Here is a 57,671-nt window from a genome sequence, read left to right on the forward strand (position 1 = left end):
TGGTAATGGCCCACGAAATAGCGCACGCCGTGGCCAAGCATGGCAGCGAGCGCATGAGCCAGGGTTTGGTGCAGCAGCTTGGTGGTCAGGCCTTGGGGGCTGCACTTTCAACCAACTCCGCCACTACTCAGCAAGTAGCGCTGCAAGCCTTTGGCGTAGGCTCTCAACTGGGAATGCTACGATACGGCCGCAACCAGGAATCGGAAGCTGATCGATTGGGCCTTATATTTATGGCTATGGCGGGCTACAACCCCGATGGAGCTGTTGGTTTCTGGCAGCGCATGGCTGCCCGGAGTAACGGAGCATCGCCACCCGAGTTCCTCTCTACGCACCCCTCCAACGAAACGCGCATCAACGATATTCAAAGCCTTCTGCCAGAGGCACGTAAGTATTACAAAGCGCGCTAAGCCTACTGCTACTGCCTATATCCAATGAAATTTGCCCCCCAATCCTTAGTGCGTCGCATATTGCCCTTGCTCATAGTGTTGCTGACCGCGCTGGCGGCCTGTGAAACCAGTAAGCGCGGCATTCCGGAGGTAAATGCTGCGGACGGCACTGATCTGGAGCGGCGGCAGTTAGAAGTAAGCAGCAAGCTGGTAGGGCGGGTAATTGAAGGCCAAGTAGAGTATGTGGTGCCCCGCGCTCAACTCGCAACAGCCTTCATCCGGCAGTTTAACGACGGGACCGTTGTTGATAAAACCAGTATTCGTAAGGTGCAGGGCAGCCCTAAAGATAAGGCTATTTATTACCTGGTAGGCATGGGACTGCGCAATGGCATGTATCGCGCCATGGCGATTCCGTTGGAAACCTCTACCGACAATAGCTTATACCTGCGCTCCAATGCCGAGCGTTATATCGTAACGAGCGTGGGGTGTACGTTCTGCTATTTCTCTTTCGAGAAAAACCGTATTACCGGCACCGAGTGCGAAGAAAACACCGGCGGCAGCCGCTGCGACTTGGAAGTAGAAAGCAACAACAATTTCTTCCCTCGCTAATGAGCCGCAAGTGGATAATTCGCCTCACTCTCACCGCGTTGGCTTTGCTGCTGACCACGGATAAGCGCCCGGAGAAGAAACCAACCAACGACAAATAAGAAAGGGCCGCTGTATAGCGGCCCTTTCTTATGGTCTGTAACTACTGGATTAAGACTCCTTGGTCACCGCTTCGGCTAGCTTGGCTAAATCCAGTCCATCAAACGTGCCCGAAGACATCATGAGCAAGTTGGCATCGGTCCAGTTCTGCTCGTGCAGAAATGCAGCCAAGGCTCTGCTGTCGGTAAACACACGCAAGTCAGAACGTTGGAAGGCGTCTGCTACTTTCTCAGGAAGTAAGTCGGGTAGGCGTTTGTGAGCCAGTACCTGCGGATTAAAGTATACGATGGCCACATCGGGTGCATCGAAAGTGTGGGCGTATTGTGGCAAAAAGGCCGGATTGAGACTGCTAAATGTGTGTAGCTCCAGGCAAGCCACCAAGCGGCGCTTAGGAAACTGCTTTTTTAGGGCTGCCGCTGTGGCCTTGAGCTTAGAGGGTGCATGAGCGAAGTCTTTATACACGACCGAATCGTGGCCGGCACGCACCAGTTCTAGACGGCGCGCGGCTCCTTTGAAGGTAGCCAGCGCCTCAAAGAAGTCCTTGCCCTTAATGCCCAATTGCTTGCAGACCTCTTTCGCGGCCGAGATGTTGCGCAGGTTATGGTCGCCAAAGATCTGAATCGGAATCTCGTCGTCTTTCTTGGTCAGCAGGAAGGTCTTGCCGTCGCGCACCACATGCTCGTGCGGTCCGTAGCCGATATACTTCACGTCCGGGTCAGTGGGCACGCTTACCAGCTGCACCTGCTCGTCGTCGCGGTCATATATGAGCACGCCGGCTTTGGGCGTCATCTCGGCAAAAATGCGGAACTGCTCGCGGTAGTCTTCCTCCGTCGGAAACACGTTGATATGGTCCCAGCTAATACCCGAAATCACCCCGATATGATGATGGTACAAGTGAAACTTTGGGCGCCGATCAATGGGCGACGAGAGGTATTCGTCGCCTTCAATGATGATGATAGGCGCATCTTCTGTTAACTGCACCATCAGGTCAAACCCTTCTAGCTGGGCACCTACGGCGTAGTCGAACTTGCGGCCATGGTGGCGCAGCACATGCAGAATAAGCGACGTGATGCTGGTTTTGCCATGACTGCCGCCGATAACTACCCGCTGCTTGTCGCGGGAAGCCTCGTAGATAAATTCAGGGAAAGAATAGATGCGTAGTCCTAACTCTTGAGCGCGCAACAGCTCGGGGTTGTCGGCCCGCGCGTGCATGCCTACAATCACGGCGTCAAGGTCGTCAGTTATCTTTTCTGGAAACCAACCCTCGCTGGGGGGCAAAATTCCGGCAGCAGCCAAGCGACCGTGGGCAGGTTCAAAAATCTCGTCGTCGGAGCCTGTTACCTGGGCGCCGCGGCGGAGCAGCGCCAGGGCTAGATTATGCATAATGCTTCCCCCAATGGCAATCAGGTGAAGACGGTGGAGCGCGGCGGGCGTGGGGGGCATTTTTGGAATAATGAAGCAAAAATAAAGCGGCGAAAAGCCGGACGGCAAAGGTACTAGCCCCAACCAGAAGTTGATGCTCTGGCGGCCCAGCACTTCGGTTGGTTTTGGGAGGAAAGAACACCTCAGCTGTTGTAAGGGCAAATCACATAATTTTTATCAAGATCAGTTAGCGAAAAGAAAGCATTTTTCCGTCTGCTAATTATGGAAATCTGCCCCTAGATTTGCACCCCTTTTGAGCATAAAAAACAGTCGGCAGCGAGAAGGTAAGCGACAATAAATCCTAAGAGTCGCGAACCAAAACCTTCCAAAGCTGACTACCTTGTACAACACCCAGTGATGAACGACCAGATGAATGAGCGCGTAAAGTTGCAGGCCTCTCGGGGTATCGCTGCCCTGAATGGCCGTCCTGCTGCTTTATCCATGACCGGCCCGGCGGGCAAATTGCCCCCCCAGGCCCGTGAGTTAGAGGCCGCGGTGCTCGGCGCGCTCATGCTTGAAAAAGACGCGCTGACTACGGTTATCGACATCCTGAAGCCCCTGAGCTTTTACGACGATAAGCACCAGCGAATCTTCAAGGCCATCCTGAACCTGTTTGATAAGTCGGAACCAATCGACATTCTCACCGTTGTCCATGAGCTGCGGGAGATGGGCGAGCTGGAGCCAGCTGGCGGCCATCATTACGTGGCTAACCTCACCTTCAAGGTTAACTCGGCCGCAAACATTGAGTACCACGCGCGTATCATCACTGAGAATGCTATCAAGCGGGAGCTGATTAATATCGCCTCCACCATTCATCGCGATGCTTTCGAAGACACTACCGACGTATTCAACCTGCTCGACCAGACGGAACAGGCGCTGTTTGAGGTTTCGGAGTCCAACATCCGCAAGAACTTCGATGATATGCGCAGCCTTATGGGCAAGGCTATCAAAGAGCTGGAGGAGAAGAAAAATCAGAAAGATGGCCTCACTGGCGTGCCCAGCGGCTTCTCGGCCCTCGACCGCGTAACCAGTGGTTGGCAACCCTCTGACTTGGTGATTATTGCGGCCCGACCCGGTATGGGTAAAACGGCATTCGTAGTTTCCGCCATGCGCAATGCCGCCGTAGATTTTAAGAAGCCAGTGGCCATTTTTTCGCTGGAAATGTCGTCACTTCAGCTCGTCAATCGTCTGATTTCGGCGGAGGCGGAGCTGGATTCTGAGAAAATCAAGAAAGGCAACCTAGCAGACTACGAGTGGGCACAGCTCAACCATAAGATCTCATCCCTGTCAAGCGCGCCCATCTTTATTGATGACACCCCCGCGCTGAGCATCCGGGAACTGCGTACCAAATGCCGCCGTCTTAAGGCCCACCACGATATTCAGCTTATCATCATCGACTATCTGCAGTTGATGAGCGGTAACACCGATGGGGGCAAAGGAGCCGGAAACCGTGAGCAGGAAATTGCCAGTATCTCGCGGGCATTGAAGGGCATTGCCAAGGAGCTGAATATCCCAGTCATTGCCCTATCGCAGCTTTCTCGCTCGGTAGAAACCCGTGGCGGCGACAAGAAGCCGCAGCTTAGTGACCTTCGTGAATCCGGCTCCATCGAGCAGGACGCAGATATGGTTATTTTTCTTTATCGACCTGAATACTACAAGATTACGGAAGATGAAATGGGTAATCCTACCCAAGGTACTGGCGAAGTAATTATTGCTAAGCACCGGAATGGCTCCCTCGAAACCGTACAGCTCAAGTTTATCGGCCGCTTCACTAAGTTTGCCGACTTGGATGGTGTAGGCTTTGGTGGCGATGCAGGAGGCTTCAATCCTGGCGCGTTCCCCGCCAGCACCTTCGACGAGGACCCTAGCAGCTTTGCGCCTAATACTATACGATTGGGAAGTAAAATTAATGATGGTGCCAGCCCGGTACCTTTCCCCAAAAGTAATTTTGGGAATGACGACCCGCCGTTTTAACAAACTGCCTAAGCTAAAAAGCGGAGTGCTCAATCTTTAGTCCACAGTGGACTAAAGATTGAGCACTCCGCTTTTTAGCTTAGGCAGTTTGTTACATATAAGCGGCTGCCCCTGATCAGGAGCAGCCGCTTATTTATGAAGTATGCAGGCTGGTTAGCGCGTGTATTCTAGTTCGGTATATGGCTCACCAGCTTTGGCTACGCTACGCAACTTAAGCGAAGAAGCAGACAGCGAAGTAATCTGGTATTCTTTGGCCTCACCCAAATTGAGCGTTAGTGCTTTCTTGTCGGTGCTGAGAGCCCAAGTACCCGGCTTAGCTGGCGTTTTAGAATCTTTATCGCAAACATTAGCGCCTTCCAACTCCGTCAATTCACCCGTTGCCTCGAAATGCAGCTTGTTATCCTTGCTGCACTCGTCTAGCATCATGAATATATTGGTGGTTCTGACGTTGTTTGGGGTTGGCACGATGCCTTTGTAGGCTACTAGCTGCCAATCACCGGCCAAAGAAGCATCCGTCGAAGACTGGGATGTAGCGCGGGGAGATGGAGATTCTTCTAGCTGCTTTTCGCAAGAGGCAAACAGCATGGTGCCCAACGAAAGGGCCGTAAGCAGACGTACTTTGGTCATGAAAAGAGAGAATGGTGAATAGAAATGAACGCGTAGAAATAGACCGTATAGCTATGAATTTAAGGGGATGCGCAAAAGCATTAGAAGAGTGAAGAGCAGTTGAATTACCTTGAAGAAGTGTAATTACTCATATATCCTGGCTGCAAATATAGATACCGCTTTTGTATACACCATCAAAAGCGTCCTAAAACGTACCTATAAAATTATGTCAATTGTATTTTGTTAATATATATTTAAGCTAAGAATGCTGACAAATAAGAAAGCCTGCTAAAGCCTCATCTATAGGGGGCCTTAACAGGCTTATATGTACTATATAACAATATTATGATTTAGTCTTTGCCTCAAGCAGCGTGACTACCTCTTTATTATTGGCAGCCTTAGCACTGGTAAGGGCTGTGTTTCCGTCTTCATCCTTAGCCTGCAAGTCGGCACCACTAGCTAATAGTAGCTCTATGAGCTCCTTGCTGCCTTTTCCGGCCGCATAGTGAAGCGCAGTTGCTTGAAAAGCATCACGCCAGTTGATTTTTGCTTTATACTGAAGCAGTGATTTTACGATAGCCACATTATTATTTGTAGCCGCTGCAATCAGATAACTAGTAGGAAAACCAGGAACGATTTCGATAACGTGATTGGGGTCAGCTCCTGTTTTTAACAGGGTTTCGACAGCGGTGGTGTTGCTTTTTAAAACCGCCGTATATAATTCCTTACTTTTATCCTGAGCTGCTGAGACATAAGCCAAGCTCATAAATAACAAGCAAAAGAGGGCAATCTTTTTCATACAAAAGGGTGGTAAAGTGAACGTGATATTGCGTAAAAGTACAATATCACGTTCTTTCTATCAACATCCTCTTTTACCAAATTAAAATGGTAGAAGCCACAAAGGAGCCCTCTTTAAATTGAAGATTCTTAGCTGGCTGCGGCTAGATGTTTTTGCTTCTTCTTTTTCGCTTTTTTCAACCGGTTCAGCCAAAGAATAACGCCGGTAATCGGGAATGTAAAGCCCAACACGCATACTATTAAGGCAATAATTTTGGAAGGCATCCCAAAAATGGCCCCCGTGTGCACTGGCTTAAAGGAGCGTCGTACCCGTTGTCCTAAATTACGATCCTGAAAGTTGAGCTTGCCCAAAACCTGACCGGTATACTGATCTAGGTATAGTTCATCATTGGCTGATTCGTGGGGGGCATTTGCCGGTAACATAGCTATGCGCACCGACTCGGCAGAGTCTTTGGGAAGTTGGATGTTGAAGTTTTGGGCCGTAGGCACCTGCTGACGCGCTATTGCATAGGCCGCATCATAAGTGAGGCGCAAATCGGTTGAAGCAACTACTGATTTCGGTGGCTCGGGGCCTTTCATCTCTGAATTGGTGAGCGTGAATATGCCTTTATTAAACCACTCAAATGACCAAGCCAAGCCCGTAAAAGCGAATACGAATAGAAACAGCGCGCTATAAAACCCGAGCACAATGTGCAAATCATGGTTGAGGCGCTTCCAGCTGGCATCCCACTTTACGGAGAGGCGCTGACGTAGTACCTTCCCCGTTGCAGGCCACCATAGCACCAAGCCAGTACCGATGATAAACAAGAAAAATAAGGTGCTCACACCTACAACGAACTTGCCTACCGCACCGGCCACCATGCCCCGGTGCAGGGCAAACATGGTGTAGAAGAATGTGTCGCGGTAAACGTAAGGGCCCACAACCTGCCCGGAGTATGGATTGACAAAGTATTTGGGGCCACCTCCGCCTTCACCGCCACCTTTTGGTTTTTCGCCTGCTTTTGCCCCTTTAGTGTTAGCAGCCGGGCCTGCTTGCGCCACTGGGGGGCTTTTCTCACCGGCTTTATCGCCAGCTAAGCTCACTTCTACCGTACGCAAAGGGTCAGTATATACCTTCATGCCCGTTACTTTGGCCTGAGGCACTGAGACTTGCACTGCCTGGGTTATTTGCTGAAGCGAAAGACGAGTCTGGGTAGTAGGTGCCTCAACAAAGTAGCGCTCTGGGTGCCAAGCCTGCTCCAGTTCCTTCTCAAAAACCAGAACCGCCCCTGTAAAGCAGAGCACCGCTATAACCAAGCCGGATGCAAGACTCAAGTATAAGTGAATTGTGCGGAAGAAGATTTTCATAATGGTAGCCTTAAATTTGTTTAAGGGGAGGCCTGTCGCTCTTTAATTAAAATCTAATCAACTGCGCAACAATAATTTACCACTTTACTCCCACGGTGAGGAAGTAGCTGCGGCCGTCGGAGGGCAGAATGCCGGGGCCGGGGTAGCCAGTGGCGCGGCGGGTAAAGTAAATGTTATTGGTCAGATTGTTCACGCTGCCCTCCAGTTTGAGCCAACGATGCTCCCACGACACGGAGGCATCCATGACATGATAGGCCGGAATGCGGCCGACCACGGCCGAAACGCCACCGTCCGTGGCATTGGTGGCATCCGTGAACTGGTCGGAAAGGTAAGTGTACTGAAAGGATGCTTTTAGGGGGCCGTAGCCCGCTCGCGTGCCGGCTTTTAGGTTTAGGTTGGGCACAAACTCTACCTGGTTGCCCTTTACGCCAGCTATTTCGCTGGCCGTGTAGCGGCCGTGAATCAGGGCTACGTTGCCAAACGTCGACCACGACCACTGACCGGCCTGGGGCTGCCACAGGCGCAACACGTCGGCCTCGGCATAGGACTCAACGCCCAGAATCAGGGCGCGGCCAATGTTGCCGCGGCGACGCAGCACCCGGTCGTTCTCGTCGTAGGTCTGCACTTCGCCAATGCGGTTGCCGTAGTTCAGGGCAAACAGGCTCACGTCGTAGGTGAGCCACTGGCCTTGCTCTCCGCGCAGGCCCGCGTCGGCCGAGAAGCCGCGCTCGTCCTGAAGGTTGGGGTCGATGATGGCCGAGGGGTTGGCGATGCGCATGTCGCTGAAGGTGATGGAGCGGTAGTTCTGCGAGATGTTGGCGTAAAACTCACGCTCTTCCTGGGGCTTGAAGCTCACCCCAATGCCGCCCAGCAGGAAGCCGCGCGGGCTGGTGCGCTGCTCATCCTGGCGCGTTACTTCGGTAATGTTGCCGGCCAAATCCCGGTCTACTACGCCATAAAAGCCGTTGGCGCGGGTGCGGATATACTCGTAGCGCAAGCCTGGCGTAATCGAAATCTGGTCGTTGAGATACAGAATGTTTTCGGCGAAGAAGGCGACGTTGTGGTTGGGGAAGCGGTAGTCGGAGTAGCTGGAAGTGGAAAGCGCGTCGGGCTCCACGAAGCGAAAATCGGCGCCTCGGCCAGCGGGGCCGAAGCCCTGAATGCTATGATTATAGCCCCGGTAGTAGCGTGTGCCCAGCAGGAGCACGCCATTTTTGCCCCCCAGAGTGTAGCGGTTGAGGTAGCGAGCTTCAAGACCAACGTTGCGGAAGTCGCCGGTAATCAGGTCGCGGCCTAGCTCGTCGTCATCATTGGTGTCGACGCGGTTGGGCCGGAAACCCAGAGACTTTCTGGTAGCCAGCAGCCCGAAGGTGGTCAGGTTGAGGTTAGCACGCGGATTTAGCTTCCAGTCGGTCGAGACGTTGAATAGGTTCCAGTTCACCTCAAACCAGTTACGCTCCCGGTTCGACTGGCGCGGGTCACGGGCAAACTGTTGGTCGCTCAGGCCGCCGGGCTGCTGGGCTAGGTAGTCCATGTGAGTCACCTGGGCGCCCACTTTGAGGTTTTCAGTGAATTGGTAGCGCAGGTCAGCGTAGGCGGTTTTGCTGTCGAAATGAGAGTTGGGTCGCCAGCCATCGCCGCGCTTGTACTGGGCGAAAGTGTAGTAGCTGAGCTTCTTTACCGTGCCGCTCACGCTATTAAAGGAGTTGAAAAAGCCGTAAGAACCGACGGTTTGCCGCGAGGTGACGGCCACCGTCTTGTCGGTTTCGGGGGCACGCAGTTCGAAGTTGATCAGGCCTCCAAACTGGGTGCCGTATTGCAAAGACGCTGCCCCGCGCACCAGCTGAATGCGCTTGATGGCCTCGATGGGCGGAGTGTAATAGCTTTCGGGGTAGCCCAGGGCATCGGCCGAGATGTCGTAGCTGTTCTGGCGCACGTTGAAGTTGGCCGTGCGGTTGGGGTCGAGGCCGCGGCCCCCGATGCTGAGCTGAAGGCCGCCCTGGTCATTTTCCCAGATGTTGAGGCCCGCCACGCGCGCGTACACCTGTCGGGCGTTGTTGGTAGCCAGGTTAGCTACCAGGTTATCGGGAATGATGACTTCCGACTTTTTGGCCGCGAAAATGGCAGTTCCTTCTACCTCCCGCAGGCGGGTTTGTCCAAACCGACTCTGGGGGGCAGATATCACTACCTCTTTCAGCGTCCGCTCGCGGCGCGCCAACGTAAACTCCTGAAGGCCCAGGTTTTCCGTCAGACTTACCTCTACTCTGAGCGGCTCATGGCTAATGGAAGAAAACTGCAACTGCTGGCGGCCCGGCCCCAAGTTGGGCACCACGAACAAACCAGCGCTGTCTGTGCGGACAATCTGGCGGGAGCCTTTCAGGTACACTTCGCAGCCAGCCACGGGCTGTCCCGTACTGGCTTCTCGCACCAGGCCATTGAGCGTGAGGCGCTGGGCTATAGTGGGGTGCTGGAACAGCATGCTAACCACAAGCAGCCAAAAACTATAAACCGCTAATCGCATCTTCAAAAGGTAAAATCCAGTTCTTGGGCCGCCAAGTGTCGGTTTCGCGGGCCAAGTCTACGGTGGGGTCGATATAAGATTTGCCCAGGCGCCCATTCAGGCTCACGTAGGCATCAGCGTACACCTGCGGACGATGTACGCCCTGACGAGCGTAATAGTCGCGCAGGTAGTGGGCGAATTGCACCATCATGTCAGGCTGGGTAGACAGCATCTTTTCCTGCAACACGCTAAGGTGTTCGTAATTATTCACTAAGCGAGCCCGCCCCGTGGCACCGTCCACGACCTTAAACTGCACTTGCCCCATTTTTTCCATCAGCATTACCCGCCACGAAAAACGGTAGCCTTCCTCGGTCCAGAATAGCTCATTGGGATAAAGCAGATAGCGAAACGGTAAGAGCAGCTGCACCACAAAAAAGCCCCCCAGCCCCATAAGAAGCAACTGACGAACCGCTAGCCGGTAGACTAGCGGCGCGGTGGCGCGGGGGGCAAAAACGGATAAGCGCAGCACGCGGCGCAGGAACTGCAAAGCCCGCTCATGCTCGGCCGCTGGGAAAAAAATCAGCGCGGCCACAATCATCACGTACGGGAACATACCGATAGGAAAAAGCACGGCCGTAAGCACATGAAATACAACCACGGCCGCGTAGGCGTAGGGGCGGGTGAAGCGGTTAAGCAGAAAAAACGGCACCGTTAGGTCGTAGAAAGCACCAAACCAGCTGAAGGCATAGGCCACCCAAGGATAGTTGAACAGAAAGCCGACTAGGGGTAGATCGTTTTTGGCGGGCAGCCAGATGCGCAGCGGCATAGCCTCAAGCAGCCAATCCGAGTTCAGCTTGGCCAAACCAGCGTAGAAATACACGATGCCCAATAGCAGGCGCAGGGCATCCACGGTCCAACGGGGCACCTGGTCGTGCCAGCGGCTGGGGTTACGGTGAGCATCCAGGGAAAAGTAGCAGCCCGTGGGCAGCACAATGAGCAGCAGCGCTACCAGACTCACAAAATAGTAGTGGTTCAAGTAGGTGCTTTTGTCCATGAGCTCTATATAAGTAAAGCTCAGAAACAGGCCAATGGCCGCTGAGCGGTACCACCACCCCACGGCTACGAGCAAGGCACACAGGCCACACACCGCAAACAACCCATACGTGAGCGGCCCCAGAGGCTTTATCCACTCAAAGCCGTAGTAAGAAAAGAAAAACTTGGGTTTCAGATACAGCTCCGCAATCCAGCCCTTACTCCAGAAACGAACTACGCTGGCCACTACCAGCAGGCCAAAAGCCAACCGGAACGTAGCCAGCGGAGCCGCTGAGGTATACGAATGCAAGTAGCGCTGCAGGTGACGGCCCAGCATTAGTCGCCGTCGTTGTCGACGTAAGTGACGGTGATACCCAGCGCCGAGGTCATGTCTACTTTGATCATGCGCACGGCCTTCTGCATCTCATTATACGAGGCCACCGCGTCGGCATTGCGGGTGCGGATAGCGGAATACAGGTCGGGGCTCAGGGAAGTAAGCTTCTGATACGACACCCCAAGCTGAGCGTTAATAATGTCGCTCAGAGTCTGGTTGGTGCGGCTGTCTTTGGCCCCCAGGGCATTGAGGTAAGCTTTCAGGGAAGGCTGCGTGGCGGTGCGACCGTTGAAAAACAGCTGCACCGCCGTGTGGGCCGTCGTGGCTAGCTGCACAGGCAAGGTCCCGCGGAAATAGTACGCTTCAATCTTGTCGGGCACGGGATTACCCGTCATGATGCCGGCCGGAATACCCACTTTGCCCGCTCGCAGGTAGCGCTCGAAATACAAGGAGTAGGCATTGATCACCCGGGATAGGGAACTGCTGGCGTCTGTGCCGACGCTGTTGATGAAGGTGGTACGGTAAGAGCCATTCCACTCGGCGTACACCTTGCCAAACTTCTCATCCATTTTGCCGACTACATCCATGAGGTAGCGACGATGATTGGCCGACGAGGCATACTGCTGCACGATGGCCGCGTCATCGGCGGCTAGGCCGTTAAGCAGATAATCCAGGGCTGGGAAGCCTTGCTGGGGAATGGTCGTGGCTAAGTCAAAGTTGTATGTGCCAGAGCTGATGTTCTGGCGGATGCCGGTGGCATCCGTAGGGTAGATGTTGAGGTGATTCCGCAGGCTCGCGGTTTCGGCGGGTCCAAACTCAAACATTTCCACTTTCTGCCACTCCACGTAAGCCTGCTGCCAAGCCTGGCGCGCCTCCAGCAGACTGGCCGTAGTGGGGGCGGCCGTAAAGGCGGTGGTCTTGGTTTTCAGTGCCATCAACTTGTCGTTGAAGCGCTGGTAGCCAGGCTTTATTAAGCTGTCGGCCCACTGCGTGAGCAGGGCTTTGCGGTCGGGCGTGGAACTAGGGGTAGGCTCAGGGGTGCCGCTGCTGGGGTCTTTCTGGCAGCTGAGCATCACACAGGCCATAAGCAGGAGCGAGAGGGCGGAAATGAGCGTCTTTTTCATCGGGTCGGTTTCTATTGCTACACCACCGCCCTACGCAGCTTGCTGCGCAGGGCGGTGGTGTAGTCCGCTAGCGCGCGGACGTAATACTATTGAATACTAAACTTCGACTTGATGGCATTGATAGCGACATCGGCCTGGGCATTGGTCAAGCTCCAAGCCCCTTGGCTGCCGGAGAGCAAGCCGTTGAGCAGGCCATCAGAAAAGGCAGCGTCGGCGCCAAACTTGGTGCAGAAGCGCAGGGAGTAGATAAAGCCGAGTCCTTCGCCCAAGGCGTGGGCTTTGGAGGGTAGATCGGGGAAGCCTTTCCAGTTGGTCAGATAAGAAACGGCCGATAAAGCAATGGTTTTCTCTAACTCCGTGCGGATGATGTCGGCCTGAGCTTTCAGGGTGGCCTTGTCGTTATTAACAATAGCGGCGCGACCTTTCAGGAAAGCCATATACACGTTAGGCGCGGCCGGTCCGTTCTTCTCGTTCAGGTAGCCAGCCAGGAAACGCTCCCGTGGCGTGAGGTTGATGTCGGTGGTCATAATGGCATTAGCCGTCATATAGCCGTAGGCCATGTCCCAGTTGTGCTCCAGCTCTGTATAGGGTTTGCCCTCAATGGTCTTGCTATTGTTGGCGTTCAAAGCCTGGTCGGTCAGCAGCACATTGTTGATCTGGTCAAGTAATAGGGCTCCGATTAGCGCCTTCTGAATCACTTGGTTTACCTCAATGCCTTTGCCATCAACCAAATAGCGGCCCAAACGACCGGCGTTGCCGGGTGTGGCCGTATTATTTACCGACTGACTTGCCACTGCTAAAGCAGCCAGATTGTTATCAATATAAGTGCGGGAGGCCTCGGCATTGGTAGCGGGGAAAGAAGCAGCCGTAGCGGTACGCAACTGCACGCCCGATGTGTTTAAGGCAGGTACGGAAAATGGAGCGCCCGTATTACTGTAATAATTGCGAAGGGTAGTTGCATCCAGGGTGGAGGGGGAAGCCGGCGCGGCTACGGCCACCTTGGCCATATATGTGTTCAGTTCTGAGAACATATCCAAGCGTACAGACGCCGTGCCTAGGTCAACGGTCGATTGGCCGCTGGCGTCCTTGAATGACTCAGTGTATTTAGAACTGGACGTTAGCGTAGCGGCATTAATGTTTGTCCGCAAGGCTGGCGCCGTCTCGTCTTCATTTTTGTCACAAGCAGTAAAGCCAAAAGCCAAGGCGACCACTGCAGCAGCGTATTTAAACGACATGTAGATAGAAGGAAGGTTAGAGTTTGATATTGCAAATATAATGGGCTTATCTGGAATGCTTATAAATAGAGTAATCTTTTTTAGAAAATTTCTAAACAGACTAAGTGCGGGTTTTCAAAGCAGGCATAGAAGTAAGCCTATAGCCTGATTGTAAGCTCGTCTCTTCCGTTTAATTCAAGTAGAAAGGCTAACTACTGATTTAGGTATAGGCGCAGTGAAAGGCCTCCAGTCAACCAGATGCTTGCAGAATATGCACCAAAATGCCTCCAGAGGTTGGTTTAAGTTCTGCCTTTTAGAGGACTTGCAGGGTCACTGGTGCCAGCTCAAAAACCTCGGCCAGCAATTCATAGGAACGGAGCCTGTCAGCGAAGTCGTAGGTGATGGTGACGGCTGTAATTTCTTCTACTCCATAAGAGGTGGCCAGAGCAGTAAGCTGCGCGTGTACCTGCTCGGGCGTGCCGCTCACCATGCGCTGCCGATGATAAGTAAGGCGAGCCCGCAGCTCGGGCGTAAGCGGGTAGTCGCGCACGGAATCATAAGAACCGATGGAGGTTCGGTCGCCGGTTTCGAGCTTCAGCATTTGCAGAGCCAGGGTTTCGGCGAGTTCTTGGGCTTTCGCTTCCGTATCGGCGCAAAGCACGAAAAGGGCCACCGTAGCACGCGGCGCGGCCAACTCATCCGACGGCCGGAAACGCTCCTTGTACAGCCGAACCATGTCAGGCCCGCCCACAGGATTGATGAAATGAGCAAACGAAAACGACGCTCCCAAATGCGCCGCAAACAGCCCGCTTTGTCCGCTGGAGCTGAGCAGCCACAGTTCCGGCATAGTGGTAGCGAAGGGCGCGGCCTTTACTTTTTCGTGGACGGTGTTAGGTATTACCTCATCGCGCAGGAAACCCCGCAGATCCATGAGTTGGTCTACAAAATCCTCATCGCGAAAGGTATTTTGGGGGTTGAGTACATGCGCTGTTAGGCGGTCGGTGCCGGGCGCGCGGCCGATGCCTAAGTCAATTCGGCCGGGGTAAAGCGTTTCAAGTAGGCGAAAATTTTCGGCCACCTTCAGAGCGCTGTAATGGGGCAGCATAACCCCACCGGAACCTAGCCGGATGTGCTGAGTTTCAGCCCCCAAGCGTCCTAAAAGGACCTCGGGAGCAGAGCCAGCCAACGTACCGGTATTATGATGCTCCGACACCCAAAAGCGGGTGTAGCCCAGTTGATCGGTGAGGCGAGCGAGTTGTATCGTTTCTTCAAGCGCCTGGCGTGCCGTGCCGCCCTGCCGAACGGGAGACTGGTCGAGGACGCTGAGGCGAAGTGTATTGGTCATGATGCGAGTTTGTGTAGCCTTGGGATAGACGCTATAACCCCGTGGCGGCTCATCATGTTCAGTCTACACCGTTTTGTTAGCTAGATGCGCGGCTACTCGGCCGCTACGGCTACGGGTTGGCTGATAGCGTTGCTCTCGCGCAGCGGCAACTCCGGGATAAACAACGTCGCTACCCAACCCGCCATCACCAATAACAAGGTACAGAGGTAGATACGGGAAATAGCGTGCGTAAATGCCGCGCGAACAGCCGGTGTAGAATTGCCGGCAACCTGAGCCAAGCCGGGGGGCAAACTAGGACCTTCCGTAACGCTCGCCTCTGTGGATGCGGCCGGTGTGGTAATAGTAGCAGGTAATGACTGCGCTAAATTGAAGGTAAGTACCGCGCCAAGACCAGCCGCTGCAATAGCGCCGCCAATCTGCCGGAAAAACTGGCTGGCTGATGTTGCTTGGCCCAGCAAACGAGGCTCGATGGCGTTCTGTACCGCCAGCGTATAAAGCGGCATGCTCGGCCCAAGGCCCAGACCGCAGAGTACCACGTAAAGCAATACCTGATAGTAGGTTACGTCGGCAGACATGGTGGCCAGCAGGCTTAGCCCGATCATCAGCACTACGCCGCCGCCCAGCATCCAGCGCTTGTAGTGGCCGAAGCGCGACACCATTTGGCCCGCCAGCATGGAGCCCGTTACCACTCCCAACGAGAGCGGAATAAGGCTGACCCCAGCCTGCGTAGCGGTGGTGCCCAGCACATTCACCATAAATAGGGGCTCGAAAATAATGATGCTCAAAAAAGCCCCCCCGAGGAGAAAAAGCGCCAGATTGGCCGTACGAAACACCTTATTGTCGAACAGCGAGAAGTCGAGAATGGGGTTGGTGGCGCGGCGGGAGCGAACCACAAACAGCGTAAGTGCCGCCAGGGCCAAAGCAAAAAGGCACAGCGTAGTAGGCGAAGTCCAGCCATACATGGCTTTATTTAGTTGCAACGCAATGACCAACGGCCCCAGTCCCAGCATCAGCAGTATGGCGGCCAGATAGTCGAGCGGTTGCTGCTCGCCGCGGGGGCGTAGGGCTGGCATCCGGGACAGAATAAACCACAAGGCTAGGCCACCTAGCGGAATGTTTACATAAAAAACTAAACGCCAGCCCTCTACACCTGGCAGTAGTCCGTCGCCGTGGTCGGTTAACAGTCCCCCCAGAAAGGGTCCCAGCACCGACGAAAGCCCAAACGTAGCCCCCACAAATCCCTGGTACTTACCGCGTTCGGCGGGAGGAAACAAGTCGGCAATGATAATGAAGGCCATGGCAAACAGCCCTGCTCCGCCAAGGCCCTGAATGGCCCGGAAGATGATCAGCTGGCTCATGCCATCGCCGAGCAGGGGCAAGGTGCCAAATTCGCCCGCTAGCCCGCACAATGCCGAACCAAACAAGAACACCAGAACAGCCGTGACCTCGATGGTGCGCCGCGAGTACATATCGGCCAGCTTGCCATAAATGGGCACCAGCGCCGTGCTGGCCACCAAATAGGCGGTGGCAACCCACGTAAAACGATCGAGGCCGTGCAGGTCGCCCACGATGCGTGGCAGGGCAGTGGCCACAATGGTTTGGTCGAGGGAGCCCAGGAAAAGGGCCAGCAGCACACCAGCCAAAGTCATCAGCTTGGTGCGTTGGGTAAGCGAGTCAGTCATATTCAAACAGGTCGGACTGAGTTACGCGGTATCAGACGCTTAGTTGGATTTACGCGGCAAGCGCCGCCTGATCAAACTGGGAACGCTAGTTCAGCCAGGCCAGCATCGTGCATAGAGTAGAGCGCCCGGGGCCGACAAATGTTTCAGATAAATAAGGAACACCCAAACGAGCAAACTACCTTCGCCGGCATTATTCAAAATTGACCCTTGATGACCCTCACCCTGGCCTTGCTGTGTTTTTTTGCCTTTCTGGCTGGTTTCGTGGATTCGATGGTGGGCGGCGGCGGCCTGATTCAGTTGCCGGCTATGTTGCTGCTGCTCAAAGGGGTGCCTGTGCCAGTTATACTTGGAACGGGCAAAGTGTCGTCGTTGGCGGGCACGGCTACGGCTCTGTGGCGCTATGCGGGGCGGGTGCCTATGCAGTGGCGCAGCGTAGGGGCGGCGGCAATTACGGCCGGCGTGTTTTCGTTTGCCGGAGCGCGGGTGGTAAGTCTGCTGCCCAGCGAGCTGCTGCGGCCGCTGGTGCTGGGCTTATTGGTCGTGATTGCCGCCTATACTTTCTGGCGCAAAGATTTTGGCGCAATTCACGCCCCGCGTCTCACGCCCAGCCGCGAAACGCTCTACGGCGTGCTGGTAGGTGCGATTCTGGGTTTCTACGACGGTTTTTTTGGCCCCGGTACGGGCAGTTTGCTGCTGTTTGCCTTCGTGGGGCTGTTTGGCTACGACTTCCTCACTGCTTCGGCTTCGGCCAAACTGGTGAACGTGGCCACCAACCTCACCAGTCTGCTTTACTTTGCCTTCACCGACCAGATTCTTTATCACATTGCCCTGCCCATGGCCGCCTGCAATATGCTGGGCTCGACCCTAGGGGCGCGCATGGCTTTAAAGCAAGGTACTGGCTTCGTGCGCGTGTTGTTTCTGGTGGTCGTCTGCGGCATCATTCTGAAGCTGGCGTACGATACGTTTGGCCATACAGCTTAATGCATAGAATGCATTTGTCCGCTAAAGATGACAAGCACTAATCCACTGAGACCAGCATTATCTCGCCTCGTTCTGGCAAAGACGTATATGACTCCTCGATTCTATCCGCTGATCCTAGGAGCATTAATGTTGGTTGGCTGTAATAATCCTTCCACTGCTTCCGATCCATTACAATCGCAAATTGGTAGCTCTGGTGCAGCTGATTCAGCCGCTTCTCGCACTTATCGGTTGCGTCTCACGCAATTAGGTACAGCAGATCAACAAGACAGGCAGGAATTTATAGCTGTGCTCCGCCAATACGGTCTAGGATCAGCCCAATTCGCTGCTGCCCGCCGCCACATGGGGCATAAGGATTCCCTGCGCCTGCGCCAGTTTTTGGTCTTGGAAAAACGCTATGGCTGGCCCCATAAAAGCCAGGTAGGAGCCGAAGCTATCGTGTACGCCTATCTTTTAGTACAACATGCGCCGAAACAAGTTCAGCTTAGCTACCGACATAAAATCCAGACTTCTTACGAACGTGGTGAGCTTCCGGGAGCTGATTATGCTACGTATCTGGATCGGATGCTTGGGTATGAGGGGAAGCCCCAACGCTATGGGACTCAATATGATATCCGGGTGTTAGCCAATGGCCGGGAGGAAAGCTATCTGTTGCCCATTGAGGACCTTTCGCAGGTCGATGAGCGCCGCGAAACCGTGCAACTAGAGCCTCTGCTGCCCCAGCTCGTGCCCGGAACGCTGGTTTTCAAGCCGGGAATGAAATAGGCTGCTTCTCATGTATTCAGGCAAAAGTAACCCTATCAAAAAGGCGGTCATGCTGAGCGTAGTCGAAGCATCTCTACTGGTTAGTAATCAATGCTAGTGCAACGAAGCGGGAGAGATGCTTCGACTACGCTCAGCATGACCGCCTAATGTAAGATGAATAAAAAAGCCCCCAGATAGATTAGTGGGGGGCTTTTTTATGCTTGCGAGAAAGTGCTTAGTCTTGGTTGCTGGGCAGGCCGGGTACCGGATTACCTTGGGCGGCACTCGAGTTCGGTACACCCATTTTTTCTTCCCGCTTGCGCTGATAGCGATTAAACTGCTCCGGCGACAACACGTCTTTCAACGCGGCCAGCCGCGATTGGCCGATGTCTTCCACGATGCCATTTAGCTTGCGCAAATCGGTGCGGTAGCGTAGGCGGGCGGTTTCCACGTTGCGCACGCTGGTCAGGTTTATCTGATTCACTTTTACGACTTGCGGCGGCGTGAGGCCTAATGCCTGACGCATATTATCGGTGAGGGCTTTGGCACGGGCTTCTACTTTGTCGGCAGCAGGTGCGGGGGCCGCTGCGCTTGGTTTGGCTGGCGTTGCCGCTTTGGGCTTTGCAGCTGCCGTAGTTGCTGATTTGGGTTTAGCTGCGGTTTGAGCCTGCGTAAAGCTGGGAACCAGAATCAGGAGAAGGAAAGCAGCAAAAAGGGGAGTCTTCATGTCAGAATAAATAATTCGGTGGCCAAAAAACGGGCGCCCGGTGCAAAGATGTGTCAGAAAATGGGACCTGGAAACAAGCTTTTCAGCACGTAAATATGGTGCCAGAAAGGAGTAATGGGCTTGTAACGCAGGTAAGCGCCTATTCATGCCCTGTCAAGGCAAAAAAAAAGCCCCCCGGCCAGCGTAACCTTTCCTTCGCCATTCCATACTAGAAAGCATGAAGCAGAAAAATCAACCTAAGTGGCTGGCTTTGGCTGGCATGGGCGCCGTGGTAGCTGCTGCGGCGCTGTGGTCTAACCGCCGCGGCTCCTACGATTTGACCGGTCGCGTGGTCCTGATTACGGGTGGCTCGCGGGGGCTGGGTTTGGTGCTGGCCCGTCAGGCCGTAGCCGAAGGAGCCAAAGTAGCAATCTGCGCCCGCGACGCCGAAGAGCTGGAGCGCGCGCGTCAGGAACTGGCCGCCGGGGGCACCGAAGTAGTAGCCCTGCAGCGCGACCTCACCGATCCGGAGGCCGTTCGCTCCCTCATAGCTGAAGTGCAGGAGCAGTTAGGCTTCATCGATGTGCTCATCAACAACGCCGGCATTATCACCGCTGGCCCCCTCGACCACATGGAGCTGCGCGAGTATCAGGATTCGATGGATACGCACTTTTGGGCGCCGCTGCACGCCATGCAGGCCGTATTGCCGGCCATGCGGCGGCGAGGTGAGGGGCGCATTGTTAATATAGCATCGGTGGGGGGCAAAGTGCCGATTCCGCACTTGGCTCCGTACTGCGCCAGCAAGTTTGCGTTGGTTGGGCTCTCGGAAAGCTTTCGAATTGAGCTCAAGCAGCATGGCATTCTGGTCACTACTATCTGCCCCAACTTGCTGCGCACGGGCAGCGCCCGTCATGCCATCGTGAAAGGCAGGCACAAGGAAGAGTACGCCACCTTTGTGGTGGCTGACTCTCTGCCAGTGCTGACGCTGGATGCTGAAGCCGCGGCTCGCCGCATCTGGAATGCCTGCCGCCGCGGCGATGCTGAAGTAATAGTTGGTACGCCTGCCAAGCTGCTCGCGGGTTTGCACGGCCTTATTCCTGGCACTACCACCGACCTCTTGAGCTTAGTAAATCGCGCGCTGCCGGGGGAAAACGGAGAATTGGGCGACGAACGCCGCCACGGTTACGAAAGTGAGTCGGCGGTTAGCCGCTCCTGGGTAACGACGCTCACGCGCAAAGCTGAAAAGGAGAATAATGAGCTGACTAGTGATAAGTAAGAACTGACTTTCTTCTATCAGTATTAGGATGTAGCGACGCGTATTCGCGCCTTAATCATTGAACAGTCGCAACTGTACCCGTTGACCTAAACACCGTCAGCAACGACCAGACGCGAATACGCGTCGCTACATCCTACTGTCACTCTACGTTTTACCAGCTATATCACTTAGCGAAAGTCTGATCAAGAAGCAGATACCGGGTGCGGTTCTGCTCGGGCTCGGCTCGCGTTGTAACGTCAATGCGTAAAATCTGCGCGTTACCGCCTGTTTTAGCAGCAGGCCACGTAGGTAATCCAACACCATTCGGATTGCCCGTTTTGATGAAATTGGCAAAGTAGCTCTGCATCGTTTCCGATACTTTGTAGTCATCCGGTGTCCAGGCGTACACTTTGTTGGTGGCTAGGTTGCCGAGAGCATATTCAATTTCTGCTGAGTGTGAAGCTCCTTTAGCGGCGGGCTCGTTGCCCATGGCCGGGTTCATGGCAGGGCGTGGGCGCTCATAAAGGTAGCGATACACGGGCTGACCACCAGTTTGGCTGTGCATATCGCTCCATTTCCAGGTGCTATAGGCAATAAACCGGTCACCGGCTAGGTCAGTGGCCGATTGCTCCGCCTCTTGCTGAGTAGTCGCTGGGTAAAGCCTTAGTACCTCGTCGGCGCGTGCACCGTAGAGTTTTTGCACCGCACTCCGAAAGTTTTCGGGCGTAGCGGGTTCATTTCCGAGCAGAAATGGAGCACTCATTTCCTGCGAATTCCACCCCACCAGCAGCGGCACGCGCGCTTGCTGGCCGGCGATAAACGTAGCAGTGGGCGACTGCGTGAAAAAGTAGCCATCGATGGTAGGAGCGAAGCGCGGTACACCGGGCTTGCTGGCTGCTTCAAGAAGCTGTTGGGCCGGTAGCGCCCGCAAGGCCGCCAACGAAGTAGCTCCAACACTGGTAGCAAAGGCTGCCCCGTTTTTTTCCGCTTCGGCTAAAGGCAACGGCCCAAAACTGGTATTCAGCATGGAGCCACTTTCGCCAATAGCTCTGGCAAACAGGTCTTTAGATAACGGCGACGCCATCTGCGCGCTCACCGACATAGAGCCCGCCGACTCTCCGGCAATGGTCACCTTTTTAGGGTCGCCACCAAAGGCCGCAATATTCTGCTGTACCCAGCGTAAGGCAGCACTTTGATCCAGAAAACCATAGTTGCCAGATGCCTTTTGCGGTGATTCTTTGGATAGATCCGGATGGGCCAGGAAGCCAAAGACGCCCAGCCGATAATTCACGGTCACGGCCACAATACCGCGCTTAGCCATGCTTTCGCCATCGTAGCGGGGCTCTGAACCATCGCCGGCAATGAAGCCGCCGCCATAGAAATACACCAGCACCGGCAGCTTCTCATTCGCTGATTTAGCCGGCGTCCACACATTCAGGTACAGACAATCTTCACTCACACCATCGGAGCGAAAGTTCATGTCGCTGTAAATGGGCAATTGCATGGCCTGGGGTCCAAATTTTTTGGCTTGGCGCGTTCCTGTCCAGTTTTTGACCGGCTGAGGCTCCCGCCACCGCAAGTCCCCGACGGGTGGCGCAGCAAACGGCACGCCCTTGAATTCGTGAATACCGCTGGCCGCCGTGCCACCTTCCAGCAAACCATTGGCTGTCTGCACGCGATTGGACATAGTGGCTGTGGGGGGCTTTTTTGCCTGGCCAAAAGCTACGGGCAAACCTGGCATAATAAGGAGCAAAAGTAGCAGTATTGTTTTCATAGGTAATTGGGAGTGAGAAGCTTAATACACGACGAAGGTCAAACTAGCGCAGCTAGCAGCAAGCCAAAAAATAATTTGTTGACCATAAGGTTGATAGTTGGTAGAAGTGCCGTCAAATATCCCCGGCTCCTATCGCAGCCCAATATGACGCAGGTGGGGAAGTTACGGGTAACAATGATTTAATGGGCGAGCTTCGGTACGTATACCTTACGACATCACAGCCGGGCACTAAAAATGAATAACTGGGAAAGACGAATACGAAGCTGGAAATGGAAGTATTGCTTGTGAAGAATAGAAAATACATAGCCCAAAAAGCCCCCAGAACTACTTCTGGGAGACTTTTTCGATTACAGTACCTGGCAGCGCGGACACACATACGTTGCTCGCCCGCCCACGTAGCTCTTGTCAATCAGGACTTTGGGGTGGCGCGGACAAAACTTATGCTGCTCCGAGCCGGGCGTAGCAGAGTCGTCCCATTCGCGGGCGTGGATAAGGAAGGATGCTGGAAAGTGGCGATAAGTAGCTTCATGCTGAATGGCCGTTTGCAGTACTAATTGGATAGCCATACTCAGTGCTTTAAACTCATTGTCGGTCAGGGAGTTGGCAATCCGCTCAGGATGAAGTTTAGCTTGGAATAACACCTCATCCACAATCCAGTTACCTAAGCCTGCCGTGATACGCTGATCGAGCAGGAGGGGCTTAAGGATGGTTTTTTTGCCCCCCAGTGCTCGCTTAAGATAATCGGCGCTGACGTCGAGGGCATCGGGGCCGAGCTTCTTGGCTTTCTGGTATGCTTCCACACTATCGGCCAGACGGATGCGCCCGAACTTACGAGGGTCGATGAAAGCCACGCGCAGGCCGTCGGCCAAGTGCAGGGCTACGCGGGTGAAGCGAGGCGCATCGTGGTCGTCGCGGTAGGCGCCTATGTCGCCGGTCATGCCGAAGTGGAGGGCCAGCACAGCACCGTCGTTCAGCTCTAGAAAGCAGTTTTTTCCGATGCGGCGGGTGGCCGTTACCTGCCGGCCGACTACGCCTTGGCGGAGCGTGTCTTCGTCGGTGCCCAGCACGTGCGCGTCGCGTACTTCGAAGGCGGTAATCGGTTGGTGGAGAATAATATCGTCGAGAAAGCGACGGTAGGTTTCTACTTCGGGTAGTTCGGGCACTGAGGTAGCGGCTTAGGAAGGATAAGAATCGAAAAATGACCTTTGGGGAGCATTTTTTAGAAAAATCAACTTCTTGTTAACCAGCTTTTCTCTCCGAAGTTCCGAACTGCAAAGACCAGCGAGGCGCGTGCCCTAAATTCGCATAGTACCTACGGCGACCACGACGGCGGTGCCACCAATCTGCACCATCTCAATGGACTCATGCGAGCCCCTGACACTCACTTGCACAGTGCCGGGCCGGTCGAGCCAATGCCCCTGCTCGGCCACAAAATTGAGCGTGTCGAGGTAGCGATAATGCCAAAGGTAAGCTGCCATGCCGCCCGTTGCCGAGCCCGTAACGGGATCTTCGATGGTATCGGGGGGCACGCCGAAGTGGCGGGCGAAAGTGTGGCCAGCCTTCGTAGCGCCCCCCAGACAGAACAAATGGGGACTGAAGAAGTCGCTGGAGGCGCGGTACTTACGGAATGCAACTGGCTCTGGAGGAGTGGCGCGGCGCAGGGCGTCGTGGTTGCGGAGCAGCACCATGAGCTGCGGTGTGCCGGTACTCACCGTTTGGATAAGCGCGCTGGGGTAAAGGTCATTGGGGGTCAGCCCAAAGAAAGGCATTACTATTTCTGGCTCGTGCACGGCACCAAACACCGGGCGGCGCTGAGTCATGACGACGTGCGTCGGTTTTTGCCCCCCAGGCGCCAGTACGTCAATCTGAATTGGGCCTTCCTGCAACTCCATTTGCAAGGTGGTATGGATGCCAGCCAATGGCAGACGACCCGCATAAATAAGAGCCGTGACAGCGGCAATGGTAGGGTGGCCTGCCAGCGGTAACTCTTCAGCCGGAGTAAAATAGCGCAGCCCAAAATCGGCTGTAACCGACTGGCGCACAAACACTGTTTCTGATTGGTTGAACTCGCGGGCTACCTTCTGCATGGTTTCAGCAGAAAGTTCATCTGCATCAAATACCACCGCACACGGATTTCCGCTTAGCGCTGTTTGGGTAAAAGCATCGACAAGCAAAAAGGGGTAGGAAACGGGCATAGGCGCGGCAAGAACGGAACCTCTAAGGTAGGAAGAGTACGGAGAGTTAGATATAAAAAAAAGCTAATTCCTCGGGGGAGAAATTAGCTTTAGACAAAAACTCAACCAATACTTACGAAGGGTCTGAAAGGCGGCCTACCTGCTCGCCATCGGTGTCATATACGCCGCCATTTGCACTTACATATAAGCGGCGCTGCTGCCCATCGGTAAGCACATAAGGAAATGTGCGGCTGCTGGAGCGGGTGAGGCGGCCGACTACTTCAGCCGAGCGGCTGTTGCGGCCCAAACGCACTATACTCAGACGATCAGTGAGATAGTAGTGCTCGTCAGGGTTATCGCGGAAGGTGATTTTGCCAATCACGCTGACCGTATTGCTAGCTGTATGTACCGGGGTAGAAGGTGGGGTGCGCTGGGTTAAAACGGCCGGAGCAGCGGAAGGAGCGGAAGCATTTCTGCTGGCTACAATCTGTCCGTTGGCACGCTGCCAGCCCTCGCCAATGGCTTTGAGGCGAGTAGGGCGGCCAGGGTGCGTAGCCGAAGCCTGATCATCGGCAATGACGGCCATTGCCGCCTGGGCCTGGGCTAAGCTAGCGCCCATTTTGCGCAGCACGAATCCCGAAAACTCGTCGGCCTCCAGCTCATCGGTGGGGTTGCTGCCGCCGGCGCGCAGGGTGTGGCCGTTGAGGTGGTGGCCCATCTCGTGGGCCAAAATGCTGATGCCAGCCCAGTCGGTGCGGCCCGCCTGATTCACGGCGCCAACAAACTGCGGATTGTACAGCAGGTAGCGCTGCCCGTTGTAGACAACGGCCGCCGCATTCTGCACTTCTGAAGTGGAGCGTAACTCGAAGCGGGGCTTCAATCCGACCACATCCGTGATTTCGCGCAGCACGTCGCGCTGGCCGCCATTATTTGATTGGGCGGAAGCTGCGTTACCTGATAAAAAAAGCCCCCCAGCAAGCAACAGGCCTGCAAAACGGCGGAAGATGCGGTTGGTTTTCATAGACAAAGTTTGATAAAGTTGACGCTTTACAAAGGCAACTTTCCGGCCAGAGGCACAAAGCAGTCAGCTTGTCAGCGGTTCGAAATTATAACGTCATCTGGGGGGCTTTTCGTTTGAAAAACGTAGAAAAAGTAAAATTTAGTTGTCGAGCTATAAGGCGGTTAGGTGTGAGGAGCCTCTAGCACGCACATCATCTATCACAAGGCCGTCGTCATAAATATAGAGGTCATGCAGATCATGTGGCGCATAAAGCCAGGGACGAAGCATCTCGCGTGCTGACGAGAGATTAGTAATTCTGCATCAGCACGCGAGATGCTTCGGCTCCGCCTCTGCATGACGTTCTTTATTAGTGACATACTTGAATGATTAGTCTTTGGTCTAAGATTACGCTAATGCCGGGACGCCTTCGGTGGGTGTAGAGGTTGTGCGTTCGCCAATTTGCTGACGCCACATGGCGTAATACAATCCTTTGGTAGCCAGCAGCTCAGCGTGGCGGCCTTGCTCCGCAATCCGGCCGCGCTCCAGCACATAAATGCGGTCGGCGTGAAGCACGGTGCTCAGGCGGTGGGCAATGAGAATAGTAATGTGCTGGCGCGAGCCCGATAGCTCCCGCACGGTCTGGCTGATTTCCTCCTCGGTAAGCGAATCGAGGGATGAGGTGGCTTCGTCGAAAACCAGCAAAGTCGGGCGGCGCAATAGGGCCCTGGCGATACTCAGGCGCTGCTTTTCGCCCCCCGATACTTTCACGCCGCCTTCCCCAATGACAGTATCCAGGCCTTGCGGGGCGCGGGCCAGCAGCGAGTCGGCGGCGGCTTGGTGCAGGGCGCGCAGACACTCCTCATCGGTGGCTTGGGGGGCCACAAACAGGAGGTTTTCGCGGATGGTGCCAGCGAATAGCTGGGTATCCTGCGTTACAAAGCCAATCTGTTCGCGCAGCTGGTCGAGGTCAAGCTCGTTGCCGGGCAAATCGTTGTAGAGAATCTGGCCGCTGGCAGGTGGATAGAGGCCAACGAGAAGCTTCACTAAGGTTGTTTTGCCCGAACCCGAAGGCCCTACGAAGGCAATGGTTTCACCAAGTTTGGTATCGAAGGAAATGCCATCCAGAGCCGCGTTATTGGCCGACAAATGCTGGAAGCGAACATTGTCAAAACGCAGCGTTTGTATTTGCTCAATGCGCTTCGGATTACTGGGTTTTACCTCTTTCGGCGTGTCCAGAATCTGCTGGTAATTGGCTAGCGAAGCCTCAGTTTCGCGATAAATATTGATGATGTTGCCCAACTCCTGCAAAGGGCCAAAAATGAAGAAAGAGTAGATGAAGAGGGAGAAGAATTCGCCAACCGTAATGCGCCCATTCACCACCAGAAACAGCATGAGCAGCAGAATACCGTTGCGCAGCAGGTTCACGAAAGTGCCCTGAATAAACGATAGGGAACGGATGTAGCGCACCTTCTTCAGCTCCAGTTTCAAAATCTTGTCGGTGGTGGCATTGAGGCGCAAGGTTTCCTGCTGACCCAGCCCCAGGCTTTTGACTAGTTCAATATTGCGCAGACTCTCCGTAGTGGCACCCGCTAAGGCAGTAGTTTCGGCCACGATGGTCTTCTGTATTACCTTGATTTTCTTGCTCAATACGGAGCTAAGAATACCCAGCAGCGGAATGGTGAGAAAGTACACTGGGGCAATAACCCAGTACACCGTAATGGCATATACAACCACGAAAATGATACCCACCAGCGAAGTGAAAAGCACGTTTACGAAGCTTTGAATAAGCTTTTCTACGTCGGAGCGCACCTTCTGAAGCTTGCCTAATGTTTCGCCCGAGCGTTGATCCTCGAATACCTGATATGGCAGTTCCAGAGAGTGGCGGAGACCATCAGAATACAGTTGGGCTCCCAAACGCTGGGTGATGACATTGACGTAGTAATCCTGGAAGTTTTTGGCGATGCGCGACACCATCGCCACGCCCATAGCGGCCAGAATCAGCACGCCTGCCCCACGGATAAAAGTGCCCGGATTGATGTCATGCAGCTCGCCGCCGGGCTGCACCACGTACTGGTCAATAATTTTGCGGAAAATCCAGGGGTCGAGGAGCGAGAAGATCTGGTTGACGGCTGCCAGGGCTAGAGCCAAAGCCAGTAGACCTCGATATTGACGCAGATAAGCGTAGAGTAGGCGCATGGAGAGGGAGAGTTATGGCTGAAAAGCCGCGAGCCTGAGTAGAAGTTTAAGAAAAGGCTCAGGCAATACCCAATTTACTCCCAACTTCCTCCTAAAGCCAATAACAGCTACGCTTTGTAACGTAGTTGATTAGCCTGAATTTGAGCGCACCAAGATGCTGTATTCGGCATAATCTGGTCGGCATCGCTACAGGCGAAGCTGTGTTGGTAGTGTCCTAGTGTGAGCCGCCCTATCTGGCGGGCGGCGAGTTAAGCAACGGTTTACTGTATGTCGGCTGGTGCCGTCTGGCAATACTGGGCATCCGGGACTTCAAAGCGAGCCTGAGCAATCTATTGGTCGGCTCACAATTGGTCTCCGTCAAAAACTGGAAAAGAAATGTCTCTGCCCAATTAGTACGTGTAGTTGTCTGAAGTCGCTTGTCGTCTTGGGTGGCGATGAAGCCATTTAGCAGAATAGTTGGCAGTGTGGGCTTCATCCAAGCCGGCTGCAGCCGCTTTTAAACTAACATTGCTCCCAGTATTTATTCGGCCAATCTAGTAATTTTAGTGCGATTATATTCTGTATGTCAAGTAGTTATGCGAAGCGAGTGCTTGTGGTTTTTTGCCCAATAAAAATTGTTTCTGGGGAGCAAATTCAGATTATCAAATAAAGATAAAAGGGTAGAATGTGCTAAAAATTAAGTATCTTCCGAACACATATTTCGCGTGCAAAAATACTGATGAGCTATTAGGCAAGTGGCAATATTGGCGCTGGAACTGGTCGTCCTTACCCATATTCTTCATGTAGCCGTTCACTAACCCTATAAGGGTTAGCTTTCCTTAGCTTAAGCTCATTAGTGATTTATTTGTAAATATCTTATTATCAATAAGTTAAAATATTTAAAAAATAATATTTATGTAAAGTCCGAGATTACTTTTATCTAGCGGAATAATTATAATAATTGCTAATATTCTATAACTATGAAGAGGAGGAATCAGATTGATTTTCTCAGGGGTATTATGTTGATACTGATAACAATAGACCATTTTCTATCAGAAAACGACATAATCAAGTACTTCACATACGAGTTTGTTGGTTGGGTTACTGCCGCTGAAGGCTTCGTATTCTTGTCAGGGCTAACTGCGGGTATAGTATACACTCGACAAATGCTCGAGAAGGGTGAAGAGTTTGTAAGTGCAGCAACTACGAAGAGAGCTTGGCTGATTTATAGAAATCACATTGCTATTTTATTTTTTGCATTTATTGCTGTTCTGTTTGGCTTTGGCTTAAATGAGTATTGGGTAAATCATTACAGTTTATTTTCTGAAAGCCCCTATTTGTCTATTTTTTTAGGTGCTACATTATTGTATCAGCCTATATATTTAGATATACTACCCATGTACGCTGCCTTTATCTTCTGTGTGCCGGTAGTAATTAAATACTTAAAAAAAGGCTTTATTTGGCAATTGTTTGCGTGTTCGATTATCCTTTATATGATTCCAATTTTCAAAGGGTCTCATGTATTAACTGACATAACGCAGATTAAAGTCATAAATACAGGTTTCTTTAATCTCCTGTCGTGGCAGTTTCTGTTTTTTCTGGGATTATTTTCAGGTTTTAGCTATTGCTGTGGTAAGGTTAATAAGTGGATGAACAACAAAAAACTATTGCTATTGTTAGTGTTCTTATGTTCAGCGCTTTTTTTGATAAAGAATCTGCAAGTTGATTTAAGTGGACTAGACTACTTATTTTCAAGAGATACATTAGGTCCAATCAGACTCCTTAACTCGTTATCTATTTTCTTTATAATAACGTTTATTTGTGCTAGAAAAAGTGAATGGTTTACTTTTAAGCCTATTTGTTACTTAGGAAGAAATTCATTAGAGGTTTTTTCATTTCACGTATTGTTTGTAATTATTTTTAAACCTCTAAATGATATAGTAAGCAATATTTACTCGATCAAGGTTACTGATTATTTTTTTGTTTATCCGCTTGCTTTAATAATGTTTATTTTATTTGTTATACCTGCTTTGTTTTTGGCTCCTACTCTTTTAAGGAGTCGTACATATACTCTTAGTAGAAATAATACTAAGCCATTGTATAATGCAGGATTATTGGCAAATGCGAGCGTTATAGTTGAGGATTCTAAATAGGTAGTCTAAAGGGCTAATATTTTCTTGGAATCTTTTTATTGCATTGAATTTTAATAAGCATAAAAAGCTATTGCTAAGCCGAAGTTTCGCCGGCGGTGCTAGCGATGTGGCGGGTGCTGCCCGGCACCATTACGCGCGGTGGTTGGGCCGACTCGGGGTGCAGAGCCAGTAAGCGGGCTACATATGGCGTTTCAGGGCCGATATGCAGCTCCCGAGCACGGTTTTTTATTTCGGCCTCTTCCCGACTTACGCCCCGATCGTGGAGTTGTTCGTACTCTTCCCACGACTCCACCATGAAGTATTCAACCATGCGGGTGGGGTCGGCCAAGTCGGCGTAGAGACCAACGCGGATGGCACCTTCGCGGCGGCGGATACGACTTAGCTCCTCCATGAGAGCAGCAAAAGCGGAGCGGTCAGCGGGCGCAACGCGGTAGGTGGTCGTGATGATAATTGGTCCGGCATCCGGGGCTGGTTCTTCCTCGGCCAATACGGGCGTCGGCCGCTGTCGGGCTGGAGTAAAATCGAGGCTTTCGGGCGCATTGATAAGCGAATACCGGAAGACCAGCAGCGTGCTCAGCCCCAGCCAGATGGCGGCACCCGATAAAGCAACAGGCAGACCCCACTGCGTAGCCACCGTTCCCCAGACTACGCTGCCTAAAGCCATACCGCCCTGAATAGTAAGCAGATATAAGCTAATGGTGCGGGCCTGAACCCAACGCGGCACCACCGTTTGTACACCCACGCTGAAGGAGTTGAGCACCAGCATCCAGGCCAGACCTACCAGCACCAGCAAGCCATAAAGCAGCCAGTAGCTATCGGCGAAAGCCAGCCCCAGCAAGCCCATAGCAAAGGCAATAGTGGAGAGTGTTACGCGGTGGTCGATGGTGAGGCCACGGTTGAGGCGAGGTAGCACAACGGCCCCAATAACGGCCCCCAGCCCCATGCACGAAAGCAGCGTAGAATAGAAAGAAGTGGGCAATTGGAGCCGTTGGGAAACTACGGCCGGCATCAGAGCCAGCAGGGCACTGGCCCCGAAGGTAAAGCTGACGCCCCGCACCAGAATCCGCTGCACCGGCGGCGCAAACCGGGCGTAACGGATGCCGCCCCGAATAGCAGCTACAACCCGCTCTGTGGCAAGGGTGGAGGTAGCTTGGGGCTCGCGTTTCCAGCGCCACACCATATAAATAGTGGCCAGAAAGGATAGCCCGTTAATTAGAAATGCCCCCCCGGCCGAGTAGTAGCCAATTACAATACCCCCGAGTGCCGGACCGAACGCTCGGGCGAGGTTGAAGCTTACGCTGTTTAGAGCAATAGCCTGGGGCAGCTCGGCGCGGGGCACCAACTCGGGCGTTACGGTTTGCCATACTGGATTATTGAGCGCGCCCCCCAGACCCAGCATAAACGTGAGCAGCAACAGCAGCCAGGGCGTGGTCAGGCCCATGAGGGTGAGCAGGGCCAGCAGCAGCCCTACCGAAGCCATCCAGGTTTGGGTAAAAAGCAGCATCCGCCGCCGATCCACCAAATCGGCCAGAGCACCGGCGGGCAAGCTGAGCAGGAATACCGGCAGGGCCGAAGCCGTCTGGAGCAAGGCCACCAGCACGGGCGAAGGCGTCAGCTCCGTCATCAGGCCCACGGCACCCACGTTCTGCATCCAAGTACCGATGTTGGACACAAACGACGCTATCCAGAGCATCCGAAAAAACGGAATGCGGAGGGGAGCCAAGGGAGAGGTAGGCGTGGGCTGGGTGAGCGTAGTGGAAGCAGGCATGGGGGCAAATCTGAAGCTAAGCCGGGCGCAGGCGAACCGATTAGCTTACGTACGGCCGCCGAAAACTGCCGGTCTCATTTCCGATCTAAAAAAGCCCCCTGCGGCCGAGGTGCAGCAAACACAAGAACGTCAGACTTATCCTGGAGGCGGGGGCTTCTTACTCCTCCTTGGCCTGTTAACTTAAGGTTTCGACACTAACTGTAAGGCCACTTATTATACACATTTTCATAGTCTTGGCTTAATCTCCCGGTAATCCCACGTTTCTAGTTTTGCGGCCAAATCGATCAGGCAAAACTATGAAACACAATTACTTGGATTCGCTACTAAAGCTGGGTGCAGTTTTCGCGCTACTTCTCTGGCACAGCGCCGCTGCCTTGGCTCAGGGCCAGAACATTACTGGCACCGTGACCGACGATCAGGGCGGCGCGCTGCCTGGTGCCACCGTCGTGGTGAAAGGCACTACCACCGGCACCTCTACCGACGTGGGGGGCAAATACGCGCTTACGGCCGCGCCCGACGCCACTTTGCAAGTTACGTATATTGGCTTTGTGGCCCAAGAAGTTCGTGTGGAAGGCAAGTTGGAGCTTAACGTGCGCTTGGCGCCCGACAGCCGGCAGCTGAACGAGGTAGTCGTGACGGCCCTCAACATCAAGCGCGAGCAGAAGTCTTTGGGCTATGCGACCCAAACCGTAAGCGGAGAAGCTTTGCTGGAAGCGCGGCCCAACAACTTTGCCCAGGCCTTGTCGGGCAAGGTTGCGGGGTTGAATCTGATTTCGCCGGGCTCGGGGCCGGTCAACTCCACGCGGATTTCGCTGCGGGGTGACAATTCCCTGAACCCCAACGGCAACAACGCGCTAATTGTGCTCGATGGCGTGCCCATGAACAGCGGCCTGACCAGCTCCGGCGTGGGCAGCGCCTACGGGGCCGGCTCCGGCAACGACGTGCCGGTGGACTTTGGCAACGGCATCGCCGACATCAATCCCGACGATATTGCCAGCATCACGGTGCTGAAGGGCGCCAGCGCCACGGCCCTCTACGGCAGCCGCGCCGCCAACGGCGCCCTCATCATCACCACCAAAACCGGCGCCCGCAAAACTAAGGGCATCGGCGTAACAGTGAATACCAACTACAGCGTGAACACCGTGCTCAAGTGGCCTGACTTCCAGCACGAGTACGGCCAGGGCACGGGGCGCTCCTTCAATGCAGCTGGTGAACCCTATTATTCCTACGGCGCCTCCCCCGACGGGGCAAGCACAGGCGGCACCAGCAGCGCCTTTGGGCCCCGTTTTGCGGGGCAGGAGTACTACCAGTATGACCCCGCGACCCAAGCCCAGTCGGCGGAGCGGCTGCCGTGGCGGCCCTACAAGGACAACGTGACGGGCTTTTTTCGCACCGGCTCCACACTCACCAACAGCGTTTCATTGGAGGGCGGCACCGAAACGACCTCGGCGCGGGCTTCCATCACCCACTCTAAAAATGAGTGGATTATGCCCAACACGGGCTTTGAGCGCCTGACGGCCGCGCTCAGCGTGAACCACGCAGTGTCCAAGAAACTCAAGCTGGGGGGCAAAGTGAACTTCACCAACCGCACGAGCGACAACCTGCCGGCCACTGGCTACAACAACCAGTCGATATCGTACTTCATGATTTTCCAGAACCCGAACGTGCCGCTCGACGCCTACCGCACCATCTGGAAGTATGGGCAGGAGGAGCTCGATCAGGTGCACCCATTCAGCTCCTTCATCGACAACCCCTATCTCATTGCCCAGGAGATGACCAACTCGGTGAACAACCGCACCACCGTGGGCAACCTGTCGGCCACCTACGAGTTCTCGCCCAAGTTTGATCTGCTGGTGCGCTCCGGCATTGCCATGACCCAGGAGGAGCGCGAGCAGCGCCGCCCTTACAGCACGGCCAACTTCCAGCGCGGCTACTATAAGCAGCAGGATATCAGTAACTATGAGGTGAACACCGATGCCCTGCTCACCTACCATCAAACCATGGGCGAGCACTTCGACGTGCGCGCTTCCGTGGGTGCCAACCGCATGGACCGCCGCTTCCGGGGCATTGATGGGGTCGTGCGCGACCTCGTGATTCCGGGCGTCTACAAGCTCACGAATGGCGTAAGCAGCCCGATTTTGTCGGCTACTACCACCGCTCGGCGCATCAACAGCGTGTACGCGCTCACTTCCTTCTCCTTTGATGATAAGATCTTCCTCGACCTGACCGGCCGCAACGACTGGTCGAGCACGCTACCTGCTCAGAACAATTCGTTTTTCTATCCGTCGGTCAGCACCAGCTTTATTCTGAACGAACTGGTGCCCATGCCCACGTCGATTTCTCTAGCCAAGCTGCGCCTATCCGCTGCCCAGGTCGGCAACGACACGGAGCCGTACCGCACCCGCAAGTACTACGGCCGCAGCGACTTTGCCGGGGCCGGCTCCCTGCCCGCCACGCTCTACAACACCAACTTTAAGCCCGAAATCACGACCAGCTTCGAGGCGGGCGCGGAATACATCATGTTTCAGGGCCGCATTGGGGCCGACGTGACCGTGTACCAGAATACCACCCGCAACCAGATTCTGGAAGTGCCCCTCGACCCGACCACGGGCTATAGCCGGGCCGTGCTCAACGCCGGTGAGGTGCGCAACCGCGGCGTGGAAGTGGTACTCAACACCCGCCCCATCGACAACAACGCCTTCAAGTGGCGCAACACCGTTACTTGGGCCCGCAACCGCAACCGCGTGCTGAGCTTAGCCGATGGCCTGGAGGATCAGCAGGTGATTGGGACGGGCGGCACGGCCACGCTGCTGGCCACAGTGGGCGGCACCACCAGCGATATTTACGGCTTCGGTTTCGAACGCAGCCCTGATGGGCAGATTGTCTACAACAAAGATGGCCTGCCTGTGCAGCCGGCCAACATCAAGTACATCGGGCGGGCCTTCGCCGACTGGAAGGGGGGCTTTTTGAACGAGTTTAGCTACAAAAACTTTCGGTTCAGTGTGCTGGTCGATGGGCAGTACGGGGGTATTATTTACTCCCAAACCCACCACAAAATGATGGAGCAAGGCAAGCTCAAGTCCACGTTGCCGGGCCGGGAAGAAAACGGCATTGTGGGCGACGGGGTAGTGCTTAACGTCGATGGTACCTACTCGCCCAATGAGAAAAAGGTCATTCCGGCGGCCTACTACGCCGAGTTTTACCGCCGCGCCAATATTGAGTCCAACTCCTTCGATGCGTCCTTTTTAAAGCTGCGCGAAGTGCGGCTTGAGTACAATTTGCCTCCTGCGCTGCTAGCTCGCACCAAGACCCTCACCGGCGCCACTATCGGCCTCTACGGCCGCGACCTAGCCATGCTCACCAACTTTCCTATGTTCGACCCCGAAACGGCGGCCCTCAATGGCGGCACTATCCTGCCCGGCGTAGAAATCGGACAGCTGCCCAGCACGCGCACCATGGGCGTGAACCTCACGCTCCAGTTTTAGCTGGAAAGTAATCACCATAAGTAAACGCATGATACAAGGCGGTCATGCAGAGCGCCGCGAAGCATCTCGCCAGCGGTAGTGAGGTTAATCCTCGAGCTAAACACGCAAGATGCTTCGCTCTGCATGACCGTTCTGAAAATCTCCTGCCATTATCCTTCTTGATTTTCCTTCTCCGATGAAAAAATATCTATTTCTATTACTCCTGACTGTGGGCAGCAGCTTGGCCTCGTGTACCAAGGACTTTGACGAGCTGAACCTCGATCCCAACCGCATCGAGCGTATTAGTCCCGGCACGCTGCTCAACCCCATTATCTACGAGTTGGCCGCCTTCAATACCGAGCGGGCCGATGCGTTTACCTTCGATATTATGCAGGTGGCGCTGCCATTTCCCAGCGTGTCGGGGGGCGTGCACCGCTACGTGGTGAGCGAAAGCGCTGGCAACTCCACCTGGACCACTTATTACCGTTTGCTGGCCAATATCCGGGAGATGCGTCTCGCCGCCCAGACCGCCCAGGACCCCAACTACGAGGCCATCGCCCTGACCCTGAACGCCTGGATCTACGCCAACCTCACCGACTGCTTCGGCGACGTGCCCATGACCGAGGCCAGCCAGGCCGAGGAAGGCGTGCTCTATCCCAAGTTCAACACCCAGCCCGAGATCTACGCCCAACTGCTTACCGATTTGGAAACGGCTAACGGGATGTTCGACAAAACCCGCACCATGCCCTACGGCAGCGATATTCTCTTCAACAATAACGTGGACGCCTGGCGGCGCTTCTGCAACTCGCTGCGGATGCGTTTGCTGCTGCGCATCTCTAAGCGGACAGAAACTAACGCTACCACCCAGCTGGCAGCCATGATCAACGACCCTGCCACGTACCCTGTGTTCACCCAGAACAGCGAGGCGGCGATTCTACGCATCACTGGCGTCACGCCCACCGTGTCGCCTTGGGGTCGGGCCGTCGACTTTACTACGTTTCGGGCTGCGGGGGGCTTTTTTATCGATAATCTGAATACCCTCGCTGACCCGCGTCTGCCCCGGTTTAATACCCAGGCCCGGTCCAGCGACGGGCGCACGACCATTGGGTACAAAGGCATTCCGAGCGCCTACGCCGGCAGCGACGCCCAGTTTCAATATCAGCCTTCCAACTTCAACGTCTCGCTGGTAACGGCCACAGTGGCAGCTCCTATGCCACTGGTGATAATGACCTACGCGGAGGTGGAGTTTATCAAAGCAGAGGCCGCATTGAAAGGCTACACCACCGCTGACGCCCGCCTGCACTACGAGCGCGGCGTGAAGGCAGCGGTGGAGCAGTGGGGGGCAATTTTACCAGCGAATTACTTTCAGAACGCGGCGGCGGCCTACAACAGCACGCTGGAGCGCATTATGCTGCAAAAGTATTATGCCCTGTTTTTCAACGACTATCAACAGTGGTTTGAGTACCGCCGCACCGGCCTGCCCATGCTGCCCCGCGGCCAGGATTTGCAGAACGGCGGCGTAATGCCTGTGCGCTTCAAGTACCCGCTGATCGTGCAGACCAACAACAGCGACAACTATCGCGCCGCCGTGCAGGCCATGGGCCCCGACGACGTGAATACCAAAGTGTGGTGGGAAAAGTAGCCCGCTGGTTTCCTGGAAAACCATTAGGGTAGCCAGAACAGCCTCAGGAGCCGAAGGTCAGTGAAGCTAAAGACAGACGCTAAGTGTCGCGTCTCTATACCCCAGAATCAAAAATATTACCTCATGTCACAACAACGCCGCACGTTTCTGAAAGCCGTGGGCCTAGCCGGGCTGGGCGCAACCCTGGATATAAGTTTGGGCTTGGCCCGCCCGAAAACTCCTGCCCGCCTCAGTAAGGAAGTATCCGTAGCCACGCTCAGCGGCAAGGTGCACGCGGGCGGACAGGGCCTAGCAGGTGTAGCCGTCACGGATGGTGCCACCGTCACGCTCACCGACTCCAAAGGGCAGTACGAGCTGGAAAGCAGCGGCGCTACCGAATTCGTCTACATTTCGGTGCCACGCGGCTATGAGTTTCCGCAGGAGCAGGGTGTGGCCCGCATCTACCGGCGCAAGGAACCCGTGCGCGGCCGCTTCAAGGCCGATTTCGAGCTGCGCAAACTCAGCCAGGATGATACTCAGCACAACTTCCTCGTGTGGGCCGATCCGCAGATGATTTCTAAAGCCGATGCCGCTGAGTTCAAGGCCACTGCCGTGCCCGACACTCAAAAGCTAATAGCCAGCTACCCAGCTGGCACACTTTTTCACGGCATCGGGTGCGGCGACTTGGTGTGGGACCATTTCGAGCTGTTTGAGGACTACCAGCAGGGCGTGGCTGCCACGGGTATTCCGTTTTTTCAGGTCATCGGCAATCACGACATGGACCTCACGGCCCGCACTGACGAGGGCTCCGCGAATACCTTCCGCCAGCTGTTCGGGCCCACGTATTATTCCTTTAACCGGGGCGAAATCCACTACGTGGTGCTCGATGACGTATTTTTCATCGGGGCCGCCAAAAAGTATATCGGTTACCTGACCGAGCAGCAGCTGGCTTGGCTAGAGCAGGACCTAAGCCACGTGAAGTCTGGCTCGACAGTGGTCGTGAGCCTGCATATTCCGCCTTATACTCGCCAGCACTTGCGCAACAAGGAAAAGGAGGAGTCGATGGGCGGCTCGGTGGCCAACCGCCGCGAGCTGTACCGCCTGCTCAAGCCCTTCAAAGCCCACATCATGTCGGGCCACACCCACTTCAACGAAACCCTCGTGACCGAAGAAAATGTGATAGAGCACGTGCATGGCACCATCTGCGGGGCCTGGTGGACGGGGCCTATCTGCACCGACGGCACACCTGGCGGCTACGGCGTGTACGAGGTGCGCGGCGGCGAGCTGAAGTGGTACTATAAAGCCATCGGGCAAGAGCGCACCCACCAGTTTCGTATGTACCCCAAGGGAAGCCTGCCGGAGCGCCCCGAGGCGGTAGTAGTAAACGTCTGGAACTGGGACTCGGCCTGGAAAGTGACTTGGTTTGAAGATGGCGTAAGCCGGGGAAGTATGGAGCAGTACACCGGCCTCGATCCGTTGTCGGTGCAGCTGCATGCGGGGCCTGCGCTGCCCGCTAAGCACAAGTGGGTAGACCCCACGCTTACCGAACACCTGTTTGTGGCCAACGTGTCGGGCCAGCCACGGGAGATTCGGGTGGAAGTCACCGACCGGTTTGGGCAAGTGTACTCGGATACGCTGTCGACCTAAAGCTGCTGAGCCTCTGCCTGCTGGTGCCTAGCCGCTGACGGGGGGCTTTTTTAAATCGCGTATGTTTACCTTGATGCTACGAATTATTCTTTCTCTGCTAATCGCCCTGCTGGCCACGCTCAGCGGGGCCGCGCAACGGCCGCCGCTGGATTGGCAGGGCCACCGGGGCTGCCGGGGTCTGATGCCCGAAAACACGATTCCGGCTATGCGCAAGGCCCTCGACTTGGGCGTGACCACGCTGGAAATGGACGTGGTAATTAGTCAGGATCGCCAGGTGCTGCTCTCGCACGATCCGTACCTGAACGCCGATTTTGTGCGCACGCCGGAGGGCCAGCCCATCACTAAAGCTCAGGAAAAAAACCTCCCACTGTACGCCATGCCCTACGCCGATATCCGGCGCTACGATGTGGGCAGCCAGGGCAACGCCAAGTTTCCGCGCCAGCAGAAGCTGCGCACCTACAAGCCCCTGCTGGCCGAAGTCATCGACTCGGCTGAGGCGTATGCGAAACGCAAAGGGCGGCCCGCGCCGCGCTACAACATCGAAACGAAAATGGCCCCCACCGGCGACGGCACCCTGCACCCGGCGCCCGCCGAGTTTGTGGCGCTGCTGCTGACCGTCATCAACGCCAAAGGCATTCAGGACCGGGTTACGATTCAGTCCTTCGACCCGCGGGCTCTGGAGGAAGTGCACCGGCTGCGCCCCGCGCTGCCAACAGCTTTGCTGGTAGATAACACCTCGGGCCTGGCGGCTAACTTGCAGCGCCTGAGCTTCCGGCCCACGCTGTATAGCCCCCATTACCGGCTGGTAACCAGCCACTTAGTGACGGCTTGCCAGCAGCAAGGAATAAAGATTGTTCCCTGGACCGTGAATTCGGCCGCCGACATTCAGCGGCTGCTCCAGCTTGGCGTGGACGGCATCATCACGGATTACCCCGATTTACGAACTGGCCAGTAAGGAGGGCATGCTTATGGACGGCACATTTGGCCAATCACCTTTTGCCGGACTCAGGCAGTGGCAGTCCAGCGGCTCGCTTCGTCGCTACGCTTGTTGGAAGGTTTAAGCACTTCAAAAACCGTATCCAGGCGGAGAAGATGCAGGACGCGGAATAGGGTAGGGCTCACGTTATAGAGCTGGACTTTGCCGCCACCTTGGTGCAATAGCAGCAATTGGGAAGCAAGGTGCGCCACACCGTGGGTTCGCAGGCATGCAAGGTGCTCACAGTTGACGTGCAAGCGGGGCTCGCGCATTGTGGCAACGCGTACGAGGGCGCGGCCAAACTGCGCCGGGTTGCTCGGGTCAATGGTCAGCTTGACTGCGCGAGGAATCCAAGTCATGTGCTGAGAAGAGTGCGCTTGCATGAGTGGCTGGAATAAGGGGAGAGAATAGGTAATTGCTAGGTTCAGAATGAGATACGGAAATAGGGCTGGGAACAAATCTAAACAGATCCGCTCCCCCTTATTACCGTAAAAGCACCTATTTTCAAACCCCGTATTTCTAACTGCGCACTAAGTAAGTGTGTACAGAGCGACGCTCAATCTGCTAACCAAATGCCGTTCCTCACTGCTTCAGCGTGATAGTGTATGGCATGGAATGCCCCAGGCTAAACCGCCAGATGTGACTGTTGGAACTCAGGCGGGCCAGAGTAAAATCGCCCTCCAAGCGGTGGCCATGCAGGCGCAACAGTAAGTGCCCCGCTTCGACGTGGTGGCGCAAGGCTTCAGTTGGGCTTTCTTCCGGCGCCTGGGCTATCGTACACTCACCTGTATCTACCTCTACTTCGGGTAGAGAGGCTGAATCGGATGCTTCACACAAATAGTAATAAGGAACCTCGATAAGTAAGCGCTGAGCCGGCCCCGGTAGCACCCAATGCATCAGCTGGCGCGTGGGTGAGCAGAGCGCCATGTGCTGAAAAACAGCACCTTCTGCTGCTTGTCGCAAAACAAACCGAAGTGGAAAGGACATAACCTGGGTAGCGTTCTATGCAAATGAGGCCGTGTGGAGGTAAAAGACTGAGCTAAAACCGGGTCGCCTGTGGCGACCCGGCAGAACATAGCATACTCATGCAGTGGAGCAGTGAGGCCTGCCTCACCGATGAGGAACGACAGAGAGCAGAGGTAGCCCAAACGACTACTTCAGTGGCGTTGCCCGGCAAAGTCAGAGGATTATACTCCCGGCCGCAGTTCTTCCCATTCCGAGCAGCCCACTCGCTTTCTTAAACGCCGTTATGGCCCACAAATTCACTCGTTTTGTACGGAAAATCCCTGTTGCAAACACTGAATTTGACTGACGTGTTTTTTGAGCCTGCTCGTAGTTAATACTGATTCTATAGTCGATAAAAAGCCCCCCAGATGATCATCTGGGGGGCTTTTTCGGCTTATTTCTATAGTGGCAGGCTAGTTTTTCTCTTCCTCCGGGGCCGTCACGGCAGTGCCACTATTTACGCCATTGAGCAAAAACTCGCGCAGGCGGTTGATATGGCCCTTCATCTCCTCAATACGCTCTTCCTGCTGCACCGAATACATGCCCGACCCCCGACTAGCCATGCCGGTGAGTAGGTTTTTACGCTCCTCCATCATGCGCAGGGCCACCCACAGGGTTTCCTCCAAGCTATGCTGGGTGCTTTTGAGCAGCGCATCGGCGGTGAAGGCGTGGCCCGTATGGCAGCGGTAGCGCAAAAGCTTGCCATGCTTCAGTTCAAACAAGGCTCCACCGCAGTTGGGGCAGGTCAGGGTGCTGGGAGTGCCCAAGCGCAGTACTTCATCGGTAGTTCCCACAACTCTTTCCGCAATAGCGGCCTCCAGTTTAATATCTTCTGGCACATTGCTAGTGCCCGAGGACGGTATCTGTACCAATCGTGTCAGCAAGTCGCCCATGCGTGATATGGGCAGCACATAATCGATGGGAACGTTGCTGAGCGCGCTTTCGGGCATGCTCGGAAACTCCGCTTCGTTGGGGTCTTGCACCACGGCTAGGCCGCCGGCGCGCTTAATCATCTCCAGGCCGGCCGTGCCGTCGTGGAGCATGCCCGTGAGCACCACCCCAATGACGGCCGTGCCATAGTGCGCCGCGGCCGAGCGAAACAGAGCGTCGGCGGCGGGGCGGTAGTGGTTTTCGCGGGGGCCTTTGGTAACGAGCAGGTGGCCGTCTTTTACCAGCAGGTGCCGGTCGGGTGGGGCCAGATACACGGTGCTGGGCTCAATGGGGTCACCATCGTTGGGCAGGCGACAATTCAGGCTCGTGTGGCGCGACAGACGCTCTACCAGGTGCCAGCCCGAGGAGTCGGGAGCAAAATGCTGCACAATAAGAACTGCTGCGGATAATGGATCGGGCAGTTGCTCAACAAGGCGGCACAGAGCAGGCATTCCGCCGGCCGAGGCGCCAATCACAATAAGATGAAAGGGACTTTTCACAAGAGAGAACGAAAATGCAGCACAGAGCACCAACTACTTACTTTCAGGTACGAGGCAGGAAATATTTGGTCGGTTGCCGAGCTTGAAAATGTTGACAGGAAATATCTCACACCGTGATTTGCGCTGCTCGTTGCACTTAGTAAACGAAGCAGGCAGCGGACAAAATTTGAAGTAAAGCCCTTTCAAGGCAAGAGAAAAAGGCCGGCTACCTGGCAAAATATGCCCAAACCCGACACTATTCATCGGCTGCGGAAAACCGTAACTTTACTTTATCATTTCCCTTTGGGCCTTGCCCAAACGAGGCCCAATACCCTCTTTATGAATTCTCCGCAAGACGACCATACCGACGAGCCCGGCATTATCATTAACCCCCACGACGTGGCTCAAATTCCGGCGAACGTAACGCAGGAGCAGCTGCGGCACGCGAATAATCAGGAAAACCCGGCCGATAAGTTCACGATTGTGGCCTTGGGCGGCTCGGCGGGCTCTCTGGAGGCTTTTGAGCGGTTTTTCCTGAATATGCCCCCCGACACTGGTATGGCCTTCGTGGTGGTGACCCACCTCTCGCCGGAGCAGGAAGGCACGCTGGCGCACGTGTTGCAGCAGTTCACGCGCATGCCCGTGTTTGAGGCCACCGATGGGATGAAAGTGCGGCCCAATCAGGTGTATGTGATTCCGCCCAACAAGGATATGAGCTTGCTGCACGGCACGCTGCTGCTTTTTGCGCCTACCCAGGCGCGGGGCAAGCGTATGCCCATCGACTTTTTTTTTCAGAGCCTGGCCAAAGATTCGCGCGAGCGGGCCGTGTGTATTATCTGCTCGGGCATGGGCTCCGACGGTACCATTGGGCTGAAAATGATCATGGAAAACTTCGGGATGGTGATGGTACAGTCGCCCGAAACGGCCGAGTACGACTCCATGCCGCGCTCGGCCATCGCCACCGAGTTTGTCGACTACGTGCTGCCCGCCGAGCAACTGCCGGCCAAGCTGCTCGAATACGTAAATAAGCCCCCCACAAGCCGACCCCAGCGCGAGTCGGCCGAGTCGGCGGCCAAGCCGGCCCACGCCCTCCAGAAAATTTTTCTTCTCATCCGGGCCCACACCGGCCACGACTTCTCCTTTTACAAGCGCAATACGGTGATGCGCCGCATTGAGCGGCGCATGAACTCCCACCAAATCAAAGACTTCACCCACTACGTGCGCTACCTGCAGGAAAACGTGTCGGAAGTGGAAGCGCTGTTTAAGGAACTGCTCATTGGCGTAACCAAGTTTTTCCGCGATGCGGAAGCGTTCGAGTCGTTCAAGAAGTGCTTGCTGCCGCTGCTGCGCACTAAGCCCGAGGGCAGCACGGTACGGGTCTGGACGCCGGGTTGCTCTACCGGCGAGGAAGCCTATTCGGTGGCGATTACGCTGCTCGAGTGCCTCGATATGATAGTGCCCGACCGCTACCTGAAAGTGCAGGTTTTTGCCACCGACATCAACTCGGATGGCATCGAGTATGCTCGCGCGGGCTTGTACCCCGACAACATCACGGCCGACGTAAGCCCGGAGCGGCTGCAGCGCTACTTCACCAAGGTGGAAGGCGGCTACCAAATTCGGAAGGACGTGCGCGACCTAGTGGTTTTTGCCCCCCACAACATCAACAAGGATGCACCCTTCACTAAGCTCGACGTGCTGGTGTGCCGCAACCTGCTGATTTACTTGTCGTCGGAGCTGCAGCGCAACCTATTGCCGGTGTTCCACTATTCTCTCAACCCCGGCGGAATACTGTTTTTGGGCCCCAGCGAAAACCTGACTGGCTTTCAGGACTTATTTGCCCCCCTGGATATCAAATGGAAGATTTCGCGGCGTCTGGAAGGTGCGGCCACGCTGCCGCGGCTCATCAATTTCCCGTCGGGCTTGTCGCTGCCCTCCACGCATAGCACGCCGGTTACTAATTCTATCGCAAGCCAAGCCCGCAAGGATGGGCCTTTCGCTATTCTGGTGCAGAAAGCGCTGCTGCGCTATTTTGCCCCCCCGGCCGTCGTTATTAATCCGAAGGGTGAAATTATGTACGTGAACGGGCGCACGGGCCGCTACCTGGAGCCAGCGCCTGGCCTGAGCAACCTGAATATCTTTGAGATGGTGCGCGGGGAACTGCGCTATGAGCTAAGCGGTGCCATTCATCAGGTAAACACCAACCACAAGGACGTAGTGGTGGAAGATGTGAAGCTGGCCACCGAAAGCGGCTTTCAGCTGTTGCGCCTCAGTGTAAAGTATCTAGCCGAGCCCGAGCACTTGCAGGGCCTGATGCTGGTGTCGTTTGAGGAGCAGCCTACGCCCCGCAAAGTGCGCACCGGCAAGGCCAACGTGCAGGGCAGTGAGGTGGGCCGCGACGCGGTAGTGGCGGCGCTAGAAAAGGAGCTACAATACACGAAGCAGCGCCTGCAAACGACCATTGAAGAGATGGAAAGCAGTCTGGAAGAGCTGAAAAGCACCAACGAGGAACTGCAAAGCGCCAACGAGGAGCTGCAAAGCACCAACGAGGAGGCCATGACCAACAAGGAGGAAATGCAGAGCATGAACGAGGAGCTGATGACCCTGAATATGCAGTACGTGAGCCGGACGGAGGAACTGAGCCAAGCGGCCAACGACATGAAAAACCTGCTCGATGCCACCGAAATTGCCACTATATTCCTCAATAACGACTTGGTCATTAAGCGGTTTACACCACCGGTAGGCCGCATATTTAAGCTGGTGCCCGCGGATGTGGGGCGCCCCATCACCGACTTTGCCAACACGCTGCGCTACGACCACTTGGCCCGCGATGTGCAACAGGTAATCGACCGGCTGGTGAGCGTGGAGGCCACCATTCAGGCCACGACCGGCGAGTGGTATGCCATGCGCATTCTGCCTTATCGCACCCTCGACAACTACATCAATGGAGCTGTCATTACCTTCAATGATGTGACCAAGCTCAAGCAACTGGAAGAAAAGCTGCAAGCCAGCACCAGCTTTGCTGAGAGCATTATCGAAACGGTGCGGGAGCCCATGCTCGTGCTCAACAACGAACTGCGCATACTTACCATTAGCCAGGCCTTCGCCGAGCGATATAATCTGAACATTGCCGACGCCAAAAACCAACTCCTGGCCGAGCTGAACGGCGGTGCCTGGAACGTACCCGCGTTGCGCACTCTGCTGCTGAATTTGGTGAGCGAAACGAACGAGAAGTTTGACGAAGTGCCCTTGGAAATAAAGCTACCCCAACTGGGCACGCGGCAGGTACTGGTGTATGGTCGTCGCCTCCTCAATCATGGCTCTCAGATGGATTGTTTGCTGCTGGGTGTGAGCGAGGATACCGGCAAAGCGCCAGCACAGTAACCAACACTAGCTAAAAAGGCCAATATTATTCCCTACTTTGGTTCGTCAGCTACAAAAAAGCCCCCCGCCGTTCTACCATCTTTGCTACTTTGCGTACGATAATAACAGTTTAGCTATAAGGCCGGTACCAATAGGCTGGGGGGCTTTTTTAGCCCTGCAAATGGCCTGCGGGCCGGCTTAGCTCTATTTAACTCCGTTTGCGCTATGGACCACGAGCAACTGCCTTCCGTGCACCAGGCTTTGCAGCAGCTACGGGACCGCGCCGAAAAGCGCCAGCACTTGGTAACGCAAAGCGTAGGTGATTCTGTGCCGCCCGATACGCGGCGCCTCGTGCAGGAACTGCAAGTGCACCAGATAGAGCTGGAAATGCAGTACGAGGAACTGCTATTGACGCAAGCTGAGGCCGAAGCCGCTAACAGGCAATACGTTGATCTCTACGACTTCGCGCCCGTTGGCTACTTCACACTCACCGCAGAAGGCCTGATTCATCTGCTCAATCTGCGAGCGGCGCAGCTCTTGGGTAACGTGCGTCAGCGCCTGCAAGACCGGCGCTTCGCCCTGTTTGTGACGGTTGAATGCCGGTCCAAGTTTCTGGAGTTTCTGACCAAGTCCATGGGCTCCGACTCGCGTGAGACTTGCGAGCTGGAGATGTTGCGTGAGGATAGCTCCCGCTTCTTCGCCCGGCTGGAAGGCTTGGCTGTGCTGTCTTCTGCCGGAACCAAGTGCTGCCGCCTCGCGGTCATCGATACCACCGAGTCGAGGGAGGCTATTCGGGCACTCGCGGCCAGTGAGACCCGTTTTCGGTTGTTGTTTGAGCAAAGCCGGGATGCCACCATGCTCATCCAGGACAACCATATTGTCGACTGTAACGAGGCGGCTTTGCGGGTGTTAAACACTCAGAATAAGCGTGAATTGCTAGGGCAGCACGCTTCTATTTTCGCCCCCGCTACGCAGCCGAATGGGGTGTCATCTGTCATAGCCGCCAACGCCAATACCGCAGAGGCCCTACGCAAGGGCTGGAATCGGTTTGAGTGGTTGTTAAACAGACCCGACGGGCAGGAGATGTGGGTGGAGGTATCCCTAACTTCTTTCTCCATGGATGGGCAGGCCTTCTTACACTCTGTATTGCGCGATATTACTGCGCAGCGGAATGCACGGGAGCAGCTCCGCCGGGAAAAAGAGTTCTCCGAAAGCCTGCTGGATAATAGTGTTGATGGCATTATGGCCTTCGATGCTCAGCACCGCATTACGGCCTGGAACAAAGTAATGGAGCAAAACACCCGCAAGACGGAAGCTGAAGTGCTCGGCAAGGATATCTTTGATTTGTTCCCGCACAACCGCCAAGGCCCCGAAGGAGAATCGGTGTGCAAGGTGCTGGCGGGTGAGCGTGTCACGCACTATAACCTGAGGCTTTATGGGCGCCCCGGCCACTTTGAGTCTTACTTTGTGCCCTTGCTGAACACGGAAGGCAAAGTAGAAGGAGGCTTGGTTCTGATTCGCGACGTAACTGAGCGTGTTCGGCTGGCCGAAGAGGCTACCCAACTGAAACTGCGTCAGCAACAGGAGGTGCATTCTGCCATCCTCACCACCCAGGAAGAAGAGCGCAAGCGCATCGCCGAAGCCTTGCACAACGGCGTTGGCCAGCTGCTCTACGCCACCAAGCTAAATCTGGAAAACCGCGCGGGGGGCAATTCCTCCCGCGAATCGGCGCTGGCCTTGCTGGAAGAAGCCATCAAAGCCACCCGCACCATCTCGTTTGAGTTGACGCCCGGTATTCTCCAGGATTTTGGCTTAAAATCGGCGCTGGAGGAACTAGTAAAGCGCATTCCGCACGCGGGTTTGCACGTGCACCTGTATATGAAAGGCGACTTCGACAAGTTACCTCAGCAGCTCGAAGTATCGGTGTATCGTATTGTGCAGGAGTTACTTAATAACATCATTAAGCATGCAAAAGCCCGCGAAGCCTTTGTGCATGTAGTACAGGAAGATGGTCACATCGTCATCTCCGTGGAAGACGACGGCCAGGGCTTCGAACCTGCTCAGGCAAAGGCCAAACACTCCGGTATCGGCCTCACCAGCATCCGCAACCGCGTCGATCTGCTGGCGGGTACTCTCTCCATCGACTCCCGCCCTGGCCGCGGTACTATTGTGAGTATTGAGTTGCGGATAAAGTAAGTATAGTTGGTAGGCAAGCAGCGCCGACGTCATGCTTTTAGCATGGTGTCGGCGCTGCTGTTATTGATGACTTCGGGAAGACAGCCAAGCATTCAAGCTCTTACGGAATCAGATGCCTAGCATTCAAGAGTAACAAGGTCAAGGAAATTTTTCCCATAAGACACTGGTATCAGACTATTTACTTGATTGAACAAACACTCTTTAGTATGAATAATACAAGTAATATTATGTATATAATTATTATCAGTTAAATTTTTTATAAATTGAACCATACAAAAATGTCTAAAGTCCCACCTATAAAACCCTTGCAATTATGAAAAATCGACCTTTACAGCAGAAGATAACTTGGCTATTCTCAGCTATAGCTCTGATGCTGACCTTCCAAAGTTGTTCGGATAAAGAAAACATTGCATCTCCTCGCACTACCAGCCAAGCGAGCACTCAGGATATTGTTGTTCCTCCAGCTTGTCAGTCAGTTTGCTTGGTAGCAGGCCAGCATAACCAAGTGGGAACGGTAGATGTAGCGCTGGACGGTGGCGACGTGCTGGTGACGTATAATCTGACGGCACCCGGTCTTACTCTCAAAGAGATACATCTGGACGTGTTTACCAGTCTGCAGGAACTGAGAGATGAGAAAAAACTAAGCAATGGGGGCGCTATACCTGGTAAGTTTACTTATAAGCAAACATTTAAGACCGGCGTAACATCGTATACTGTAAGAATTCCTGCCGCGCAGGTTCCAGACATTAACTGCTTTTTCATAGCATCACATGCTGCTCTTTCCAATGGCGAAACAGCTTGGGGTGGCGTATGCGACAACACAAGCAAAGGGGTGTCATTAGCTAATGCCAACCAGTTCCCAGGTAATAACTGGTCAGTGTATTTCGAGTTCTGCAAGAGCAGATGCAGCCAGGAAATAGACTTTACCTATGCCTGGGAAGATATTAACAACACCAGCCCCGACCAGAACGACCGTGATTACAATGATTTGGTAGTACAATCAGATGTAATTAAAACTCCAACGCAGCTGACAATCAACTTTTTGACAACCGCTAGAGGCGCTGCCTATGATCATAAGTTCAGCTTTAGAATTCCTAAGACAGGAATAACCAGCATCTCTGGAGCCGCTAGTTACACGAGTGATGCAACTTATTACTACATCACCGTTTTCGAGAGCACTAAGACTGCTCTGCCTGGAACAGGGTCAGATGGATTTGCTAATACAGTGGCAGGGCAACCATGCGTACCTTTCGCTACAGCGCAGGTAACGCTCAACATCAACGGCGAATTCTCCTATAACCCCAGTAAGCCTTACGAACCCTATATCACAGTTTATCCATCTGGCTCCGTAAATGTTGGCTCTTCCTATGACTTGTACATTTGGGAGGTATCGAACCGGGATACCTATACTGTTGGAGGGAAGGTGTATCCAAATGGCATCCTGATATCTGATGACTGGAGATGGCCGCTGGAAAGAGTTTCGGTTAATAACCCCTACTCTAGCTTCACTAGCATAACCGACGGATTTACCTACGGCTGGTTCAACTCACCAGACCCAGGTTATGAGTCTGAAACGTTCAATAAAGCAGCTTGCTTATAAAGTGTGCTAAGTAATAGGCGTAAACCCGCCTAAGAATTAAAAAAGCCCCCCAGACTCAGTCTGGGGGGCTTTTTTATGAGCGATGTTCTACAATCGGATGCCAATGCCCGGGCCCAGTAGGAAGAAGAGCTTACCGCCGTTGAGCAGATAACCGCCGCCCAGATACAGCGGGAAGGTTAGCTTGGCGTCGCTGCGCGTGGGGTAGACGGAGCCCAGAATAACGATGCCCAGGTTGCGGGCGCTGTTGGCGTCGGGGTTCAAGTTGAAGGCGTTCAAAGCCACGAAGCCAGCACCGACTTTATACGGGCGCAGCTTGTTGATTTTGTTAGGGTTGTAAAAGCTGAACTGCGCCAGCGTAGCCAGACTGATACCGTTGAACGTACCAACGCCCTGCACGTCGCTGTTCACCTGCTTAGTAAGCAAACCAGCCGGGAAGCTGACGTCGATATCGAACTTCACGCGGCGCTGGAGCACCAGATCGAGCTTCTGCTGGAAGCCGGGCTCCGAATACTTATCCGTGGCGTGCTTCACCGTAATCTGGATGCGGGCCCAATCGTCGAGATCATAGGTTTTGCGGGTGCTGAGGTGGGTGTTGAGGCTCAGGTTGCCCACCTGGCACTGCTTATCCTGATAAAAAGCCCCCCGGATGGAGTTTTCGCCGGGACAAACCACGATGTTGTCGAGAGTGCGCATTTCGATCAACTCGCCTTTGCTGTTCAGGGTTCGAATCTCGAAACTTAGGTATTGCTTGCCGTACAACTGAGCGTCGGTATCTATGGCATCGGCGTTGAAGCTGAACACTACGTCCCGAATAGACTTGTCATAGAGCACGGGCCCGTTGAGGCGAGTGATAGGCCGGGGCGCTTCACCGAAGGTCACGCTCACAAAATCGAGCGGGTGGGGGCGCTGAAACTCCCGCACGTTCAGCACGTGGCCTGTCGGTTGGCCCGCGTTGAAAATGGTCAGCCGCTTCTTATCAATATTGAGCGGCACCTGCACCCGATACACGACTGCCGTCTCGGAGCGCACCGACGAATCGGAGGGCACCACCAGCACATCCTCAAAGTGGAAGCGGGCCTTTTGCAACGATTCGCCCTCTAAGCGCACGTCCACGGTTTCGCCGGGATTCACGGTTTGATTGCCTGTCCAGTCGCCGCCGCGGTGCCGCACCTGCACGCCCGTAATGCTGGTTTTGGGCGACACGTTAAAGTTGGTGAGGTACTTGGGCTGGTCGTTTTCCTTGATATAGAGGTAGCTATCGGTTTGGCGGTGCGTGTTGTATACGCGCAGCCAGCACAGCACCCGATCGTTGGAAAGGTAGCTGCGGGTCACCAACTCGGCAATCAGCGGTCCGCCCTGTTCTTCTTGGTCCTCAATACGATAAGTGCGCTTCAGGTCGAAGCTGCGGCCATTATCCAGAATAATTTCCACGCCCTGACGGCGCGACGCCTCATTGAGGGTAATTTCCTTTTTATCGACGCTCAGAAACCGCAAACGGCTGGACTTCACCGTGAACTCCTGGCGGAGCGGGGCCAGGCTGTAGCTAAGGCGGCGGTTGTTCTCGATGAGAAACGGCCGCTCCGTTTGGGGGCGTACCGTGAGCGTGCGGTTGCCCGGCACATTGGGCAGCACATGCAGGCGCAGCGTGCCATTCTGCTGACTGAGCCGGTAGTCAATGTCTTGGCCACGAGTCCAGTCGGTGCTCACGCGCACGTTTTTGGGGTTGTTGCTGGTCAGGTCAAATACTTTTTCCTCACCTACATATAGCTCCGTATCATTGGGTCGGAAGGCCAGCGTGGTGCGCGTGACGGGCAACACATTCACCGACTGCGTCTGCAAAGTGCCTCCCGTGCTCTCAGGATCTTGGGTGAAAGTGAGCCGGAGGAAGCGTGTGGCGGTCAGGTCGCGGAAACGGATTTTGGCCCGATAAAAGGCGTTATCTACAGCCGTGAGCGAGTCGAGTAGCTGGAAGTCGGCGGAGCGCTGGAGGCGAAGTGGGCGCTGGGGGGCAAATTGGGTGGGGTAGACCAGCAGCTCGGCCGTTTCGTCGTCCTGGCGATAATAGAAATACAGGTGCGGCTCATTCTCTACCGTTACTACCTGACGGCTAAGGTGGTAGCGAGCCGTATCGACGTGCAACACCACCTCGCGCAGCAACGGCGCCTGCGCGAAAGCGGCGGAGCCGGTTCCCAAGAAAAGCAACAGTAAAAACGCGGTGCCGACAATGCGGCCGAAGTCTGGAAGAATGCGCACGGAGCGGTTCAGGTCAGAGAGTGAGCAGCCAGAAGCCAGAAGCGCGAACCACCCAAGCAGTCCACAACGGGACAAAGGTAGAGGGGTAGAAGCGTCTGGCGAAAGCAAAAAACGGTTTTTTGCCTTTTCCCGTCTGCATCCAATAGGATGAATCAGTTCTGAAAAAGCCCCTACAATGACTGTGCTATTTTACCCTCGAAGCGTTGTTTTAGGCTTTTTGTCGGCGCTTATCCCACCACACATAGCCAGCAAAGAGCACCAGACTCACGCCCGATACCCACAGTAGCCCGCTTTTGAGGCGACCATTCTCTTCACCCAAGTACGCCAGCAGCGCGATGAGCGGTAAAATGCCCCCCGCCGTGGCAATCAGAAACTTGAGGTAGCCCATGCGTGCCAAGCCAGCCACGAAACTGACCGCGTCGTTGGAGATGATAGGGGAGATGCGGGCAATAACCACGGCCCATACACCATAGCGCTGTACCTGATCTACTACTTTCTTTTCATTCTTCTCGCCTAATAAGCGCCCCACAAACCCTTCTCCCAGCAGGTAGCCCAGCCCATACCCCACCGACGAGGCTACCACTATCCCTACAAAGGCCCACAACGAACCCCACCACGGCCCATACGCCAGAATAGCTACCAGAATCAGCAGCACCACATTAATTACGACCAAAAACATCTGGATAATAAAGGCCAATACCAGCCAAATTGGTCCCCAGGGCCCAAATTGCTGCACCCACTCAGCAATGCGTGGTCGATCTCCGCTGGTGAGAATATCAAAGGCTTCACGCACGGCGCTTTGAAAAGCCGGCCACAAAAAATAACAACCCACTAATAAAACGATTACCCCCGCCGATATATATAAGGGCACATGATTGGGTGCGGGTTGAGTGGAAGCGTTGTCTTTCAAGGCTTTAGAGCATTTTAGGAGGTGATGAAAATGGCCCGCTGAAGATTTGTCGCAGGACGCTTAGCACGGTGAAAAATAGATTTTCGGGTGGGTTCAGCATAGCGTAGCTGCCATTACGCAGAACTGCCTGTACGCGGTTGGCGGCAACCTGAGCGGCGCCAATAAGGTACACTACTGCTGAGTGGCGTCTAATATGCCCTTGAGCCGCTTTCATCACCTATTCCCCTTTCCATGACGACAAAGCACACCTACGATATGGGCGTGATTGGCAACTGTGCCTTTCTGGCCTTGGTAAAACAAGACACTTCTATTTCCTGGCTTTGCTGGCCCCGCTTTGATAGCAGTTTTGTGTTTGGTAGCCTGCTCGATACGCGCAAGGGCGGCGAGCTCAGCATCAAGCCGTCCACCGAAGCGTTTACCTCGCACCAGTTCTACCAGGAAAATACCAACGTACTCTGCACCGAAATTGAGAACGAGGACGGGCGCTATCGGGTCACGGATTTTGCCCCCCGCTTCCCCCAGTACGACCGCTACTACAAGCCCCTGATGCTGATTCGGAAGATCGAGCCGCTGTCGGGTACGCCGCGCGTGAAGGTGGTTTGCTCGCCGGTCGGTAACTACGGTGAGCTGCCCTTGAGTCGTCGGCGCAGCTCCAACCATATCGCCTTTCTGGGCTTGGAGGAGGAAATTCGTCTTACCACTAACATTCCTCTGACCTACATTCTAGATGAGGAATTTTTTGTGCTCAACGAGCCTAAATACTTGGTGCTCACGTATGGAGCGCCCTTGGAAGCGCCGTTGGAAAGCACGGCTGAGCGGTTTTTGCGCAGCACGGTGCAGTACTGGCAGAAATGGGTGAAAAGTACCAGCATCAGCAGCTTCTATCAGGAGGCCGTTATTCGGTCGGCGCTGGCGCTCAAAATTCACCAGTACGAGGACACGGGGGCCATTATTGCGGCCAGCACCACCAGCTTGCCTGAGGCACCCGGCAGCACCCGTAACTGGGACTACCGCTTCTGCTGGATGCGCGATACCTACTACATCCTCACGGCCTTCAACAACATTGGTCACTTTGAGGAGATGGAGCAGTATTTCCACTACATCGCCAACATTTCCACGAAGGTTAAAGAAAAGTATCAGCCGCTGTACAGCATCAGCGGCGGCACTGAACTGATTGAGCGTGAGCTGGATCTGGAAGGATACCTCGGCAATAAGCCCGTACGCATTGGCAACGACGCCTACACCCACATTCAAAATGACGTGTATGGGCAGGTGCTAGTGGCCTTGCTGCCGCTCTACGTCGACCGCCGCTTCCTCGATAGCGAACGTACTGATTCGCAGAAGTTGGTCTACGATGCTCTGCACATGATCGACAAAACCATGAATATGCCCGACGCTGGTTTGTGGGAATTCAGAACGTTGGCGCAGTATCACAGCTATACCTACTTGTTTCATTGGGCCGGAGCCCACGCCGCGCGTCACGTAGCTCGCCGCCTCCGGAATCCCGAAATGGAAGCCTTAGCCACTCGCCTCATAGAGGAAGCCAGCCAGAAAATCGAGGAGTGCTTTGATGCCAAGCGCGGCGTGTACACCAACGCCATCGGTTCGCCCCACCTCGACGCCAGCACCATGCAGCTCATCATGATGGGCTACCTCGACCCAGCATCGGAGGTAGCCAAAATCCACCTTGTAGAGCTGGAAAAAGAGCTGAAGACGCCCGAAGGTCTGTTCTACCGCTACCGCCACGCCGACGACTTCGGTACGCCTGAAACCACCTTCCTCATCTGCTCTTTCTGGTATGTAGAGGCGTTAGCCTGCGTAGGGCGCGTAGAGGACGCCATTCGCGAGTTCGAGTCACTGCTGACGTACACCAATCATCTGGGCTTGCTCTCGGAAGATGTGGACGCACGCACCGGCTCGCAATGGGGCAATTTCCCGCAGGCGTACAGCCATGTAGGCTTGGTAAATGCGGCCTATCGCATTGCCAAGAAGCTGGACCAGCCGAACTTTGTGTAGGGGCTCAACGATTGGCCTCACCCCCCGGCCCCCTCTCCCGCGGAGAGGGGGAGCCTGACGCTAGTCGTTCTACGCGTCGGCTGTCGCCTCCGCAACCGCTGCCATGTTCCGCTTTTTAAACAGTAAAAAAGCCCCCCAGAAAATATCTGGGGGGCTTTTTTGATGCTGAACTTAGACGATAGAACTGGTAGCAGTACTTGAGGCGCGAGCCGAAAGTGCTGCGTAGGCCGAGCGTCAGGCTCCTCCTCTCCGCGGGAGAGGGGGCCGGGGGGTGAGGCTCCGTTGAACAACCTACGCTTCCACCAAAGCCCGCAATACGCGCCGCACATCGTGGTGAGTATCGAGGTGAAAGCGCGCCAGGGAGCGGTGGGTGCTGCCAACTTTCACGGTGTAGGCGTGGGAGGGCATCGCGCCGAAGGTGTCCTCATCGGTACGGTCGTCGCCGATGGCAATGATAAAGTCGGCGGGGTAGAAGCTGAGCCAGCGCGCGGCACCGGCGCCTTTGTTTACGCCGGCGCTTTTTACTTCCACCACCTTATTGCCCTCCATCACTTGCAAATCGCTGTTGGAGGCCAGAAAGTGCAGATGGCTGGTCAGCTCGCGCGCTCTTACTTCGCCAAGCTCTATGTCGGCGCGGCGGTAGTGCCACACCAGCGAGTATTCTTTTTCCTCCACAAAGGAGCCCGCCGTGCGGCTTACATGCAGATCGAGAATGGGCCTGATTTCGTGCATCCAGTCGTTGGTAAGCGGCCGCAGCATGGTCCATTCTTCGCCCAATGCCCGCAGCCACACGCCGTGTTCCACAATAAAGTCGAGGGGTAAATGGCCAAGCCATTTCTCCAAGGTAGCCCGGTCGCGCCCACTCACAATTATCACGCGGTTGCGCTTGTCGGCGCTCAGGTCGGCTAGCAGCGTGAGCAACTCCTGATCGGGGCCGGCAAGTTGAGGGTTGGAGTTAAATCCGGCTAGCGTGCCATCATAATCCAGGAATAAAAGCCGCTGGGGGGCATTTTTGTATTCGCTGGTCATGCGTTGCAGCTCATCTGCATTCAGAGTTGTAGTGGCCAAGGTTTCTTGCTTTAACTTGCTGTAGGTGAGTCGATTCATAAATAAATCCACCCAGTGGTGAATGTTGTACTTCTTTACCAAAGCCTGCATAGCGCCCATGCGCTGCCGCTGTTCGTCCTCGGGCATTATTAGCGCCTCGTGCATAGCCTCGGCCAGCTGGTTGGTATCCGTGGGGTTGATGATGATGGCATCCGACAGTTCCCGGGCAGCCCCGGCCCGCTCACTCAGAATAAGAACCCCAGGGTTGTCAATCTTACTGGCGATGAATTCTTTAGCTACCAAATTCATGCCGTCCCGCATTGGCGTAACCAGTGCCACTTCGGCCATTCGATACAAAGCTGCCAGTTCCTCAATCGGAAAGGAGCGGTAGAAATACTGAATTGGGTTCCAAGAAATAGTGCGGTACATGCTGTTGATACGGCCGACCAGCTCGTCGATTTCCTCTTTCAACTCCTTATACTGCTCCACTTGGTCGCGGGAGGGCACCACCACCATCAGCAGGGTAGCCCGCTCGCGCCACTCGGGGTAAGTTTGCAGCAACAGTTCATAGGCTCGCAGGCGCTGGGCTATGCCTTTGGTATAGTCGAGACGGTCGATAGACAGGATTATCCGCTCGTTGCGCAGGGCGTCGCGGTACGTTTGCTCGTGCGCGCGGGCCTGCTCCGACTGTGCTACTTCTGCGTATTTGGCTTGGTCGATACCCATTGGAAAAGCGTCAACTAGCACGCTGCGCGTGTTCACTTCCACCAGTCCATTCTGGCTCTGATACCCAAGCAGCTGCGACACGGAGCTCAGAAAATGACGCATGTAGCCGTAAGTGTGGAAGCCAATCAAATCGGCCCCCAGCATGCCTTCCAGCAATTGGCGGCGCCAGGGCAGCACCCGAATCAACTCGTAGGAAGGGAACGGAATGTGCAAGAAGAAGCCAATGCTGCTTTTCGGCCGTGCGGCGCGCAGCATTTGGGGCAACAGTAGCAACTGATAATCGTGCACCCAAATGGTATCATCGGGGCCAGCCAGTTCCAGCACGGCGCGGCAGAATTTTTCATTCACGGCCACGTAAGCATCCCAGTGCGACTGGTCGTAGATGGCGTACTGAGCAAAATAATGGAAGGTTGGCCAGAGCGTTTCGTTGCTGAAGCCTTCGTAAAAATCACGGATTTCACTTTCGGTCAGAAATACGGGTCGCATGCTGTCAGCGCGGAGCTTTTCGCGCACTTCCTGTTCTTCCTCTTCATCTACCGAAATACCAGGCCAGCCCACCCAAACGTTATTATCAGCCCGATAAATGGAGCCCAAGCCGGTGGCTAAGCCCCCTTCGCTGGGGGAAAAAGAAAGGCCCTCTTCACTGCGTTGTACTTTGGTTGGTAGGCGATTAGAAACGATAATCGTACGGGACATAGGGTATTAACTTCGTACACAAATAGCTATTCTTACGGTAAAAAGCACCGTTTCGGCGAAAGTGTTCGTGATCAAAACGTGAAGCAACGAGCCCAAACCGGGGCGGTAACCAGCGAGAATGCCAAAAAAGCCCCCCAGTCGGCATCTGGCGACGGGCAGGCGGAAAGAGAGTTGCTATCAGTGATTCTCCTGCTAAAAAGGTGCATCCCTGTGTGCGGATAGAGGAGAAGCCAGCTAGATAAGGCGCCGCGCCAGCTGAACTGTACACATTCTTTCCTCAGGTATCTGCATCTTTGATTACTCCATACCACCCAGCCCACCCGTCAGGATGATTTTTAGTTTCTCAAAACGAAGGAATGAGCGTTTGGCTCCTTGCCTGGGAGGCACGGTGCTTTGGCTGCTCGTATTCGTTTTGCTGAGCAGCTGTGCTGAGCCCGCTCCTGCTGATCGGGTCAAGATTGGGTTCTCGCAGTGTACCAACGGCGACGCGTGGCGGCAGGCCATGCTGGCCGGTATGAAAAAGGAGTTGAGCTTTCATCCCGGCGTAGAGTTCCGGATGAAGGACGCCCACGACAACAGCACCCTCCAACGCCAGCAGATTCAGGAGTTTCTGAAAGAAGACATCGACCTGCTCATCGTATCGGCCAATGAGGCAGAACCCATTACGCCCATCGTGGAAGAGGTGTTTAACCGGGGCATTCCGGTGGTCATTCTCGACCGCCGGACCACTTCCAAGCTGTATACGGCGTACGTGGGGGGCAATAATGTAGAAGTAGGCCAGACGGCTGCCAACTACATCAGTACCCTGCTGCGGCAGCGCGGCAACGTGCTGGAAATCAAGGGCGCACCTGGTGCTTCGCCTGCCCTCGACCGCCACAAGGGATTCGCTGAAACGCTGGCCGCGTACCCCGGAATGCGCCTAGTAGCGCAGATGCACGGCGACTGGAAGCGGCCCTCCGTCATCCAGAATCTTCCCGCCTTACTCAAAGCTCATCCCGAAGTCGATCTGATTTTTGCCCACAATGACCGTATGGCCCTGGGCGCCTACCAGGTGTGCAAGCAGCTGGGCCTCGATCGTCGCATCAAAGTGGTAGGCGTAGATGGTCTGCCGGGGCCTCACGGTGGTATTCAGTTCGTGCAGGATGGCATCTTGGCGGCTACTATTCTTTACTCGCCGGGCGGGGAGGAGGCCATTCGGACGGCCATGAAAATCATCAAGGGCGAGCCGTACGAAAAGGAGAACATGCTCGGCACGATGGTCATTGACTCGACTAATGCGCTGACGATGAAGATGCAGACGGAAAAGCTGAACAGTCAGCAGGAGGATATTCAGCGCCAGCAGCAGCTTCTGCAGCAGCAGCGCGATACGTATGCCAGCCAGCGAACCGTATTGTATATCCTACTCGCGGCCCTGCTGGGAGCTGCCATATTGGGCTTGGTGGCGTGGCGAGCGTTTCAGGTAAACCGTCGCTTAATTAAACGACTGGAGCGGCAAAATGAGGAAATCAGCTCCCAGCGCAACCAGATAGCCGAGCTAGCTGAGCAGGCC

Annotated in this window: 39 protein-coding genes (2 of these 39 cut by a window edge); 16 read left to right on the forward strand and 23 right to left on the reverse strand. The window is 54.8% G+C overall.

Annotated elements, in window-relative coordinates; genetic code table 11:
• Positions 1-407 carry the 3' portion of a M48 family metallopeptidase gene (locus tag H8B13_RS01670; RefSeq protein WP_187309090.1) on the forward strand. It extends 391 nt beyond the left edge of the window, so 407 of the gene's 798 nt are visible here — the last part of the coding sequence; the start codon falls outside the window, past its left edge; it ends in the stop codon at positions 405-407.
• Between the two features lie 24 nt (positions 408-431).
• A complete protein-coding gene (locus H8B13_RS01675) occupies positions 432-995 on the forward strand; it encodes a hypothetical protein (RefSeq protein ID WP_187309091.1) in 564 nt (187 codons plus the stop codon).
• A 147-nt stretch (positions 996-1,142) separates the two neighbouring features.
• Here the strand turns inward: H8B13_RS01675 and murC are convergent, their stop codons facing one another.
• Entirely contained in the window at positions 1,143-2,534 is a 1,392-nt protein-coding gene (murC, locus tag H8B13_RS01680; protein ID WP_187309092.1) for a UDP-N-acetylmuramate--L-alanine ligase, read from the reverse strand.
• Between the two features lie 420 nt (positions 2,535-2,954).
• Between murC and dnaB the strand changes: the two genes are divergently transcribed.
• The gene (gene dnaB, locus H8B13_RS01685) at positions 2,955-4,487 is read left to right on the forward strand and encodes a replicative DNA helicase (protein WP_261990229.1); all 1,533 of its coding nucleotides are present in this window, start codon (positions 2,955-2,957) and stop codon (positions 4,485-4,487) included.
• A 153-nt stretch (positions 4,488-4,640) separates the two neighbouring features.
• Here the strand turns inward: dnaB and H8B13_RS01690 are convergent, their stop codons facing one another.
• The 9 genes from H8B13_RS01690 to H8B13_RS01730 all read right to left on the reverse strand — a co-directional run bounded on the left by H8B13_RS01690 (position 4,641) and on the right by H8B13_RS01730 (position 16,469).
• Positions 4,641-5,114 carry a lipocalin family protein gene (locus H8B13_RS01690; RefSeq protein ID WP_187309093.1) on the reverse strand — a complete coding sequence of 158 codons (474 nt, stop codon included), beginning with the start codon at positions 5,112-5,114 and terminating at the stop codon, positions 4,641-4,643.
• 322 nt (positions 5,115-5,436) lie between these two features.
• Positions 5,437-5,892: an ankyrin repeat domain-containing protein gene (locus H8B13_RS01695; RefSeq protein WP_187309094.1), complete on the reverse strand. Its 456-nt coding sequence runs from the start codon at positions 5,890-5,892 to the stop codon at positions 5,437-5,439.
• A 128-nt stretch (positions 5,893-6,020) separates the two neighbouring features.
• Positions 6,021-7,238 (reverse strand): PepSY-associated TM helix domain-containing protein, encoded by a 1,218-nt coding sequence (locus H8B13_RS01700; protein ID WP_187309095.1) that lies wholly within the window; start codon positions 7,236-7,238, stop codon positions 6,021-6,023.
• Positions 7,239-7,314: 76 nt separating this feature from the next.
• Positions 7,315-9,717, reverse strand: coding sequence for a TonB-dependent receptor (locus tag H8B13_RS01705; protein ID WP_261990184.1), 2,403 nt, complete (start codon positions 9,715-9,717; stop codon positions 7,315-7,317).
• Between the two features lie 22 nt (positions 9,718-9,739).
• Positions 9,740-11,107, reverse strand: a complete 1,368-nt coding sequence (locus tag H8B13_RS01710; RefSeq protein ID WP_187309097.1) for an HTTM domain-containing protein — start codon at positions 11,105-11,107, stop codon at positions 9,740-9,742.
• On the reverse strand, positions 11,107-12,228 hold the full coding sequence (locus H8B13_RS01715; protein ID WP_187309098.1) for an imelysin family protein: 1,122 nt from the start codon (positions 12,226-12,228) through the stop codon (positions 11,107-11,109). Before H8B13_RS01715 ends, H8B13_RS01710 begins: the two co-directional genes overlap by 1 nt.
• Positions 12,229-12,314: 86 nt before the next feature.
• Positions 12,315-13,463 carry a DUF4856 domain-containing protein gene (locus H8B13_RS01720; RefSeq protein ID WP_187309099.1) on the reverse strand — a complete coding sequence of 383 codons (1,149 nt, stop codon included), beginning with the start codon at positions 13,461-13,463 and terminating at the stop codon, positions 12,315-12,317.
• A 292-nt stretch (positions 13,464-13,755) separates the two neighbouring features.
• Positions 13,756-14,787, reverse strand: a complete 1,032-nt coding sequence (locus tag H8B13_RS01725; RefSeq protein WP_187309100.1) for an LLM class flavin-dependent oxidoreductase — start codon at positions 14,785-14,787, stop codon at positions 13,756-13,758.
• Positions 14,788-14,879: 92 nt separating this feature from the next.
• Positions 14,880-16,469: an MDR family MFS transporter gene (locus H8B13_RS01730; protein ID WP_261990185.1), complete on the reverse strand. Its 1,590-nt coding sequence runs from the start codon at positions 16,467-16,469 to the stop codon at positions 14,880-14,882.
• Between the two features lie 210 nt (positions 16,470-16,679).
• Between H8B13_RS01730 and H8B13_RS01735 the strand changes: the two genes are divergently transcribed.
• Both H8B13_RS01735 and H8B13_RS01740 read left to right on the forward strand, forming a co-directional pair.
• Positions 16,680-17,450: a sulfite exporter TauE/SafE family protein gene (locus tag H8B13_RS01735; protein ID WP_187309101.1), complete on the forward strand. Its 771-nt coding sequence runs from the start codon at positions 16,680-16,682 to the stop codon at positions 17,448-17,450.
• Between the two features lie 87 nt (positions 17,451-17,537).
• Positions 17,538-18,212 (forward strand): DUF6624 domain-containing protein, encoded by a 675-nt coding sequence (locus H8B13_RS01740; RefSeq protein ID WP_187309102.1) that lies wholly within the window; start codon positions 17,538-17,540, stop codon positions 18,210-18,212.
• A 214-nt stretch (positions 18,213-18,426) separates the two neighbouring features.
• Here the strand turns inward: H8B13_RS01740 and H8B13_RS01745 are convergent, their stop codons facing one another.
• Positions 18,427-18,918, reverse strand: a complete 492-nt coding sequence (locus tag H8B13_RS01745; protein ID WP_187309103.1) for a hypothetical protein — start codon at positions 18,916-18,918, stop codon at positions 18,427-18,429.
• Between the two features lie 217 nt (positions 18,919-19,135).
• Here H8B13_RS01745 and H8B13_RS01750 point away from each other — a divergent pair, with 217 nt between their 5' ends.
• Positions 19,136-20,173 carry an SDR family NAD(P)-dependent oxidoreductase gene (locus H8B13_RS01750; protein ID WP_187309104.1) on the forward strand — a complete coding sequence of 346 codons (1,038 nt, stop codon included), beginning with the start codon at positions 19,136-19,138 and terminating at the stop codon, positions 20,171-20,173.
• 163 nt (positions 20,174-20,336) lie between these two features.
• Here H8B13_RS01750 and H8B13_RS01755 read toward each other — a convergent pair whose 3' ends face one another.
• From H8B13_RS01755 to H8B13_RS01775, 5 genes are all read right to left on the reverse strand, one after another.
• Complete coding sequence (locus H8B13_RS01755; protein WP_187309105.1) at positions 20,337-21,926, reverse strand: carboxylesterase/lipase family protein; 1,590 nt, start codon at positions 21,924-21,926, stop codon at positions 20,337-20,339.
• Positions 21,927-22,273: 347 nt separating this feature from the next.
• Positions 22,274-23,089 carry a DNA-formamidopyrimidine glycosylase gene (mutM, locus tag H8B13_RS01760; RefSeq protein WP_187309106.1) on the reverse strand — a complete coding sequence of 272 codons (816 nt, stop codon included), beginning with the start codon at positions 23,087-23,089 and terminating at the stop codon, positions 22,274-22,276.
• A gap of 132 nt (positions 23,090-23,221) precedes the next feature.
• On the reverse strand, positions 23,222-24,121 hold the full coding sequence (locus H8B13_RS01765; RefSeq protein ID WP_187309107.1) for a PhzF family phenazine biosynthesis protein: 900 nt from the start codon (positions 24,119-24,121) through the stop codon (positions 23,222-23,224).
• 112 nt (positions 24,122-24,233) lie between these two features.
• Positions 24,234-25,121: a membrane-binding protein gene (locus tag H8B13_RS01770; RefSeq protein WP_187309108.1), complete on the reverse strand. Its 888-nt coding sequence runs from the start codon at positions 25,119-25,121 to the stop codon at positions 24,234-24,236.
• A gap of 384 nt (positions 25,122-25,505) precedes the next feature.
• On the reverse strand, positions 25,506-27,296 hold the full coding sequence (locus H8B13_RS01775) for an ABC transporter ATP-binding protein (RefSeq protein WP_187309109.1): 1,791 nt from the start codon (positions 27,294-27,296) through the stop codon (positions 25,506-25,508).
• A gap of 959 nt (positions 27,297-28,255) precedes the next feature.
• On the opposite strand from H8B13_RS01775, the gene opgC reads away from it, so the two are divergent.
• Complete coding sequence (gene opgC, locus H8B13_RS01780; protein WP_261990186.1) at positions 28,256-29,428, forward strand: OpgC domain-containing protein; 1,173 nt, start codon at positions 28,256-28,258, stop codon at positions 29,426-29,428.
• Positions 29,429-29,501: 73 nt separating this feature from the next.
• On the opposite strand, the gene H8B13_RS01785 is transcribed toward opgC, so the two are convergent.
• A complete protein-coding gene (locus tag H8B13_RS01785; protein ID WP_187309111.1) occupies positions 29,502-31,196 on the reverse strand; it encodes an MFS transporter in 1,695 nt (564 codons plus the stop codon).
• 296 nt (positions 31,197-31,492) lie between these two features.
• Here H8B13_RS01785 and H8B13_RS01790 point away from each other — a divergent pair, with 296 nt between their 5' ends.
• The 4 genes from H8B13_RS01790 (at position 31,493) to H8B13_RS01805 (ending at position 38,883) form a co-directional block, all read left to right on the forward strand.
• Positions 31,493-34,681, forward strand: a complete 3,189-nt coding sequence (locus tag H8B13_RS01790) for a SusC/RagA family TonB-linked outer membrane protein (RefSeq protein WP_187309112.1) — start codon at positions 31,493-31,495, stop codon at positions 34,679-34,681.
• Positions 34,682-34,856: 175 nt separating this feature from the next.
• Complete coding sequence (locus H8B13_RS01795) at positions 34,857-36,302, forward strand: SusD/RagB family nutrient-binding outer membrane lipoprotein (RefSeq protein WP_187309113.1); 1,446 nt, start codon at positions 34,857-34,859, stop codon at positions 36,300-36,302.
• Between the two features lie 123 nt (positions 36,303-36,425).
• A complete protein-coding gene (locus H8B13_RS01800; RefSeq protein ID WP_187309114.1) occupies positions 36,426-37,928 on the forward strand; it encodes a calcineurin-like phosphoesterase C-terminal domain-containing protein in 1,503 nt (500 codons plus the stop codon).
• A gap of 73 nt (positions 37,929-38,001) precedes the next feature.
• The gene (locus tag H8B13_RS01805; protein WP_187309115.1) at positions 38,002-38,883 is read left to right on the forward strand and encodes a glycerophosphodiester phosphodiesterase; all 882 of its coding nucleotides are present in this window, start codon (positions 38,002-38,004) and stop codon (positions 38,881-38,883) included.
• A gap of 50 nt (positions 38,884-38,933) precedes the next feature.
• Here the strand turns inward: H8B13_RS01805 and H8B13_RS01810 are convergent, their stop codons facing one another.
• From H8B13_RS01810 to H8B13_RS01820, 3 genes are all read right to left on the reverse strand, one after another.
• Positions 38,934-39,263 carry a hypothetical protein gene (locus tag H8B13_RS01810; RefSeq protein ID WP_187309116.1) on the reverse strand — a complete coding sequence of 110 codons (330 nt, stop codon included), beginning with the start codon at positions 39,261-39,263 and terminating at the stop codon, positions 38,934-38,936.
• 223 nt (positions 39,264-39,486) lie between these two features.
• Entirely contained in the window at positions 39,487-39,891 is a 405-nt protein-coding gene (locus tag H8B13_RS01815; RefSeq protein WP_187309117.1) for a hypothetical protein, read from the reverse strand.
• Positions 39,892-40,322: 431 nt separating this feature from the next.
• On the reverse strand, positions 40,323-41,339 hold the full coding sequence (locus H8B13_RS01820; protein ID WP_187309118.1) for a chemotaxis protein CheB: 1,017 nt from the start codon (positions 41,337-41,339) through the stop codon (positions 40,323-40,325).
• Positions 41,340-41,657: 318 nt separating this feature from the next.
• Here H8B13_RS01820 and H8B13_RS01825 point away from each other — a divergent pair, with 318 nt between their 5' ends.
• The 3 genes from H8B13_RS01825 (at position 41,658) to H8B13_RS01835 (ending at position 48,474) form a co-directional block, all read left to right on the forward strand.
• Positions 41,658-44,699, forward strand: coding sequence for a CheR family methyltransferase (locus tag H8B13_RS01825; protein ID WP_187309119.1), 3,042 nt, complete (start codon positions 41,658-41,660; stop codon positions 44,697-44,699).
• A gap of 204 nt (positions 44,700-44,903) precedes the next feature.
• Positions 44,904-46,874: a PAS domain S-box protein gene (locus tag H8B13_RS01830; RefSeq protein WP_187309120.1), complete on the forward strand. Its 1,971-nt coding sequence runs from the start codon at positions 44,904-44,906 to the stop codon at positions 46,872-46,874.
• Positions 46,875-47,187: 313 nt separating this feature from the next.
• Complete coding sequence (locus tag H8B13_RS01835; protein ID WP_187309121.1) at positions 47,188-48,474, forward strand: LruC domain-containing protein; 1,287 nt, start codon at positions 47,188-47,190, stop codon at positions 48,472-48,474.
• A gap of 87 nt (positions 48,475-48,561) precedes the next feature.
• On the opposite strand, the gene H8B13_RS01840 is transcribed toward H8B13_RS01835, so the two are convergent.
• Complete coding sequence (locus H8B13_RS01840) at positions 48,562-50,727, reverse strand: hypothetical protein (RefSeq protein WP_187309122.1); 2,166 nt, start codon at positions 50,725-50,727, stop codon at positions 48,562-48,564.
• Between the two features lie 208 nt (positions 50,728-50,935).
• On the reverse strand, positions 50,936-51,520 hold the full coding sequence (locus H8B13_RS01845) for a TVP38/TMEM64 family protein (protein ID WP_315985095.1): 585 nt from the start codon (positions 51,518-51,520) through the stop codon (positions 50,936-50,938).
• A gap of 348 nt (positions 51,521-51,868) precedes the next feature.
• Between H8B13_RS01845 and H8B13_RS01850 the strand changes: the two genes are divergently transcribed.
• Positions 51,869-53,653: a glycoside hydrolase family 15 protein gene (locus H8B13_RS01850; RefSeq protein WP_187309124.1), complete on the forward strand. Its 1,785-nt coding sequence runs from the start codon at positions 51,869-51,871 to the stop codon at positions 53,651-53,653.
• A 291-nt stretch (positions 53,654-53,944) separates the two neighbouring features.
• On the opposite strand, the gene H8B13_RS01855 is transcribed toward H8B13_RS01850, so the two are convergent.
• Positions 53,945-56,122, reverse strand: a complete 2,178-nt coding sequence (locus H8B13_RS01855; protein ID WP_187309125.1) for a bifunctional alpha,alpha-trehalose-phosphate synthase (UDP-forming)/trehalose-phosphatase — start codon at positions 56,120-56,122, stop codon at positions 53,945-53,947.
• Between the two features lie 364 nt (positions 56,123-56,486).
• On the opposite strand from H8B13_RS01855, the gene H8B13_RS01860 reads away from it, so the two are divergent.
• Positions 56,487-57,671: the start of a substrate-binding domain-containing protein gene (locus H8B13_RS01860; protein WP_261990188.1), read on the forward strand. It continues 1,575 nt past the right edge of the window; only the first 1,185 of its 2,760 coding nucleotides appear in the window; the start codon lies at positions 56,487-56,489; its stop codon lies beyond the right edge, outside the window.

Origin of the sequence: Hymenobacter sp. BT188, assembly GCF_014333585.1 — a bacterium.
Taxonomy (GTDB): domain Bacteria; phylum Bacteroidota; class Bacteroidia; order Cytophagales; family Hymenobacteraceae; genus Hymenobacter.

Excerpts from the sequence above, each read along its gene's own strand:
- H8B13_RS01675 (WP_187309091.1), top strand. The coding sequence starts at position 432 with ATGAAATTTGCCCCCCAATCCTTAGTGCGTCGCATATTGCCCTTGCTC.
- murC (WP_187309092.1), bottom strand. The coding sequence starts at position 2,534 with ATGCCCCCCACGCCCGCCGCGCTCCACCGTCTTCACCTGATTGCCATT.
- dnaB (WP_261990229.1), top strand. The coding sequence starts at position 2,955 with ATGACCGGCCCGGCGGGCAAATTGCCCCCCCAGGCCCGTGAGTTAGAG.
- H8B13_RS01690 (WP_187309093.1), bottom strand. The coding sequence starts at position 5,114 with ATGACCAAAGTACGTCTGCTTACGGCCCTTTCGTTGGGCACCATGCTG.
- H8B13_RS01695 (WP_187309094.1), bottom strand. The coding sequence starts at position 5,892 with ATGAAAAAGATTGCCCTCTTTTGCTTGTTATTTATGAGCTTGGCTTAT.
- H8B13_RS01700 (WP_187309095.1), bottom strand. The coding sequence starts at position 7,238 with ATGAAAATCTTCTTCCGCACAATTCACTTATACTTGAGTCTTGCATCC.
- H8B13_RS01705 (WP_261990184.1), bottom strand. The coding sequence starts at position 9,717 with ATGCTGTTCCAGCACCCCACTATAGCCCAGCGCCTCACGCTCAATGGC.
- H8B13_RS01710 (WP_187309097.1), bottom strand. The coding sequence starts at position 11,107 with ATGCTGGGCCGTCACCTGCAGCGCTACTTGCATTCGTATACCTCAGCG.
- H8B13_RS01715 (WP_187309098.1), bottom strand. The coding sequence starts at position 12,228 with ATGAAAAAGACGCTCATTTCCGCCCTCTCGCTCCTGCTTATGGCCTGT.
- H8B13_RS01720 (WP_187309099.1), bottom strand. The coding sequence starts at position 13,463 with ATGTCGTTTAAATACGCTGCTGCAGTGGTCGCCTTGGCTTTTGGCTTT.
- H8B13_RS01725 (WP_187309100.1), bottom strand. The coding sequence starts at position 14,787 with ATGACCAATACACTTCGCCTCAGCGTCCTCGACCAGTCTCCCGTTCGG.
- H8B13_RS01730 (WP_261990185.1), bottom strand. The coding sequence starts at position 16,469 with ATGACTGACTCGCTTACCCAACGCACCAAGCTGATGACTTTGGCTGGT.
- H8B13_RS01735 (WP_187309101.1), top strand. The coding sequence starts at position 16,680 with ATGACCCTCACCCTGGCCTTGCTGTGTTTTTTTGCCTTTCTGGCTGGT.
- H8B13_RS01740 (WP_187309102.1), top strand. The coding sequence starts at position 17,538 with ATGACTCCTCGATTCTATCCGCTGATCCTAGGAGCATTAATGTTGGTT.
- H8B13_RS01745 (WP_187309103.1), bottom strand. The coding sequence starts at position 18,918 with ATGAAGACTCCCCTTTTTGCTGCTTTCCTTCTCCTGATTCTGGTTCCC.
- H8B13_RS01750 (WP_187309104.1), top strand. The coding sequence starts at position 19,136 with ATGAAGCAGAAAAATCAACCTAAGTGGCTGGCTTTGGCTGGCATGGGC.
- H8B13_RS01755 (WP_187309105.1), bottom strand. The coding sequence starts at position 21,926 with ATGAAAACAATACTGCTACTTTTGCTCCTTATTATGCCAGGTTTGCCC.
- H8B13_RS01765 (WP_187309107.1), bottom strand. The coding sequence starts at position 24,121 with ATGCCCGTTTCCTACCCCTTTTTGCTTGTCGATGCTTTTACCCAAACA.
- H8B13_RS01770 (WP_187309108.1), bottom strand. The coding sequence starts at position 25,121 with ATGAAAACCAACCGCATCTTCCGCCGTTTTGCAGGCCTGTTGCTTGCT.
- H8B13_RS01775 (WP_187309109.1), bottom strand. The coding sequence starts at position 27,296 with ATGCGCCTACTCTACGCTTATCTGCGTCAATATCGAGGTCTACTGGCT.
- opgC (WP_261990186.1), top strand. The coding sequence starts at position 28,256 with ATGAAGAGGAGGAATCAGATTGATTTTCTCAGGGGTATTATGTTGATA.
- H8B13_RS01785 (WP_187309111.1), bottom strand. The coding sequence starts at position 31,196 with ATGCCTGCTTCCACTACGCTCACCCAGCCCACGCCTACCTCTCCCTTG.
- H8B13_RS01790 (WP_187309112.1), top strand. The coding sequence starts at position 31,493 with ATGAAACACAATTACTTGGATTCGCTACTAAAGCTGGGTGCAGTTTTC.
- H8B13_RS01795 (WP_187309113.1), top strand. The coding sequence starts at position 34,857 with ATGAAAAAATATCTATTTCTATTACTCCTGACTGTGGGCAGCAGCTTG.
- H8B13_RS01800 (WP_187309114.1), top strand. The coding sequence starts at position 36,426 with ATGTCACAACAACGCCGCACGTTTCTGAAAGCCGTGGGCCTAGCCGGG.
- H8B13_RS01805 (WP_187309115.1), top strand. The coding sequence starts at position 38,002 with ATGCTACGAATTATTCTTTCTCTGCTAATCGCCCTGCTGGCCACGCTC.
- H8B13_RS01810 (WP_187309116.1), bottom strand. The coding sequence starts at position 39,263 with ATGACTTGGATTCCTCGCGCAGTCAAGCTGACCATTGACCCGAGCAAC.
- H8B13_RS01815 (WP_187309117.1), bottom strand. The coding sequence starts at position 39,891 with ATGTCCTTTCCACTTCGGTTTGTTTTGCGACAAGCAGCAGAAGGTGCT.
- H8B13_RS01825 (WP_187309119.1), top strand. The coding sequence starts at position 41,658 with ATGAATTCTCCGCAAGACGACCATACCGACGAGCCCGGCATTATCATT.
- H8B13_RS01830 (WP_187309120.1), top strand. The coding sequence starts at position 44,904 with ATGGACCACGAGCAACTGCCTTCCGTGCACCAGGCTTTGCAGCAGCTA.
- H8B13_RS01835 (WP_187309121.1), top strand. The coding sequence starts at position 47,188 with ATGAAAAATCGACCTTTACAGCAGAAGATAACTTGGCTATTCTCAGCT.
- H8B13_RS01850 (WP_187309124.1), top strand. The coding sequence starts at position 51,869 with ATGACGACAAAGCACACCTACGATATGGGCGTGATTGGCAACTGTGCC.
- H8B13_RS01855 (WP_187309125.1), bottom strand. The coding sequence starts at position 56,122 with ATGTCCCGTACGATTATCGTTTCTAATCGCCTACCAACCAAAGTACAA.